Raw genomic sequence first — 55,730 nt, forward strand, 5'->3', positions numbered from 1 at the left:
ACGGGGCACCGGCAGGGTGCGGGTAAAGCTGAGATCAGTCTTTGGGTCCAGTTCCATTTTTGCGTTCCTTCATCAGATTTGTGACATAGTCGTCGAACCGGTCGAGCCGTTCCGACCAGAGGGTGCGCTGGGTCTCGAGCCAGCTTTGTACCGGGCTGAACGCGCCGGGGTTGAGCCGACAGCTGCGCACGCGGCCTCGTTTTTCCGAGGTGATCAACCCGGCCTCTTCCAGTTTCTTCAGATGTCCCATGAACGAGGGCAGGGCCATGTCTTTGGAGCCGTCATGGGCGTTGTGCAATTCCGAGACCGTGGCGGGGCCGCGGGCGAGACGGGTGAGGATCTCGCGCCGGGTCGGATCGCCAAGGGCGGTGAAGAGGATGTCGAGTTGGGAATCATGCTTAGCCATGTGGCTAAGTATTGAGTGGCAATGGCGCTGAGGCAAGAAAAACTTAGCCTTATGCCTAAGTGATTGGGGTGAGAGGTTGTTTCCGATCGGAAACACGCTAGTTTGACCTGATCTTTCCGAAAATCAGGTGATTCCCATATGACCCGCATCGACAAATCCGGCCTGAAGGTCGCCCAGGAGCTTGCCCAATTCATCGACGCCGAGGCCCTGCCGGGCACCGGGGTGAGTGCGGAGGCGTTCTGGGACGGGCTCGCCGGTATGGTGCGTGATTTCGGGACGAAGAACCGGGCGCTTTTGGAGAAACGCGAGGCGATTCAGAGCCAGATCGATGAATGGCATCTGGCGCGCAAGGGCCAGGATCACGACGCAGAGGCTTATACGGCGTTTCTGACCGAGATCGGATATCTCCTGCCCGAGGGCGAGGATTTCACCGTCGAGACCTCCAAGATCGACGCGGAATTCGCCACCAAGCCGGGACCGCAATTGGTGGTGCCGATCACCAATGCGCGCTATGCCTTGAATGCCGCCAATGCGCGCTGGGGTTCGCTCTATGACGGGCTTTACGGCACCGATGCGCTGGGCGATCTGCCGGGCCAAAATGGGGGTGGCAAGGGGTACGATGCCGCCCGTGGCGCCCGGGTGATCGCCTGGGCCAAGGCGCATCTCGACAAGGTCGCGCCGCTGGCGGGCGGGTCCTGGGCCGATGTCATCGGGCTCTCGGTCAAGGGCGATCTCCTGCTGATCTCGGGTGCCATGGGGGAAACCGGTCTGGCCGATCCGTCGCAATTCGCGGGATCTTCCGACGGTCATATCCTGCTCAGCAAGAACGGGCTCTATATCGACATCGTGATCGATCCCTCGACGCCCGTGGGGGCGCAGGACAAGGCGGGGATTTCCGACATTCTTTTGGAGGCCGCCGTTTCCGCGATCATGGATTGCGAGGATTCCGTCGCTGCGGTCGACGCCGAGGAGAAGCTCGGCGCCTATCGCAACTGGCTCGGCCTGATGAAAGGCGATCTCACCGAAGAGGTCTCGAAGGGCGGTGCAACCTTCACCCGCGCGCTGAACCCGGATCGCAGCTATGTTGCGCCGGATGGCTCCGATCTCACCTTGCAAGGCCGGGCGATGATGCTGGTCCGGAACGTCGGCCATCTGATGACCAACCCGGCGATCCTCGACGCTGAAGGCCGCGAGATCGGCGAAGGGATCATGGATGCGCTGGTGACGGTGATGATTGCGCTGCACGATCTGCAAAAGGCCGAAGGTCCGAAGAACTCGCGCGAGGGCTCCGTCTATATCGTCAAGCCGAAGATGCACGGACCGGAGGAAGTCGCCTTTGCCGATGAGATCTTCTCCCGCGTCGAAGAGATCCTCGGGCTCGACCAATATACGGTGAAACTTGGCATCATGGATGAGGAACGCCGGACCTCGGCCAATCTCAAGGAATGCATCCGCGCCGCGAAACATCGTGTGGCCTTCATCAATACCGGCTTTCTCGACCGCACAGGCGACGAGATCCACACCTCGATGGAAGCGGGGCCGATGATCCGCAAGGGGGAGATGAAGGATCAGCCCTGGATCAAGAGCTATGAGGAGCGCAATGTCGATATCGGTCTGGCCTGCGGGCTCAAGGGCCGGGCGCAGATCGGCAAGGGCATGTGGGCCATGCCGGACCTGATGAACGCTATGCTGGAGGCCAAGATCGGCCATCCGAAGGCGGGCGCGACCTGTGCCTGGGTGCCAAGCCCCACGGCCGCGACGCTGCATGCCACCCATTATCATCTGGTCGATGTCTTTGCCGTACAGGACGAGATCGCGAAAGGCGGTGCCCGTGGCACGCTCGGCGAGTTGCTGACCATCCCGGTGGCGAAAGGCGTGAACTGGTCCGAGGGTGAGATCACCGATGAGATCGAAAACAACGCCCAGGGCATCCTCGGCTATGTGGTGCGTTGGGTCGATCAGGGCGTCGGCTGCTCAAAAGTGCCGGATATCCATGACGTCGGTCTGATGGAAGACCGCGCCACCTGCCGGATTTCCTCGCAAGGGCTGGCCAACTGGTTGCATCACGGCGTGGTCTCGCAAGAGCGTGTGATGGAGGCGATGAAAAAGATGGCTCTGGTGGTGGACCGTCAGAATGCCGGTGATCCGGCCTATCTGCCGATGGCGCCGTCCTATGACACGATTGCCTTCAAAGCGGCCTGCGATCTGGTGTTCAAGGGCCGGGTGCAACCCTCGGGCTATACCGAACCGGTGCTGCATGCGCGGCGGCTGGAGCTCAAGGCGCAGCGCTGAAGCGCCGAGATGAGGGGGGCATCTCTTACAGGAGAGCCCTCAAATGAGGCTTTCTGTGCGTTCTGCGCAGATTTTCACAGCAAAGCATGCGAGCCGCGCGCTGATGCAGAGGGACTGCGCGCGGCTAAGTCTTTTCTCACCTGCGAAAGCCGCTATCTTTGGCGAAAAGGAAAGGCAAATCATGACACGACCCGTCGTCGGCATCATCGGCAATACAGACATGCTCAATGGAACCTACCCGGCCTATACCGGAGGGCGCATGAATGCCGAGGCTGTCGCCGAAGTGTCGCATTGCATGCCGCTGCTGATCCCGGCCCATCCGAATTTCGTCTCCGTCGACGAGCTGATGGAGACCTGCGACGGCTTCCTGTTCACCGGCGGGCGACCGAATGTCCATCCCGAGGAATATGGCGAAGAGGAAACCGAGGCGCATGGTGCCTTTGACCGGTGCCGTGACGCCATCACCCTGCCGCTCATTCGCGCCTGCGTCGAGGCCGGCCAACCTTTCTTTGGCATCTGCCGCGGCTTTCAGGAGGTGAACGTGGCCATGGGGGGCACGCTCTACCCGGAGATCCGGGACCTGCCGGGGCGGATGAACCACCGCATGCCCCCGGATGGCTCGCTTGAGGAAAAATTCGCCCTGCGCCACCCGGTGCGGCTGTCGAAGGGCGGGATGTTCGAGAAACTCTTTGGCACCGATGAGGTGATGACCAACACGCTGCACGGGCAGGGGATCAAACGGCCCGGCGCCCGCATCGTGATCGAGGGCTATGCCCCCGATGGCACGCCCGAGGCGATCTATGTCAAAGACGCGCCGGGCTTTGCCATGGCCGTGCAATGGCACCCGGAATACCGCGCCGGCGAAGACCCGGTCTCGCGGCCTCTGTTCGAAGCTTTCGGCGTTGCCGTCCGCGATTTCGCCGAAGCCCGGCGGGGTCGGGTCTCGGAAGTGGCGTAAAGCTCTTGGCGGCTGCTTCGAAAGGGCGGTCGACCGAGGAAACACTGGTCTACATCGCTGGTCTTTATCACTCGCCTTCGTCATCGTTACGACCATAGAGATCCTTGTACATCGGAATGCTCGTGCCGGTGCTGATCTTCTCAAGGAATTTGGATATCGAAACCCAAATCCATGCCATGACTGACAGCAAGGCAAGCATGGCCACGCCGCCGGTCGCCAGAACGAATACTCTCGGGGCGCCATAGATCTGAGTGAGATAGTTTGCGCCTGCGCTGGCCGTGAAAAGGCCCAGCGAAATGAGAGGCCAAGTGAATTTCATATGAATGCCCAAGGTGTTGTCGCGCTTCTTGCTCTCTTAAGCTTACACCGTCTTCTTGCGGATCACAGCCGCTTCTCCATCCGGAAATTCTCGATCCCGACGCTATCTCTGATGACTGTCTGCCGCGCTACGACGCGCCAGCCGCGTTTCTCGAAGAAGCGGCGGGCGAGATGGCTGGCCTCGGTCTCCATGTGCTGCAGTCCGAGACGTCGCGCTTCGGTCTCGCAGGCCTCATAGAGCCGCGCGGCCGTGCCCTTGCCCATTTCTTCCAATGCGACATAGGCGAAATCGATATGACCGTCATGGCCCATGGTGAAAAAGCCTACGATCCTGCTGCCACGGGTGGCGCAGATAGAAAAGCCTTCGGTCAGTCGCGCGGGCCAGGTCTCTGGCGCATGGGGCCGGTCGGGCGCCCAGGCGGCACGCTGTTCGGCCTCGTAAAAGGCACCCGTTCCGCCATGTACGGTGCGGTGAAACAGCGCATAGCAGGCGTCCGCATCCGCCTCGGACAAGGTTCTGAGTTTCAGGGGGCGAAGTGTCACGGGAAATTTCATGATCTGGCTTCTAGCCGAACCCTCTGTCTCGGGCTAGCTTTCCGCTATGACATTTCTTGCGAAAACACTCGACTATCCGCCGATCTGGCTTTTGGGATTTCTGACACTGGCCTGGGCTTTGGCCGGGGCGGGGCTGGGGTTTGCGCCGCCGCTCTGGCTCAAGGGGATCGGCGGCGGGCTGGTCGCGCTGGGTGTTGCGCTGATGATCGCCGCGGTCTTTGCCATGTGGCGCCACCATACCACGGTGATCCCGCATCGCGTGCCCTCCGACATCGTCACCGACGGAATTTACAGATTTACGAGAAACCCGATTTATCTGGGCGATGTCTTTACTCTCTTGGGCTTTTCATTACTGTACGGCAGCCCGGCAGGCGTTTTGCTGATCCCCGTCTTTATGGCGGTGATACAAAGACGTTTTATTGCCGAGGAAGAGAAATGGCTTGGCACGAAATTTGCTTCTGAATTTCAAAGCTGGGCCGAAAGAACGCGACGTTGGTTGTGACTTCTTGTCATAATTGTTGTGGTGTGTACGCAATATTGTTGCGCTGCGCCGCCGCAATTGGGTAAGGAAGGTGTCAGCAATCGTTGTAGGACTGGGGAAAAGAGGATCAACACGTGAAATTCGGTGTTCCTAAGGAAGTTTTCGAGGGCGAAGCGCGGGTTGCGTTGACGCCTGAGAGTGCCAAGCAGCTTCAGAAGCTTGGCTATGAATGTGCAATCGAGGCGGGGGCGGGCGTGCTCGCCGGGTTCTCGGACAAGGCGTATGAAGAGGCCGGTGTCGAGGTCGTCAAGACCGCTGCGGCGCTGTGGAAAGCCTCTGACATCGTGGCCAAGGTGCGTCAGCCCGACGCCACCGAGATGAAGCGGCTGAAAAAGGGTCAGACCCTGATTTCCTTCTTCAATCCGGGCGGCAACGAGGCCGGCATGGAAGCCGCCAAGAAATCCGGTGCCAATGTCATCGCCATGGAAATGGTGCCGCGGATCAGCCGGGCGCAGAAGATGGACGCGCTCTCGTCGATGGCCAATATCGCGGGCTATCGCGCCGTGATCGAGGCTGGCAACAACTTTGGCCGGTTCTTCACCGGTCAGATCACCGCCGCGGGCAAGGTGCCGCCGGCGAAAGTGCTCGTGGTCGGCGCAGGGGTTGCGGGCCTCGCCGCCATCGGCACCTCGACCTCTTTGGGTGCCGTGACCTACGCCTTCGACGTGCGTCCGGAAGTGGCCGAACAGGTCGAGTCGATGGGCGCCGAGTTCGTCTATCTCGACTTCGAGGAAGAACAACAGGACGGCGCCGCCACCGGGGGCTATGCCTCTGTGTCTTCGCCCGAGTTCCGCGAAGCCCAGCTGGCGAAGTTCCGCGAGCTGGCGCCGGAGATGGACATCGTCATCACCACTGCGCTGATCCCGAACCGCGAAGCCCCGGAGCTTTGGACCGAGGACATGGTCGCGGCGATGAAACCCGGCTCGGTGATCGTCGATCTCGCGGCTGAGAAAGGCGGCAACTGCAAGCTGACCAAGGCGGATGAGAAGATCGTCACCGAGAATGGCGTGACCATCATCGGCTACACCGATTTCCCGTCGCGCATGGCGACCCAGGCCTCGACGCTCTACGCAACGAATATTCGTCACATGATGTCCGACCTGACGCCCGAGAAGGACGGTCAGATCAACCACAACATGGAAGATGACGTCATTCGCGGTGCCACCGTGACCCATGAGGGCGAGATCACCTTCCCGCCGCCGCCGCCGAAAGTGGCCGCGATCGCGGCGAAGCCGAAAGCCCCGGTGGTCGAGCTGACGCCCGAGGAAAAACGCGCCGCCGAAGTGGCCGCGTTCAAGGCGCAGACCAAACAGCAGGTGACGCTGATCGCCGTCGGCGCAGCGCTTCTGCTGGGCGTGGGCCTGGTGGCGCCTGCCTCCTTCATGCAGCATTTCATCGTCTTCGTGCTCTCCGTCTTCATTGGCTTCCAGGTGATCTGGAACGTGTCGCACTCGCTGCACACGCCGCTGATGGCCGTGACCAATGCGATCTCCTCGATCATCATCTTGGGCGCGCTGATGCAGATCGGTTCGGGCAGCTGGATCGTGATCCTGCTTGCGGCGCTGTCGGTCTTCATGGCCGGGATCAATATTTTCGGTGGCTTCCTCGTCACGCGGCGCATGCTCGCCATGTTCCAGAAATCGTAAGGAGTAGAGGCAATGGAATTCGGATTTACGACGGCGGCCTATGTGGTCGCGGCTGTTCTCTTCATCCTCTCTCTGGGGGGGCTCTCCGGTCAGGAAAGCGCCAAACGTGCGGTGTGGTACGGCATCGCCGGCATGGCGCTGGCGGTGTTCGCAACGCTGATCGGACCGGGCGCGGGGCTCTGGCTCCTATCGCTCATCCTGATCGCCGGCGGCGGTCTCATCGGCTGGTATGTCGCCAAGAAGGTCGAAATGACCGAGATGCCGCAGCTCGTCGCCGCGATGCACTCGCTGGTCGGTCTGGCCGCGGTGTTCGTCGGCTTCAACGCGCATTTCGAAATGGGTCACGTGGCCGGTCTTCTGGCCTCGGCGCCCGAGTCGCTCAATGCCAATGGTGTGCAAGCCTGGCTGCACGATCAGCACCTCGGCACCTTTGCCGCGCTGATCGCGCATAAGACGCCGGTGGAGCTCAATATTCTCAAGGTTGAGCTCTTCCTCGGCATCTTCATCGGGGCGGTGACCTTCACCGGCTCCGTCGTGGCCTTTGGCAAGCTCGCCGGCAAGGTGACCTCGAAAGCCACGAAACTGCCGGGCGGTCATGCGCTCAATGCCGGGGCTGCCGCGATCTCGCTTCTGGCGCTGATCTGGTACTTCAACACCGGTGGGCTTTTCCCGCTCTTCCTGATGACGCTGATGGCGCTGTTCATCGGCTATCACCTGATCATGGGCATCGGCGGTGCCGATATGCCGGTGGTGGTCTCGATGCTCAACTCCTACTCGGGCTGGGCCGCGGCGGCGATCGGTTTCTCGCTTGGCAACGATCTGCTGATCGTGGTCGGTGCGCTGGTGGGCTCCTCGGGTGCGATCCTCTCCTACATCATGTGTAAGGCGATGAACCGCAGCTTCATCTCGGTGATCCTCGGCGGTTTCGGTGGCACCACCGGCCCGGCGATGGAAGTCGAGGGCGAACAGATCGCCATCGATGCCGACGGTGTTGCCACGGCGCTCAACGAGGCCGACAGCATCATCATTGTGCCGGGCTACGGCATGGCGGTGGCACAGGCGCAGGCGGCGGTGTCCGAGCTGACCAACAAGCTGCGCGGCAAGGGCAAGAACGTGCGTTTCGCCATTCACCCGGTCGCTGGGCGTCTGCCGGGGCACATGAACGTGCTCCTGGCCGAAGCAAAGGTGCCTTACGACATCGTGCTCGAGATGGACGAGATCAACGAGGACTTCCCGGAGACCGATGTGGTCATCGTGATCGGCTCGAACGACATCGTGAACCCGGCGGCGCAGGAAGATCCGAACTCGCCGATCGCCGGCATGCCGGTTCTGGAAGTCTGGAAAGCGAAACAGGTGTTCGTCTCCAAACGCGGTCAGGGCACCGGCTATTCCGGCATCGAGAACCCGCTGTTCTACAAAGAGAACACCCGCATGTTCTACGGCGACGCCAAGGATTCGATGAACGCGCTCCTGCCGAAACTCGACTGAGTTTCAGGACAAGAGGACATCATGACAGGGCGGCCCTCGGGTCGCCCTTTCTTTTTGAGCATTTGAGTTTTTTGAAAAACCTCTTGAGCTGGAGTGCGCTCCAGCCCGTAAGCTCTATGCGACTCAGATGAAATGAGGTTCGCAGATGAAGATTTCCACCCTTTCCGAGGCCACCGGGCTCAGCATTGACACGCTGCGCTTTTACGAGAAGATCGGCCTGATCGATCCGCCGCCGCGCGACGATGCCGGACGGCGCGACTACCCCGAGGATGTGATCGGTTGGATCGGCTTTCTCGGGCAGCTCAATGCCACCGGCATGCCGCAGAGCGAGCGCATCCGCTACGCCAAACTGCGCCGTCGGGGCGCCGAGACCTACACCGAGCGACGCGAACTGCTCGAAGCTCATCGCGAGGTGATCCGCGAACGGTTGGCGCTTTTGCAGGACACCATGGCGCTGATGGATCGCAAGGTCGAAATTTACAGAGATTTGGAAAGCAACGCGTTGATCGCACAGGAGAACGAAGAATGAGCACCGCATTGGAAAAGGGCCGCGCATGGGTGGCCGAGATGAACCCGACATTGGAACAGGTGCTCTCCGAGCGCTATGACGATTTGGTGCCCGAGATGGCGGAAACCCTGATCGAATGGGCCTATGGGCGGCATTACACCCGCGGCGGCGTCGATATGAAAACGCGTCAGCTTTGTACCATCGCGGCGCTGACCGCTTTGGGGGGCCAGACCACGCCGCAGCTCAAGATCAACATCGAACACACGCTGGCGGCTGGGGCCAGCGAGCGCGAGATCGTCGAGATCATCTGGCAAATGGCGGTCTATGGCGGCATGCCCGCGGCGATCAACGGGCTGAATGCCGCGAAAGAGGTGTTCCAGGCGGCCTGAGCGCGCGGAAGAGGCCCTGCACAGGCGGGTTGCGGCGCAGGGCGCTTTTCAACCCGCCCCGACGGGGGCATGCTGCGCACAAAGGAGTTTCCCATGCAGCATATGACCCCGGACAGGATCGCCGAAGATCAGGATTTCATCACCCGGATGGAGGCGATCCGCCACGACATCCACGCCCATCCCGAAACCGCCTTTGAAGAGGTGCGGACCGCCGGGATCGTCGCCGGGTTTCTCGAGGGGCTGGGGCTCGAGGTGCATCGCGGTCTGGGCAAGACCGGGGTGGTCGCCTCGCTCACGGGCAAGCGTCCGGGGCAAAAGGCGATCGCTCTGCGCGCCGATATGGACGCGCTGCATATCACCGAAGACACAGGCGTGCCCTACACATCGACCGTGCCCGGCAAGATGCACGCCTGTGGCCATGACGGACATACCACCATGCTCCTGGGGGCGGCCGAAAAACTCAGCAAGAATCCGGATTTCGCCGGCACTGTGCGTTTCGTCTTTCAACCCGCCGAAGAGGGCGGGGGCGGCGCCGATGAGATGATCAAGGACGGGCTGTTCGAGCGCTTCCCGACCGATGCGATCTATGGCGTCCATAACGGGCCGATGGAGCCGCTGGGGGAACTCACCACCCGTGTCGGGCCCTATACATCGGCCTCCGACGATTGGGAGGTCGCGTTCGTGGGCACCGGCGGGCATGGCGCCTCGCCGGAAAAGGCCACCGATCCCACTGTGGCCGCCGGGCATTTCATGGTGGCGCTCTCCAACGTGGTGTCGCGCAAGGTGGCGCTCACCGATTGGGCTGTGGTCTCGATCGGCCATGTCGCAGGGGGCGAGCGCGCCAGCCCGAACATCATCCCCTCCGAGGTCGTGGTGGCGGGCACGGCGCGCAGCTATCGTCCGGAGGTGCGCGATGCCTTGGAGCGCGAGATCGGGCGCTTGGCCGAGGGCTGTGCCATCGCCGCCGGCGTCGAGGCGCGTGTCACCTATGATCGCGGCTATCCGCCGCTGGTGAACAGCGAAGACGAGGTGGCGCTGGCGGGCCGGGCGCATGCCGCCTCTGTCGGTGCGGCTCTGACCGTGACCGACGCCCCCGCAATCGGCGCGAGCGAGGATTTCGCCTATTACCTCGAAAAGATCCCCGGGGCTTACGTGTCGATCGGCAATGGCGACGGGCCGGGGTCGGCCTTTGTCCACACGCCGAAATTCGATTTCAACGATGCGCTCATTCCCATTGGCGTGGCCTATTGGATGAATGTCGTCGCGGAAGAATTGGGGGGCGAGCTGAGCGTGGCCTGACCCGCGCGCGTGCCCCGGTGCTGCGCTGCGCATAGGGGCTGAGGCCCGGATATGCTATGATCATGGCGGGAGGACCTGCCATGAAACGCCGTCTCTTTCTCACCGCTGCCTGTCTCCTGCCGTTCGCGCCGCCTATGTTCGGTGCGCCGGTTCTGGGCGAGGACGGGCTGTATGACCAACCGTTCCTTTTGGACAGTTTTCTCGAACTGGGGCCCGATCTCGAAGAGGCGCAGGCCGCGGGCAAGGGGCTCATCGTGCTGTTCGAGCAGCGCGGGTGCCCCTATTGCCGGGAATTGCATCTGGTGAATTTCCAACGCCCGGAGATCACCGCGTACCTGAAAGCACATTTCAACGTGGTGCAGCTCGATCTCTGGGGCGCGCGCGAGGTCGTCGATCTCGACGGCGAGAACCTCGAGGAACGCAGGCTGGCGATGAAATGGGGGGTGAATTTCACCCCGACACAGGTGATCTACCCGGCCACAGGGACGGCGCCCGCCTTTACCATGCCGGGCTATTTCAAACCGTTCCATCATCTCGCTGCCCTCGAATATGTCGCCACGGGCGCCTATGAGCGCGAAGCGTTTCAGCGTTTCCTGCAGGGCAAGTTCTCGGAACTGGAGAAACAGGGGATCACACCGGATGTCTGGTGAGGGCGCGGCTCAATCGTCGTCCTCATCGTCCTCTTCCTCTTCGGCCTCGCGACAGGCGCGTTCCGCGGCACAGGCACGGGCCAGCTCAGCGGCGGACAAATGACGCGCCCCGGAGAGCACGGTGCCGGACAGCAGCGCATGGGACAGGGTCACGCCCCGCATGTTGGCGCCGGTGAAATCCGTGCCGGAGAGATCCGCCGACTTGAAATCCGCGCCCTTGAGATTGGCGTCTTCGAAACTGGTGTTCCAGAGCCGGGCGCCCTCGAAATCCACCCCGCGCAGATCCGCCTCCTCGAAACTGAACCCGCTCAGGTCGAGCCCCTTGAGCTCGGCGCTGCGCAGATCATGCCCGTCGAGATCGGGGCGGATGGTTTTCAGGGCGCCCAAATCGGAAAGGAACTGCAGCACGCGGGCGGCACGCGGCCCGGTGACCTGGGTCATCACCGCGCCGGTCTGGGCCCGGGCGATGGCCTGGCTTTGCGGCTCTGCGAGATCCAGCGCCGAGATCCGGTCGAGATAGGTCTGGAACGCCGCTTCCTCGGCGCGCAGCTCGGCGATCTCCAGTTGCACCAGCCCGAGCACCAGCGAGCCGAAGCCGAGATAGGCGGGGATGGTCAGGATGCCCATCCAGTCCCAGAGCGTCCGGCCCTCGAACCCGGTCCAGCCGGGGCGGCGCCAGAGCCAGATCGTGATCAGTGCCGTGAGCAGCAGGGCCACCGCGCCGAGGGTGACGTAAAGGACTGTGAACATGTGCGCTTTCTCTCTTTTTATCCGGCCGGAGGTCTCGTCGGTTTGCCCCAGTTTAAGGCGAAGTTTGCCTGTGAACAGGGAAAAACGCGGTGCGAACATCGGCGGCATGCGACGAAAGTATACCGTTGCATTCCGATAAGTCTTTGATAATGCGTCAATATATTGTTTGACCTGACGGCATCTCCCTCTATAGTCGCGCGACATCGCAGCCCGTTTCAAAGAGAGCCCCCATGGCCCCGCTGACTGACCATCCCCGCCGCTACGAGCTGGCCAATGAACTTCACGCCCGGCCGTTTCCGGAGGTGAATTCCAACGCCCGTGTCGCTTACCTCGCGATCCGGGCCTCGGGCGATGCGGCGCGGCGCGATCGCGATCTCGATCGGGCGCATCTTCTGGCGCTTCTGGATCGCTATGGTGCGGCGCATCCGGCGCCCGGCGCAACCCATTACACCGGGCCCTTGGGAAAATTCCGGCTGAAATGGGAAAGTCACACGGAATTCGTGACTTACACGATCTTTGCCGAGGGGGTGGCGGAGCGTGCCTTTGACAAGGGCACGTTCGATCTGTTCCCCGAGGACTGGCTCGACGAGGCGCCCGGGCAGCGGATCACCTCGGCGCTTTTGCGGGTGGAAACCGTCGAGGACGACGCGGCCATCGTCAGCCGGATCGATCAGTGGTTCGAGCGCGAGAGCCTCGCCGTGGCGCGTGTGCTCGACGGGGCGATGGTGGTCGCCGGGGATTTCCGGATCGATGAGGCCGGGCATATGCGCTTTGCGCTTTTCCCCGGGGCCGATTGTGGCATGCGCCGGATCGGGCGGGTGGTGCAGCGTCTTTGCGAGATCGAGACCTACAAGGCGATGTCGATGCTGGGTCTCGTGCAGGCGCGTGGCGTGGTGCGCGATCTGGCCGATATCGAAAAGGAGCTCTCCGAGCTGATGAGCACGCTCACCGGGCCCGCCGAAGTGCCGGTCGAGGCGCTTCTGGACGATATTCTCGGGCTCTCGACCCGGATCGAGACATTGGTCACCCGGAGCAATTTCCGTTTTGGCGCCACCGGTGCCTATGAGGCCATCGTGCATCAGCGGATCGAAGTGCTGCGGGAAAGCCGGTTTCAGGCGCGCCAGCTGTTCTCCGAATTCATGATGCGGCGCTATGATCCGGCGATGCGCACGGTGAAGGCCGCCAAGGGACAGCTGGAAAGCCTCGCCGAACGAACGGCGCGGGCGGCGAACCTTCTGCGGACGAAGGTCGATGTCGGGCGTCAGGAGCAGAACCAGAAGCTTCTGGAAAGCATGGACAAGCGCGCCGATCTGCAGCTTCGGTTGCAGGAAACCGTCGAAGGCCTGTCGGTGGTGGCGATCAGCTATTACGCGGTGAGCCTCGTCGGCTATCTGGTCTACCCATTTCTGGAGCCTCTGGGTCTGTCGAAAGGGCTGGCGCTGGCGATGGTCACTCCGCTGGTTGTGCTTGCGGTCTGGCTTGGTCTACGGCGGATAAAGAAACATCATCTCGGATAAGCCGGGCGGTCAAGGCGCCGCCCGTGCCGATGGCCAGGAGGGCCAGAATCGCGGCGATGGAGAGGCTCGGCACGCCCGAGAGGCCTGCCCCGACGGTGCAACCGCCCGCGAGCACGCCCCCGACGCCCATCAGCGCCGCACCGGCCATGTAGCGCCCGGTCTGACGAGGGCTCTCGAAACTCTGCCACCGGAAGCGGTCAGACAACAGCGACGAGACGAGAGCCCCCGAGATGACACCGCCCACAAGGCCGGTGCCAAATCCCGCAGGAATGGAAGAGGCGGCGATGGACCAGAACAGGGTCTCTGCCGAAGGCGAGGTGAAGGACAGGCTTTCGAGCGCAATCGGATCGAATTCGTCGAACAGCACATAGCCCGTGCCGACCCAGGCCGCGGGCACCAGAAGCCCGATCAGTGCGCCGAGGAGGATGTCGCGCCGCGAGGTCGAGGCCCTGAGGGCAAAGAGCGCCGCACCGCCCGCGAGAAGCACGGTCCAGATCAGGGGAGAGCCGGGCAGGGCGGCGCTCCCGAGCGGCAGGGTGACCGCGCCAAGCGCGCTGCGGAGCGGGGCCAACACGCCTTTGAGCGTGGCATGGGCCACCACGGCGAAGACCACGAGGACGAGGCCAGCACGCAGGTTGCCGGAGCCGGTCAACACGGTGAGGCGCGAGACACAGCCACGGGTCAGCACCATGCCGGCGCCGAACATCAGCCCGCCGAGGGTGATGGCGAGCCAGGGCAGGTCGGTGGCCATGAAGCGGTGATCGGCAAAGCTGATCAACCCCTGCGAAACGGCGATCTGTGTGCCGATCAGGGCCGTGGCGAGACCGGCGAGCCATGTGCTCGCGGCTCCGCCGCGTTCGCCCTTGGGGCCGGCGACGGCGCGGCGGAAACAAAACCGCGAGACCTCGGCCAGAGCGCCAAAGCCGAGGCCCAGAATGAGCCCGAGGATCACCGCCGCCTGACGCGGGCCCATGTCCAGTCCGAGTGTTTCATACATCGTGCCGTCTCCGAGATCTGAGAATGATCTCCCGGATAAAGCGCATTTGCCCGGTCGATCAATCCTCGGGGCGGCGGTGTGATGGTGAAAGGTGAGAATAATATTCTGACGTGGCCGCCCATGTGCAAACGCCTGTCGGCGCGGTCGCTCACGACGATGAACAAAGAAAAACGCGCCGGGGCGAGCGGCGCGTTTTCGTTTTTATTTGAAGATGCCGGGGTCGATGCGCTTACCGGCCGCGAATGCGCGGGTCCAGAGCGTCGCGCAGCCCGTCACCGATATAGTTCACTGCCAGAACCGTGAGCGAGATCGCCAGACCCGGCCAGATGACGCGTTCGGGATATTGCTGGATCATGTCCTTGGCATCGAACAGCAGCCGCCCCCAGGTCGGGTAATCCGGCGGGAAGCCGAGACCGAGGAAGGACAGCGCAGATTCGGTGATGATCGCATTGGCAATGCCCAACGTGGCCGAGACCATGATCGGCGACATGATGTTGGGCAGGATATGCCGCATCACCACGCGTTGCGACGGCGTGCCGATGGAACGGGCCGCGAGCACATATTCGCGCTCTTTCAGGGCCAGCACATCGCCGCGGACAATGCGGGCGGTCTGCATCCAGGAGGTGATGCCGATGACGAAGACGATCAGGATGAAAATCCCGGTCTCCAGCCCGAACATGGCGCGGAGCGGATCGCGGAACAGCATGATGATGACCAGCAGCAGCGGCAGCAGCGGCAGGGCGAGAAACAGGTCGGTCAGGCGCATCAACAGCCCGTCGAGACGTTTCCAATAGCCCGCCAGCACGCCGACGAATGTGCCGAGCACCAGCGACAGCCCCATGGCGGTGAGCCCGACGGAGATCGAGACCTGACCGCCCTGCAACATGCGCGCAAGGATATCGCGGCCCAGCTGGTCGGCGCCAAAGGGATGCGCCAGCGACGGGCCGGAATTGCGGGCCCGGATGTCGATATAGGTCGGATCGAGGGTCCAGACATAGGGGCCGAGATAGACGGCGGCGACGATGAAGACGAAAAAGATCAGCCCGGCCATCGCGCCTTTATGGGTCTTGAACTGGTCCCAGACATCCCACCATTGATTGCGCGGCGGGCGGGGGGCCTGAACGTTTGTGGATGCGGTTGCGTCAGTCATGGTCAACCTCCCTTAGTCGTAGCGAATGCGCGGATCGAGAATGCCATAGAGGATATCCGCGATGAGGTTGAAGAGAACGATGAGCACGGCGAAGATGAAGGTCAGCGTCTGCACCATCGGCGCGTCCGAGGCGTAGATCGCGGTGATCAGCATCTGACCCAGACCGTTCACCTGAAACACCTGCTCGGTGATGATGGCGCCGCCGAAGATGTTCGGCACGCCAAGTGCGATCACGGTGACCACCGGGATCATCGAGTTTCGCAGCACATGCATCAGCACCACGACACGCTCGGACATGCCCTTGGCGCGGGCGGTGCGGACATAGTCCTGATTGAGATTGTCGAGCATCGAGGCGCGCATGAAGCGGCTGACCTGGGCGGCGTTGTAGAGCGTGAGCACAAAGACCGGCATCGCCATCTGCTTCACCTGTTGCAGGAAGGAGGACCAGTCGGTCACCTCGAGCGTGGTGTCATAGATCGACGGGAACCAGCCGAGGATCACCGAGAAGACCACGATCAGCAAAACGCCGGAGAAGAAGGTCGGGATCGAAAAGCCGATCATCGAGATGAATGTGCCGAGCTGGTCGAACCAGCTATATTGGCGATAGGCGGAGACGATGCCGATCGGCACGGCGATCAGCGTCGCGAAAATATAGGACAGGCCGACCACCCAGAGCGTCTGCGGCATGCGTTCGGCAACCACCGCCATCACCGGCGAGCGCGACTGGAACGAGATGATCCGCTGTTTGCCCTCGGCAAAACCCGTACCGAAGATATGGTCGATCAGCACCTGCGGTTCGACGACGAAGAACTGGTACATCCAGTTCAGGAAGCGGATATGCACCGGTTCGCCGAGACCCAGCGCTTCGCGCATCTTTTCTTTTACCTCGGGCGGCACGGTCAGAGGGATCGAGGCCATCGGATCGCCGGGGGCGAGATCCAGAAGCAGGAAGATCACCAAAGAGATGAACAGAAGCGTCGGGATGGAGATGAGCAGACGACGGATCGTGTAATGGAGCATAGGGCGGCGCCTCGGTTCAGGTCTTTTGTCTTTGAAGAAGAGGGAAGTGGGCGCCCCCGAAAGGGGACGCCCGGGGCGAGATTACTTCTCGCGATACCAGTCCGCGGCATTCCAGAGTTCGGAATCCCAGGAGTTCATGACCACGCCACCCAAGGTGTTGGAAGCGGCGGAGACACGACCGCGATAGACCAGCGGGATGATCGCATAGTCCTGCATCAGCATGTCGTTCATGGCTTTCGCCAGCTCGGCGCGTTTGTTGAGCTCACCGGTCTTGGCCATTTCGGCGACCAGCGCGTCATACTCTTCGGAGCAGTAGCGCGGCATGTTGTTGCCCTGCCACTGGGTTTCCGGACGCGGCGCCTGTTTGCATTCCCAGTTGGCCATATAGGCTTCCGGGTCGGTGCCGTCGAAGTTGTTCGCGTACATCTCGAGATCCGCGTAGAACTTCTGGAAGGTGTCCGGGGAACCGGCATCGCCGCCGAAGAACACCGAGCTGTCGATGTTGCGCAGTTCGACTTCAACGCCGATCTCGTTCCACCACTGTTTGATGATCGCCTGGAAATCCTGACGCACGGCGTTGGTCGAGGTCTGGTACAGGAGCGACAGTTTCACGCCGTCCTTTTCGCGGATGCCATCGGCACCCGGCACCCAGCCGGCCTCATCCAGAAGCGCCTTCGCGCCTTCGATGTCCTGGGTCATGCAGCCATCATTGGCGGTCGAGGCGTAGATCGCCGGGGCCGGCAGCACGTTGCAGGTCACGGTGCCCGCGGCGCCATAGCCGATCTCGACCAGAAGCTCACGGTCGATCGCCATGGAAAGCGCCTTGCGCACGTTGATGTCCGAGAGGAACGGGTGCGGATGCGCGGCGGTGGCGCGCTCGTCACCCAGAGCCGGGTTCGGATCGGTGAAGTTCACCATGATGCGCTCGACCAGCGTGCCGAAGGAGACTTCGAGATGGCCTTTGCCCTTGGCTTCCATATCGGCGAGCACATCGGGGGCGAGCTGCAGGTTCCAGGCGTAGTCGAATTCACCGGTCTCGAGCACCGAACGACCCGCCGCAGCGGCATCGCCACCGCCCTTGACGGTCGCGGTCGCGAACGCCGGTTTCATCGGGTCGCGATAGTTCGGGTTGGCGGACATGGAGACCACGTCATTGGTCTTGAACTCGTCGACCACGAAGGGGCCGGTGCCGATCGGGGCAAAGTTCTGCTCGGTGCAGGACGCCATGGCTTCACCGGTGCAATTGGCGAACTGGGCCTTCTGGATGATCGGAGCCTGAGCGCCGACGAAAGGACCGTAGGGGAAGGGCTTCGGCACGCCGAAGGTCACGATCACGGTCAGATCGTCCGGGGTCTCGACGGAGACCACGTCATTGTATTTCTCGGACTGGGCGCAGCCGCCGCCTTCGGAGGTGCAGTATTCCCAGGTGAATTTCACGTCTTCAGAGGTCAGATCGGAACCATCGGACCATTTCAGGCCTTCTTTCAGCTTCCAGGTGACGGTGGTCAGGTCGGCGGAGACACCGCCGTTTTCCACGGTCGGCACGCTCTCGGCCAGGAACGGCACCATGGCACCGGTCTCGTCGTAGCGGGCCAGCGGTTCGAGCACGAGCGAGCCGACTTCGAGCTCTTTCGTGCCGCCCGACAGATAGGGGTTCATCGTCGAGGGCGCTTGCCAATAGATAATATTCACATGGCCGTCGGCGCCGCGTTCCGCGAAGGCTGCCGGAGCCAGTGCGAGACCGGCGACAGCGCCCCAAACGGTGCCCTTCAGGGCAGTCTTGATATTCATTTTGATAACCTCTCCTAGTTGGATGCTCTTGTCCTCATGGGTGGCGCCTTTGCGGCGCTCTGCTTGCTATGACGGTCAGGAATACAGATGGCAGGCCGCGATATGGCCCGGCGCGATCTCCACCGTGGGTGGTTCCTCGGTTTTGCAAATCTCCATCACCTGCGGGCAGCGGGTGCAGAAATTGCAGCCCTTGGGCGGGTTCGACGGCGAGGGCACGTCGCCCTCCAAAAGAATGCGGTCCACCTTTTCCTCGAGCCAGGGGTCCGGCTCCGGCACGGCCGAGAGAAGCGCCTGGGTATAGGGGTGTTTCGGGTCCGAAAACAGCGTCTCGCGCGAGGCCAGTTCGACCACCCGGCCGAGATACATCACCGCCACCCGGTCCGCGATATGGCGCACCATCGACAGGTCATGGGAGATGAACAGATAGGTCAGGCCGAACTCTTCCTGCAGATCTTCCAGCAGGTTCACCACCTGCGCCTGGATCGATACGTCCAGAGCCGCAATCGGTTCGTCACAGACGATGAATTTCGGGTTGAGCGCAAGCGCCCGGGCGATGCCGATCCTTTGCCGCTGACCGCCGGAAAACTCATGCGGATAGCGATTGGCGAAATCGCGGTTCAGCCCCACCTGATCCATCAGGGACAGGACTTTCTCGCGCTTTTCGGCCTTCGACATGTCCGAGTGCTCATTGAGCGGCTCGCCGATGATCGCGGCCACCGACATGCGCGGGTTCAGGGACGCCTGCGGGTCCTGGAACACCATCTGCATGGTCGGGCGCATCTTGCGCAGGTTGGGCTGCGGTGTGTCGCCGATCTCCACCCCGTCGATCTTCACCGAGCCTTCGGTGATGTCATAGAGCCTGAGGATCGCGCGCCCGGCGGTGGATTTGCCACAGCCGCTCTCGCCCACGAGACCGAGCGTCTCCCCCTCGTAAATGTCGAAGCTGATGCCATCGACGGCTTTCACCTCGCCGACGCGTTTCTTGAAAATCCCGGCATGGATCGGGAAATGCATTTTCAGGTCTTTGACCTCGACCAGAACCTTGTTCGACTTGGTGTCATCCAGCATCGAGCTGTGCCTCTTCTTTGGCCATCGCGGTTGCGGAACTGCGGGGCGCCCCGGTCTCGAAATCATAGAAACAGGCGGCGTCATGCCCGGCGCCGATGTCGAAGCGCGGCGGGTTTTCCCGCAGGCAATGCTCGAAGGCAAAGGGGCAGCGCGGGGCAAAGGAACAGGAGGACGGTTCCGCCCGCAGGATCGGCGGCTGGCCTTCGATCACCTCGAGCCGCTCTTCGCGTTCGCCGCGCACCGAAGGCACGGTCTTCAAAAGCGCCCGGGTATAGGGGTGACGCGGATGTTTGAACAGCTCGCGCACCGGGGCATGTTCGACGATCTGACCGCCATACATGACGAGCACCCGATCGGCGATGCCGGCGATCACGCCCAGGTCATGGGTGATCCAGATCACCGCCATGCCGAGCTTCTCGCGCAGCTCGTGCATCAGCTCGAGGATCTGCGCCTGAATGGTGACATCGAGTGCGGTCGTCGGTTCGTCGGCGATCAGCACTTCCGGGTCACAGGCCAGCGCGATGGCGATCATCACCCGCTGGCGCATGCCGCCGGAAAACTGATGTGGGAAATCCTTGAGACGCCGTTCGGCATCGGGGATGCCGACGAGTTCCAGAAGCTCGACCGCACGCTTGCGCGCCGCGCGCTTGTCCATGCCCATGTGTTTGCGGAGCGGCTCCATGATCTGGTAGCCGACCGTGAACACCGGGTTCAGCGAGGTCATCGGGTCCTGAAACACAAAGCCGATGCGGGCGCCGCGAATGCTGCGCAGCTCGTCATCCGAGGCTTTCAACAGATCGATCCCGCCGAAATTGACACCGTCGCCGGTGACCTGCGCCGGCGGCGAGGGGATCAGGCCAATCAGCGACATCATGGTCACCGATTTGCCGGAGCCGGACTCGCCGACAACGCCTAATAATTCACCAGGCTTGAGTGAGAAAGAAACGGAATTCACGGCATGAACGGACCCGGCCCGCGTTTTGAAAACGGTCTTCAGGTCCCGGACATCGAGTACGGGTGCGGCCCCATCGGCCATGCTTTGACCCCCAAGCTGTTGGTTTTATTTATTTTTGACCTTCCGCCCCGGTTGATCCGGGATCGGTCTCGAGGAAACGGTATCACCTCATTTGCGCGCCGCAAGAGTTTACGTGAGGTTTTGTGCAAATTTTTTTACCAATGGATAAATTGTGAGGCAGATCTGCTTGACCAATGATCACTGGACGATCACCTTTGGTCTGAGAATGCCGAAAAGCGAACCTCACAGGGGGGTGTGCCAAATCGCACCTTGTCAGGGGCGCGCTTGCGGCGTCCCCTGAGCCGACTTCCGGAGCTCGCGGCGCACTGGCGCCAGTCCGGACCCAAACACCCTCGGAGAGACCAATGCCTGTTAAGAACCGCCTCGCAGAAATGCTTCCTGAAATCACCGCATGGCGACGAGACATTCACGAAAACCCTGAGCTGCAATTCGAATTGCCGCGTACCGCGAAAAAGGTCGCGGAATTGTTGCGCGAATTCGGCTGTGACGAGGTGGTCGAAGGCATGGCCAAGACCGGCGTTGTCGGTGTGATCAAGGGCAAGACCGACAGCAAGGGCCGCACCGTGGGCCTGCGGGCCGATATGGATGCCCTGCCGATCCTGGAGGAAACCGGCGTCGAATATGCTTCGAAAAACCCGGGCGTCATGCATGCCTGTGGCCATGACGGTCACACTTCCATGCTTCTGGGGGCGGCGAAATATCTCTGCGAGACCCGCAATTTCGACGGCACGGCCGTGGTGATCTTCCAACCTGCCGAAGAGGGCGGCGGTGGTGGCCGGGTCATGTGCGAAGAGGGGCTGATGGACCGCTTCGGCATCGATGAGGTCTACGGCATGCACAACTGGCCCAATCTCGAGACCGGCAAATTCGCGATTCGCTCCGGCCCGTTCTTTGCCGCTGCCGACGAGTTCGACATCGTGGTGCGCGGCAAGGGTGGCCACGCGGCGAAACCGCAAGAGGCCGTCGACAGCACGGTGACCGCTGCGCATCTGGTGGTGGCGCTTCAGACCATCGCCTCGCGCAATGTCGATCCGACGAAACAGGTGGTGGTCTCGGTCTGCACCGTCGAATCCTCTTCGAAAGCCCATAACGTCCTGCCCGCCACGGTCTTGCTCAAAGGCACGGTGCGCACGCTCGATGCCGAGGTGCGCGATCAGGCCCAGGAACGTCTCGAGGCGATCTGTGCCGGCGTCGGCGCAACTTACGGCGCTGAAGTCGAAGTGGATTATCATCGCGGTTACCCGGTGATGGTGAACCACGATCAGGAAACCGAATATGCCATCGAGGCGGCGACCAGGGTCGCGGGCGGCTGCGAGGAATATCCGCTGGTGATGGGCGGCGAGGATTTCGCCTATATGCTCGAGGAACGTCCCGGCGCCTATATCATCGTCGGCAACGGTCCCGGCGCGCCGGTGCACCATCCGAAATACAATTTCAACGACGAGACCCTGCCGGCGGGCTGTTCCTGGTACGCCGAAATGATCGAAAGCCGCCTGCCGGCGGCCTAAGCGCCGAGAAGTGCTGGAAATCGCCATGTCACGGGATCGGGGCCATCGCCCTGCTGCATCTCCATATTCTCTAAATGGAGATGTTTGCCTGGGAGGCCCCGCCACCCGCGCCTGCTTTGGTCTGGGCAAGGAGTATGCCCGCGACACCAGGCGCTCGCAGGTAATCAGGAGCTCTATAAGGGGGTTCTGGCTGCCGGGCTGGTCTCGGTCCCGATCGGCCAGAGGATCGATGTGGCGGTTTCTTTCTGAGTTCTGTGGCAGGGCTGTGTGGCTGTGGCGGGGCCGTATGACGCTGCCACCACCGCCCGCACACCTCCGCCCGCAAGATCCTCTATCCACATTCAGACCGGTCCGGCGCGCTCGCGCTGCCTGCCGTCGCTTTGAGCTGAAAAAAATGGGGCGCCTGTGTGGGCGCTCCACCGGGGTCAGAGGTCGGCTGTAGCCTCCGGCCAGGTCTCTTCCAGCACCACCTCCCGCAGATCTGCCACCTCGGCCCAACGGCGCAGGGCCAGTTCCGGCCGGTCGTAGAGCTCATCGACATAGCCGACACAGAGATAGGCCACGACGCTGACATGCTCCGGCAGGTTGAGGATGCGCTTCAGATCGCTTTCGTGAAAAATGCTCACCCATCCGACGCCGATGCCCTCGGCACGGGCGGCAAGCCACAGGTTCTGCACCGCGCAGACCGTCGAATAGAGATCCATGTCGCGATTATGGGTCCGCCCCAGCACGACCTCACCGCCGCGGCTGCGATCACAGGTGACGCAGATGTTCAGCGGTGCCTTGCGGATGCCTTGCAGCTTGAGCGCGGCGTAGTCGGCGCGCCGGTGATCGGGAAACATCTCCAGCGCTTCCGCATTGGCGCGGGAAAACGCCTGTTCGATCTCGCTGCGCCGGGTCTCGTCGCGGATCAGGATGAAATTCCACGGTTGCGATAATCCGACAGAGGGGGCGGCATGGGCCGCGCGCAACACCCGCTCAAGCGCTTCCGGCTCTACGGCGTCAGGCTTGAATTCGTTGCGTACATCGCGGCGGTGGAAAATCGCGTCATAGACCGCCTGTCTTTCGGCCTCGGAAAAGACGCGCGCGGGCGAGGGCGCAGGTGCGGATGCAGGTTGGGGCACAGATGTGGACGGGGTGGGCATGGCAGCCTCCTCAAGCTTCGGTGATTGCCGCGATGCCGTCCATACAGCGCGCGCAATGTCGTCAGGCCGGTCTTCTGGCTTGAGATCTTCCGAAGATGGCGCCTTCCCGGATCGCTCCAGTGGCCTGTGCCAATTCGTCCCTCTTACAGCGGCGGGCCCGCGTCGGCTCTGACCCGACTTCCCGATTATCCCTCCGGGGGAGGGCACCTGACGGCGGGAAGATGCCGCAAGATCATCGCAGGCACAAGAGGGGCGGGCAGGGAGGCCGATCGGCCTGTTACTAGCCGCCGGTATGGCTCATGTGCCGCGACATCTGGCCGGCGATCTGATCGTCAGAATAGTCGAAACTGTGTTCTTCCGGTTTCTGGCCGATGGCGCGGCGGATCGCGGCGTGCAGCGGTGCGTCATCGTCGGGATGTGCGCGCAGGATGTCGCGCAGGCTCATGTTGTCCTCTTGCCCGAGGCACATGTAGAGCTCACCGGTGCAATTCATTCGCACCCGGTTGCAGCTCGAGCAGAAATTGTGAGACAGCGGTGTGATCATACCGATTTTCTGCCCGGTCTCGGCGACGCGGACATAGCGCGCGGGGCCGCCGGTGCTTTCCGACAGATCGGTGAGGGTAAAACGGTCTTCGAGCTGGGCGCGCAGGTCTTCCAACGACCAATATTGCCCGATCCGGTCCTGTTCCTCGCCGAGATCGCCCATCGGCATCACCTCGATAAAGGTCAGATCCATATCCTCGCGGGCGCACCAGTCGGTGAGGGCAAACAGCTCGTCCTCGTTGAAGCCCTTGAGCGCCACGGTGTTGATCTTGACCCTCAGCCCGGCATTGCGGGCGGCTTCGATGCCCTTGAGCACCTGATCGAGCCGGCCCCAACGGGTCACACGGGCGAATTTCTCCGCATCGAGCGTGTCGAGCGAGACGTTGATCCGCCGCACGCCGGCGGCATGGAGATCCGTGGCAAACCGGGCGAGCTGCGAGCCATTGGTGGTCAGTGTCAGCTCTTTCAGCGCACCGCTTTCGAGATGCCGGCTCATGGCATTGAAAAACGTCATGATGCCGCGCCGCACCAGAGGCTCGCCGCCGGTGATCCGCAGTTTCTCGATGCCGAGGCTGATGAAGGCCGAACACATCCGGTCCAGCTCTTCGAGCGTGAGCAGATCCTTTTTCGGCAGGAACGTCATGTTCTCCGCCATGCAATAGACACAGCGGAAATCACAGCGATCGGTGACCGAGAGCCGCAGATAGGAAATCGTGCGGGCAAAAGGGTCGATCAGACGGGGGGTATTCAGGCTCGGTGCATCGGACATGACGGGTAATCTAGGGCGGCGCGTCAGCTATGCCAAGCGATTCAGTCGGGGTTGCCCCGGCTTTTCACCACACGCCGCACCATGGCGGCGCGTTTGCGGTCGTGTTTGCCGAGGCTCTTGAGCCAGCTGTCGGCCATGCGCGACACGTCCTTGTCGGCATCTTCCAAGGCATAGGTCAGCCAATAGAGCACGTCGTCGATGGCATTTTTCTCCGCCTCATCCGGATGCGCCAGTTTGGCGAGCGGCAGGGACAGGCCCAGAGCGGCGCGCCGGTCGAGCGCGCGGTTCGATTTTGCCAGATCGTGGACGACAGCCATGCGCGAGAGCTCGGCGGCGATCCGCCGCGCCCCGGCGCCGGCGAGCGCATCCAGCTCTGCCCAATTGCGGGCTTCCGCGATCCAGCTGCAGATCTGGTCCCAGATCTCGCCATCCCCCTTGATCCGCGCCTGGGTCAGAAGCTTGGCAGCCATCAGCCGGGCCTCATGCGGTCCGTCGGGCCAAAGGCTACGGGCCAGCTCCAGTCGGGCAGGGGCGTCCATCGCCTGACGCCAGTCTCGTGCCAGGGTCTCGAGCTCCTGTGGTGCCACGCCGAGATAGGCCCCCGCCCCGAAACGGGTTTCGAGTTCCGCCGCGCGGGTGGCGTCGGCATGGGCGGTCAATGCGCTGAGCGCCTCGTCAAAAGTCATTGCGACAGTTTTCCTTCCAGCCCGGCTTTCACGGCAGGCCATTCATGCGCGGTGATCGAATAGACCGCAGTGTCGCGCAGGGTACCATTGGGCATCACCTGATGCGACCGCAAAATCCCGTCGAGCTGGGCGCCGAGACGTTCGATGGCACGGCGGCTCTGGCTGTTGAGCCGATGGGTGCGGAATTCCACGGCGATACAGTCCAGCGCTTCGAACGCGTGCCGCAACAAGAGGTATTTCGCCTCGGTGTTGAGCGGTCCGCGCTGGACATCGCGGGAAATCCAGGTCGAGCCGATCTCGACGCGTTTGTTCGCCGCATCAATCCGCATATAGGTGGTCATGCCTACGGGCCTGCCATCGGGCAGACAGGTGGCAAAGGGAACCATGCTGCCCGCCGCTTGCAGGCCCAGACGCCGGTCGATCTCGGCCTCAAGCGCCTCGGGCGCGGGGACTGCCGTATACCAGAGCTGATGCAGATCGCCCACGGCATCTTTCAGCCGCTCGGCATGCGCCTGTGTGAGCGGTTCGAGCCGGACATGATCGCCCGCCAGCGTGACGGGGACGGGGCGGTCGCCGGCCCAGCTCGTTTTGCCGCTCATTCCACGGTCACCGATTTCGCGAGGTTGCGCGGCTGGTCGACATCCGTGCCTTTGGCCACCGCCGTGTGATAGGCGATGAGCTGCGCCGGGGCGGCGCAAAGACGAAGGGTTGCCATGGCCATTTCTGCAGTGATCGACATTTTTCTGCCCTTATGTTGCCGTAACGCTACCTCAGCCAAAACCACAAGAGAGCCACAGGAACAATGAAAAAACTCGTCAAACTTCTGCTGACCGCTTCCGCCCTTGCCTATGCGATGCCCGTTGTGACCGCCGACCTTGCGGGCCTGAACACCGCAGAAGCGCGCAGTGACAAGGCCAATGGCGGCAATTCGGGTAATGGCGGGAACTCTGGACATTCAGGCAATCGCGGCAACTCGTCGAGCGCCGGCAATGCCGGGGGGAATTCGGCCAATGCGGCGACAGCCGGCACGCGCGGCAATTCTGCCAATGCCGGAAATCCGGGGGGTAAACCGCTTGCCGCGGCGCTCAAATCGTTGAATTCGCTCGGGCGCAATCCGAATGGCATCATGAATTCTTCCGATCCGAAAATGGCACCGATCAAGGATTATTTTGGTGCGGTCGCCGCCTATGACGACGCACAGGGTGCGGCAGATGCGGCGGGATCGGCCTATGCCGACAGCTATGCCGATCTGGCGGCCTCCGCTGCGGCGCTCGGTCTGTCCTCCACCCCGGCCGACTGGGCGTCGGAAATCGACCAGTTGAGCGCCGATCTGGCGGCGAATCCGGTGGCGGAAGGAGAGCCGGGCTATCAGGAGTATCTCGATCAGCTTGCGGCTGTCGAAAAGGCCGAGGTTGAGTTGGATCGGGCGCTGGCGGACAAGGCCGTTCTCGATGCGGCGGTCGACGATCTGGCATTGGCCGAAGCGGCGATCTCGGACGAATCCTTGGTCGATGCTATCGTGTCTGCGGCCAATGCCACGGGCAATACTCCGATCACGGCGGATGACGTTACGCCGGAGATGCTCGACTACGCCAAGGCGAAACTCGGCGTCTGATCGCCGTTCTCAGGTCATTCTCTGGGAAATCCACGTCGAAGCCGCCCCATTCGGGGCGGTTTCTTTATGGCTCATTCCACGGTCACCGATTTCGCGAGGTTGCGCGGCTGGTCGACATCCGTGCCTTTGGCCACCGCCGTGTGATAGGCGATGAGCTGGGCCGGGATGGCATAAAGGAGCGGCGCGAAGAGATCGGGCACCTCGGGCATCTGGACCGTCTGCCAGACCCCGTCGGAGGCCACATCGAGCCCTTTCTTGTCCGAGACGAGCAACACCTTGCCGCCACGCGCCATGACCTCCTGCATATTCGACACGGTCTTGTCGAAAAGCGCGTCATGCGGCGCAAAGACAATCACCGGCGTGTGGCTGTCGATCAGGGCGATGGGGCCGTGTTTCAACTCGCCCGAAGCATAGCCTTCGGCATGGATGTAGCTGATTTCCTTGAGCTTCAATGCGCCTTCGAGGGCCAGAGGATACATTGCGCCGCGCCCGAGGAAGAGCACGTCGCGGGCCTCTGAGAGCTCGTTGGAGACCTCGTTCAGCGTGTCGTCCAGCGCCAGCGCATGGTTCATCAGAGCGGGCAAGGATTGTAGCGCGTCCATATGCCGGGCCAGCTCCGCCTCGCTCATATGGCCGCGATCGCGTGCCGCCTTGAGCGCCAGGGTCGCGAGAACCAGAAGCTGACAGGTGAAGGCCTTGGTCGAGGCGACGCCGACCTCGACGCCGGCGAGGATCGGCAGGGCGACATCGCATTCCCGCGCGATAGACGAGGTCGGAACGTTGACCACGGCCACGGTCTTGGCCACCTTCTCATGACAATAGCGCAGCGCCGCCAGCGTGTCGGCGGTTTCGCCCGACTGGCTGACGAAAATCGCGTAGCTGTCCTCGGGCAGCGGCGGCTCGCGGTAGCGGAATTCCGAGGCGACGTCGATTTCGACCGGAATGCGCGCCAGCTGTTCGAACCAGTATTTCGCCACCGAACAGGCGTAGAAGGCGGTGCCGCAGGCCACCAGCGTCAGCCGGGAAATCTTCGAGAAGTCCAGATCCTCGGGCAGGTTCAGCCCGTCTTCGCTCAGATAATGGCGCGAGGCATCGGCCAGCACCACCGGTTGCTCGGCGATTTCCTTGGCCATGAAATGTTTGTAGCCGCCTTTTTCGACCTGGGTCGCGCCGAGATCGATGCGGACCTCTTCGCGGTTCGCCAGACGGTCCTCTGCGTCGTAGATTTCCGCGCCCTGGCGGGTGACGAACGCATAGTCGCCCTGATCGAGATAGGTGATGCGGTCGGTCATCGGCGCCAGCGCGATGGCGTCGGAGCCGGCGAACATTTCGCCCTCGCCATGGCCGATCGCCAGCGGCGCGCCGTTGCGGGCGGCGACCATCAGATCGTCTTCGCCGTCGAACAGCCACAGCAGCGCAAAGGCGCCTTCGAGCTTCCTGAGCGTGGCCACGGCGGCTTCGCGCGGGCCGAGGCCGCGATCCATATGCAGTCGCGTCATCAGCGCCACGGTTTCCGAGTCGGTCTGGGTCTCCGGGTGGATGCCGGCCTCGGCCAGTTCGGCCCGCAGCTCGCGGAAATTCTCGATGATGCCGTTGTGCACCACCGCGACCGGGCCGGAGAGATGCGGATGGGCATTGCCGGTGGTCGCGGCGCCATGGGTGGCCCAGCGGATATGGCCGATCCCGGCCTTGCCGGACAGCGGTTCATGCACTAGGAGATCCGACAGGTTGACCAGTTTGCCGACGGCGCGGCGGCGGTCGAGCTTACCGTTGGACACAGTGGCGATCCCGGCACTGTCATAGCCGCGGTATTCGAGCTTTTTCAGCGATTCAACGAGGATCGGAGCCGCTTCGTGATTTCCCAAAATCCCTACAATACCGCACATTTTACTGACCTTTTTGCTTTTTAGCTTTGAGAGACTTTAACTTATCGAACATTCGCACCGCGAGCATCGGCTTGTTCACCTGTTTCGCGCGCGCAATCGCCAGAGCCCCCGGCTCGATGTCCGATGTGATCACCGAGCCGGAGGCCGTCATCGCCTCATCGCCCACCGTGACCGGCGCCACCAGCATGGTGTTCGAGCCGATGAACGCGTTGCGGCCCACTACGGTGCGGTGTTTGAACACGCCGTCGTAATTGCAGGTGATCGTGCCGGCGCCCACGTTGGTGCCGTCGCCGATCTCCGCGTCACCGATGTAAGTCAGGTGGTTGACCTTGGCGCCTTCGCCGATCTGGGCGTTTTTCACCTCGACGAAGTTGCCGATATGGGCGTTGTTCGCCAGTTCGGCGCCGGGGCGCAGCCGGGCAAAGGGACCGACCGTCGAGCCCATCGACACATGACAGCCCTCGAAATGGCTAAACGCGCGAATGCGCGTGCCGCTCTCGACCGTGACACCGGGGCCGAAAATGACATTCGGTTCCACCACAGTGTCGCGGCCCACATAGGTGTCGAGCGAGAAATAGACGGTTTCGGGCGCGGTGAGCGTGACGCCGTTCTCCAGCGCTTCGGCGCGCTTCATCTCTTGGAAAATCGCCTCGGCGCGGGCCAGTTCGGCGCGGGTGTTCACGCCGAGCGTTTCGGCTTCGTCACAGGCGACAGCGGTGGCGGACCGGCCGGTTGCCCAAGCAATCTCAACGATATCCGGCAGGTAGTATTCGCCGGCAGCATTGTCATTGCCGACCTGCGCGAGAAGCTCGAACAGGGTCTTGGCATCGGCGGCGACCAGCCCGGAATTGCAGAGCGTGATGGCGCGTTCGGCCTCGCTCGCGTCCTTGAATTCGACGATGCGGGTGAGCTTGTCACCCTCCATCACCAACCGGCCATAGCGCCCGGGATCGGCGGCCTCGAAACCCAGCACGACGACATCGGCACGTTTGCGGGCCTCGGCCATGCGCAGAATGGTGTCCTCAGATACGAAAGGCGTGTCGCCGTAGAGGATGAAGACATCGCCGTCGAAGCCGTCGAGCGCCGCTTTCGCCTGCAACACCGCGTGGGCCGTGCCGAGCTGTTCGTCCTGGCGGGCGATCACGATGCCGTCATCGATCTTGGCCGCTTCCGCCGCGACCTGATCGCCGCCATGGCCGACGACCAGAACCGTGCGTTCGGGCTCCAAGGCGGCGCCGGAGGCCAGAGCATGGGCAAACATCGGCGCATTGCCGATCTGATGCAGCACTTTCGGCAGCTCGGAATTCATCCGCGTGCCTTGGCCGGCGGCCAATAGGAGGAGGGCTGTTGCCATGTGGTCGATCCCGATCTGCTCTTTTCTTTATCTCTTTGCCGTTTTACCCATGTCTGGCAGGGCCGCAAGGGTCAGATGGCTTGTCACGGCTTCACATATTTTAACGCCAGGTTACAGCGATGCGCGGGGGATTGCCATGTGGCGCCTCAGCGGTGGGTCGCCGGACAGCTGGCGCAAGGAGCAGGCGCATCCATGAAGACGGTGATTTTCGATCTCGACGGCACGCTGGCGGACACATCCGCCGATCTCATCGCCTCGGCCAACGCGTGTTTTCGCGGGCTGGGCTATGGTGATGTGCTGGACCCTCTCGGGGATGCGCATACGGCGTTCCGCGGCGGCAAGGCGATGCTGAGCCTCGGCTTCTCGCGGGTGCGGCCCGGCTTCACCGAGGAAGACGTGATGGCGCAATATCCGGTGTTGCTTGAGGCCTATGCCCAGGACATCGACACGCATACGCGTCTCTATGAGGGCGCCGCCGAGGCGGTCGAGGCGCTTCGGGGCGCGGGCTATGCCGTCGGTGTCTGTACCAACAAGCCCGAGGATCTTGCCGACCGGCTGCTCACGCGACTGGGCGTGCGCGATCTCTTCGGCTCGATGATCGGGGCCAAGACCGTTGGCGTGTCGAAACCCGATCCGAAACCCTATCTGGCCGCCGTCGAGGAGGCCGGGGGCATTCTGGCGCAGAGTTTCCTCGTGGGGGATACGGAGACCGACCGCAACACGGCCAGGGCCGCCGGGGTGCCCTGTGCGCTGGTGACCTTCGGGCCGGATGGCGACGGGGTGGCGGGGCTCGTCCCCGAGGCGTTGCTCAGCCATTATAATGAGCTGATGCAGATCACCAAGGAGCTGATCGGATGAGCGAGAGTTTGAAAGAGGTGTTCACCGGCAATTTCACCCAGCAGGAGCCGATCCCCGAGGCGGCGATCGAGGCGGCGGTGGCGGTGATGCGTTCCGGGCGGCTGCACCGCTATAATACATTGCCGGGAGAGACGGGCGAAGTGGCGCTTCTCGAAGAGGAATTTGCCGCTTTCACCGGGGCGAAATATTGCCTCGCCGTGGCCTCGGGCGGCTATGCCTTGGGCTGTGCGCTGCGGGCTCTGGAAGTGCAGCCGGGCGAGCCGGTTCTGACCAATGCGTTCACGCTGGCGCCAGTGCCGGGGGCGATTGCTGCGGTGGGGGCCAAGCCGGTGTTTGTCGGGGTGACCGAAGGACTGGTGATCGATCTCGACGATCTTCAGGTGAAAATTTCCGAAAGCGGCGCCAAGGTGCTGATGCTCAGCCATATGCGCGGCCATATCGTCGACATGGATGCGCTCATGTATATCTGTAACGGCGCCGGTGTCGCGGTGATCGAAGACTGTGCCCATACGATGGGGGCCAGCTGGGACGGGGTGCCGTCCGGGCGGTACGGGGTGATCGGCTGTTATTCGACCCAGACCTACAAACATATCAACTCGGGCGAGGGCGGGTTCCTGATCACCGATGATGAGGAGGTGGCCGCGCGGGCGGTGATGTTGTCGGGATCGTATATGCTCTATGGCAAGCATACCGCGGGGCCGGCCCCCGAGGTGTTCGAAAAGATCAAATACGTGACCCCGAATGTCTCCGGCCGGATGGATCATCTCAGGGCCGCGATCCTGCGGGTGCAGCTCCGGAACCTGAGCCAACAGGTGGAGAATTGGAACGCGCGCTATCGTGTGGTCGAGGACGGGCTGCGCGACACGCCCGGCCTCACCCTGATCGAGCGACCGCAGGCCGAGCATTATGTCGGCTCCTCCATTCAGTTCCTGCTGCTGGATTGGCCGGACGCCAAGATTGAAGCGCTGGTCGCGGGATGCCTGAAACGCGGCGTCGAGCTGAAATGGTTCGGTGCACCGGAACCCACGGCCTTTACCTCGCGCTACGAGAGCTGGCGCTACGCCGAGCCGCAGAGCCTGCCCGACAGCGACCGGGTGCTGCGCGCGATCATGGATATGCGTCTGCCGCTGACCTTCAGTCTTGAGGCTTGCGCGATGTTGGCGCGGATCATTCGCGATGAGGTGCAAAGCGCCCGTTAGATATGATCTCCGTGATCCGTTGTCGACTATTTTTGATATTTATTTTCAATTTGTTATCATCCAGACCTGCGTCCAATCAGCCGTACATGGCCTGCCATCCGCGCGGGGCGCTTGCCCCGCGAGCTTGACCCGTGCGGGTGTCTACCTTTTGAGTGGGGTGGGGCGTGAGAGGTTCATCCCCGTCGTGTCCGGCAGGTTGAAGTGGATTGAAGTGGATTGTGCTGCGCGACGATCCGGTTGAACAGCGTGGTCCGAGGGGCGAGGTGTCGCCAAAAATCCGTCACCGAGGTTGGTTGGGAAAAGTGCCGTTTTTGGGGCTTCTTCACCGTTTGGAATTTGTCATTCCCGGAGAGAGACCGCGCCATCTCATTGTTGGTGTGGTCCCTCAGAACGGCACTAAATTCTGATTAAAACTGTAGGAATTAATTCTCGAATCAAACCGGTTCCGGAAATCTGGTGAAGATCGGGCAAATTGTGATCACGACAGCAAAAAACTTTCCCGCCCCCTTGAAACCAAGGGCTTTCTCACGCCTGCGTTGGTTGACCATATTGCCGCAGGGGGCTAAACCAGCCAAAGCTAGCAAAGCAGCGCGCCCGAGGTTGCTCGCGATTGAGTTTCCCCGATGAGCGCGCCTACTCAAGGAGCCGCTCGTGGAAGACTTGCTTCGGGAATATCTCCCCATTGTCATTTTCCTCGGCCTCGCCATCGCGCTGGGCCTCGTGTTCATCTTCGCAGCTCTCATCCTCGCCGTTCGCAATCCCGACCCTGAAAAGGTCTCGGCCTATGAGTGCGGGTTCAACGCATTCGACGATGCGCGGATGAAATTCGACGTGCGGTTCTACCTCGTGTCGATCCTGTTCATCATTTTCGATCTCGAAATCGCTTTCCTGTTCCCCTGGGCCGTCGCGTTCAAGGACATCGGGCTGGTGGGCTTCTGGTCGATGATGGTGTTCCTCGCTGTGCTGACCGTGGGCTTTGCCTATGAATGGAAGAAAGGGGCGCTGGAATGGGCGTGATGACCGGAGCGAATACCGCGGGCGTCGATAAGGAAGTCGCCACCCAGGCGCTCAATACCGAGCTGCAGGACAAGGGCTTTCTGCTCACCACGACCGAGGACATCATCAACTGGGCGCGCACCGGCTCGCTGCACTGGATGACCTTTGGTCTCGCCTGCTGCGCCGTCGAGATGATGCACACCTCGATGCCGCGCTATGACATCGAACGCTACGGCACCGCGCCGCGGGCCTCGCCGCGCCAGTCCGACCTGATGATCGTCGCCGGTACGCTGACCAACAAGATGGCGCCCGCACTGCGCAAGGTCTACGACCAGATGCCGGAGCCGCGCTATGTGATCTCCATGGGCTCCTGCGCCAATGGCGGCGGCTATTATCACTACAGCTATTCGGTGGTGCGCGGCTGTGACCGCATCGTGCCGGTGGACGTCTATGTCCCGGGCTGCCCGCCGACCGCAGAGGCGCTGATGTACGGCATTCTGCAACTGTCCCGCAAAATCCGCCGCACCGGCACGATTGCCCGCTAAGGAGAGCGATGATGAGCGAAGAAGCCCTCAAGGAACTCGCCGCCCATATCGAGCTGAAACGCCCGAATGACGTGTTGAAGGCGGAGGTGGCCTTTGGCGAGCTGACCGTGACCGTGACGCCCTCGGGGATCGTCGATTTCATCGACTTCCTGAAAAGCGACGGCACCTGCAAGTTCAGCTCGCTGGTGGATATCACGGCGGTGGATTACCCGACCCGCGAACAGCGCTTCGATGTGGTCTATCACTTCCTGTCGATGTACCGGAACCATCGTATCCGCGTGATCGCGGCGGTGCGCGAAGAGGAAACGATCCCCTCGATCATCTCCGTGCACCCCTCGGCCGGCTGGTTCGAGCGCGAGGTCTTCGACATGTTCGGGATCATCTTCTCGGGGCATCCGGATCTGCGGCGCCTGCTGACGGACTACGGGTTCCGCGGCTACCCGCTGCGCAAGGACTTCCCGGCCACCGGCTACACCGAAGTGCGCTATGACGAAGAGCTCAAGCGCGTGGTCTACGAGCCGGTGAAACTGGTTCAGGAATACCGTCAGTTCGACAATCTCTCCCCCTGGGAGGGCGCAAAATACATCCTTCCCGGCGACGAGAAGGGGGCGTAAGCGAGGTGAGTGGCGATCCGGCGATCATGATCTGCGTTGGCGCGACGAAAGCGGGCACCAGCTCGCTTTACCGCTATTTGCACGATCACCCGGAGTGCCACCTGCGCTCGATCAAGGAGATCCACTATTTCGACACGGTGGACACCGACGATTACGCGTTCCAGTTCGATGTCTTCGCGCGTCTCAAGGCGGATCTGATCCGGCGTCAGGACATCGCGCGGCGCAACGAGAACATCTGGAAGGTCGCCAATCTGCAGCGGCAGATCACCGATGTGGACGAGATCGTGCGCATTCTCGAGATGAAGGAAGAGGGCGTCTCCGACTACCTGTTCTACCTGCTGGACGGGATCGGCGACAAGAAACTCGCCGGCGACATCACGCCGGGCTACGGGCTTCTGACGGAAGAGCGGCTCTGCGAGATGGCGCATATGGCGCCGGACGTGCGCTTTGTCTTCCTGATGCGCGATCCGGTGGATCGGCTCTGGTCGCATGTGCGCATGCAGGCCAAGCGCCAGCGCCGCGAGGGCGAAGAGGTGGCGGTCAAGGCCAAGCGGATCATGAACCGCGTGGTCAATCGCGACCTGGAAAAACATATCGCGCCGCGGGGGGACTACGCGGCGATCGTGGAAAAACTGAAACGGGCGGTGCCGGAGAACAAACTCCTCATCGGCTTCACCGAGGAACTGCTGACCGGCGAGGGGCTCAAACGCCTCTGTGCCTTTCTCGGGATCTCGGAACGGCCCGTCGAGACGGAACCCCATGCCCATGAGGGCGTGAAACTGCAACTGAGTGACAAGCAAAGGCGCGAGGCGGCGCAATTCCTGGCCCCGCAATACGCCTATGTGGAAAAAAGCTTTGGCCCGCTGCCCGCGCGGTGGCAGGCGAACATGGCGAGGATCTGAATGATGGACGGCGACATCCGGCAAAACACCTATGATGACGGCTCGCGGGACGCCACCGACGGCGAACAGAAGATCCGCAACTTCAACATCAACTTCGGGCCCCAGCACCCTGCGGCCCACGGTGTGTTGCGGATGGTTCTCGAGCTGGACGGCGAGATCGTGGAACGTGCCGACCCGCATATCGGTCTGCTGCACCGTGGCACCGAGAAGCTGATGGAGAACCGCACCTATCTGCAGAACCTGCCCTATCTCGACCGCCTCGATTACGTGGCGCCGATGAACCAGGAACATGCATGGTGTCTGGCGATCGAGAAACTCGCAGGCGTCGAGATCCCGCGCCGTGCCTCTCTGATCCGCGTGCTCTATTCCGAGATCGGCCGGGTCTTGAACCATCTGTTGAACGTCACCACCGGCGCCATGGACGTCGGCGCGCTGACGCCGCCGCTCTGGGGCTTTGAAGAACGTGAGAAACTCATGATCTTCTACGAGCGCGCCTGTGGCGCTCGTCTGCACTCCGCCTATTTCCGTCCGGGTGGCGTCCATCAGGACCTGCCGCCGGAGCTGCTCGACGACATCGACGCATGGGCCGACCATTTCCCGAATGTCCTCGACGACATCCATTACCTCCTGTCCGACAACCGTATCTTCAAACAACGCACCGTCGATATCGGTGTGATCTCCGAAGAAGAGGTGCAGGACTGGGGCTTCTCCGGCGTCATGGTGCGTGGTTCTGGGCTTGCCTGGGACCTGCGGCGCGCCCAGCCTTACGAATGTTACGACGAGTTCGACTTCCAGGTGCCGGTCGGCACCAATGGCGACTGTTATGATCGGTATCTCTGCCGCATGCAGGAAATGTACGAGGCGACCAAGATCATCAAACAGGCGATCGCGCTCCTGCGCCTGCCGGAAAACCAGGGCGACGTGCTGGCCCGTGGCAAGCTGACGCCGCCGAAACGTGGGGATATGAAGACCTCGATGGAGGCGCTCATCCACCACTTCAAGCTTTACACCGAAGGGTTCAAACTGCCCGAGGGCGAGGTCTATGCCGCCGTGGAAGCGCCGAAAGGCGAGTTTGGCGTCTACCTCAACTCGGACGGGTCGAACAAACCCTACCGCGCCAAGCTGCGTGCGCCGGGCTACCTTCACTTGCAGGCGATGGATCACATGGCGAAAGGTCACCAACTGGCCGACGTTTCCGCCCTCATCGCCACCATGGACATCGTTTTCGGGGAGGTCGACCGCTAATGCTGCGCCGTCTTTATTCTGAACAACCCGCCTCCTTTGAATACACCCCGGCGAACCTCGCCTGGGCCGAGGGGCAGATCGCCAAATACCCGGAAGGCCGGGCGCAATCCGCTGTGATCCCGCTTCTGTGGCGGGCACAGGAACAAGAGGGCTGGCTGACCAAGCCCGCCATCGAATATGTCGGCGACATGCTCGGCATGCCCTATATCCGTGTGCTCGAAGTGGCGACCTTCTACTTCATGTTCCAGCTGCAACCGGTTGGCTCCGTGGCCCATATTCAGGTCTGTGGCACCACCACCTGCATGATCTGCGGCTCCGGCGACATCATCGAAGTGTGCAAACGCCGTATCGCTGAGAAGCCGCACACGCTCTCCGCCGATGGCAAGTTCAGCTGGGAAGAGGTCGAATGCCTTGGCGCCTGCGCCAACGCGCCGATGGCCCAGATCGGCAAGGACTACTTTGAGGACCTGACCGCCGAGAATTTCGAGAAACTTCTCGATCAGATGGAAGCGGGCAATGTGCCGCTGCCGGGCTCGCAGGCCGGGCGTTACTCCTCTGAGCCTGCCGGTGGTCCGGTGGTTCTGGCCGAGTACAAAGGCACCGGTGCCCAGTATAACGGCTCGGTACAGCTTGCTGCCGACATCGGCGACACGCTGAAACGTATTGACGGCACTGAAGTGCCGCTGTTGACCCCGTGGATCTCGAAAGGCGCCGGCCACGGTTCTGTGCCGGCCGCGCCGGCAGCTGCGAAATCCGCCGTGCAGCAGGCCGCAGCGAAAAAGGCTCCGGCGAAAAAGGCTGCGGCTCCGAAGAAAGCCGCTGCTCCGAAGGCCGAGGCGAAACCGGCTCCCGCTGCGGCGGGCGAGGTGGCGGAGAAGAAACCGCGCACCATGAAAGCCCCGCGCAAGGCGGGCGCCGATGATCTCAAGATGCTCAAGGGCGTCGGGCCGAAGCTCGAGCAAACGCTCAACGAATTGGGCTTCTGGCATTACGATCAGGTCGCCAAATGGGGACCGGAAGAGATCGCCTGGGTCGACAACCGGCTGAAATTCAAAGGCCGGATCGAGCGTGATGGCTGGATCGAACAGGCCAAGATTCTCGCCGAAGGCGGCGAAACCGAATTCTCGAAACGTGCGAAATACTGAAGATCAATAGACCGACAGAGGTCAAAAGACCCGCAGATCGGACAACAGGGATTGGTAAAGGAGACGGCGAGTGAGTGAGGAACAATCGGGAAAGACCGTGAAGATCTGGCTGATTTCGGCCATTTGCGGGATTCTGGCCTTCGTGGCGCTTTTGTGGATCGCGGGCTATTCGACCGCGGCCTCGGTGATCGTCGGCGTTCTGGTCGCCTTGCTGGTCGCCATCCTGTTGTGGATCGGCTGGTATGAAGACAGCGCGGATCTGGCCGAGGGGCATCCCGAAGCCGATGTCAGCGCCGCCGGTCTGATGGCCACCTCCGGGATCGGGGATGAGCCGATTTCGGCCGCCGAAGAGATCGCCGCGGAGCCGCATGCCGCCGACACGCGCGAACTGCGCTCCGCCGCCGCGGCCGCAGCTCCCGAGGCGCATCCGGTGGCCGAGGAGACGGTTGTGGAAGAGGTTGCGGAAACGCCGGAACCGGTTGTTGAGCCGGTTGCCGAAGTCGAAGCGACGCCGGAAAGCACACTGGAAAGCGCACCGGCGGCTTTTGCCGCAGTGGCCGCCGCACCCGATGATCTGAAAGCGATCAAGGGGGTCGGGCCGAAAATTCAGGTCCAGCTCGAAGAGCGCGGCCTCACGACCTTTGCCCAGATCGCCGCGCTCACCGCGTCGGAGATCGAAGAGCTCGGCGCCGCGCTCAAGGGCACTTCGGCGGCGCAGCTGACGAAATGGGCCGAACAGGCCAGGATCCTCGCAGAAGGCGGGGACACGGAATTCTCCAAACGCGTCAAGGATGGCGACGTGTATTAAGGAGTGAACGACATGGTTCCCGACAAGGACCGACATCTGGCGAAAAAGGCGCGCATGGTCGCGGTTGTCATCGCTTTGACTATGTTGGTCTGGCTCGGGGCCCAATGGCTGGGCGGGAAACTCGGTATGCCACTGCGCTACGCGTTCCTGCTCGACCTCTCGGCGCTCGCCGCCTTCGTGTGGGCGCTTGTGGTGATTTATCAGATCTGGCGCAAAGCGCGTCAGCAGGACTGAAGGGATAAGAGCGATGCTCAAGGATCAGGATCGGATCTTTACCAACCTCTACGGCATGAATGACCGTAGCCTCGCGGGCGCGAAAAAGCGCGGGCATTGGGATGGCACGGCGGGCATTCTCGCCAATGGGCGCGACTGGATCATCGATCAGATGAAAGCCTCCGGTCTGCGTGGCCGTGGCGGGGCGGGCTTCCCGACCGGTCTCAAATGGTCCTTCATGCCGAAAGAAAGCGACGGTCGCCCGGCCTATCTGGTGATCAACGCCGATGAATCCGAACCCGCGACCTGCAAGGACCGCGAGATCATGCGCCACGACCCGCATACGCTGGTCGAGGGCGCGCTGATTGCCGGTTTCGCGATGAATGCGGTGGCGGCCTACATCTACATTCGCGGCGAGTACATCCGCGAGAAAGAGGCGCTTCAGGCCGCGATCGACGAGGCCTATGATGCCGGTCTCATCGGCAAGAACGCCTGCAAATCCGGCTATAATTTCGACGTCTACCTGCACCACGGGGCAGGGGCCTATATCTGTGGCGAGGAAACCGCGCTCATTGAGTCCCTCGAGGGCAAGAAGGGCATGCCGCGGATGAAGCCGCCGTTCCCGGCCGGCGCTGGCCTCTATGGCTGCCCGACCACGGTGAACAATGTCGAATCCATCGCCGTCGTGCCGACGATCCTGCGGCGCGGCGCCGATTGGTTCGCTTCGTTTGGCCGTCCGAACAACTCCGGCACCAAGCTGATGGCGCTCACCGGCCACGTCAACACGCCCTGCGTCTTCGAGGAAGAGATGTCGATGTCGGTGCGTGAGATCATCGAGAAACACGGTGGCGGCATTCGCGGCGGCTGGGACAATCTCAAGGCGATCATCCCCGGCGGCGCCTCCTGCCCGGTGCTGCCGAAAGATGCGCTGGAAGACGCGATTTTCGATTTCGACTGGATGCGCGAGAACAAGTCCTCGTTTGGCACCGGCTGCATGATCATCATGGACAATTCGGTGGACGTGGTGAAAGCCGTTTGGCGCCTGTCCTCGTTCTTCAAACACGAGAGCTGCGGCCAGTGTACGCCGTGCCGCGAAGGCACCGGCTGGATGATGCGCGTGATGGACCGTCTGGTCACCGGCGATGCGGAGATCGAAGAGATCGACATGCTGCTGGACGTGACCAAACAGGTCGAAGGCCACACCATCTGTGCGCTGGGCGACGCCGCCGCCTGGCCGATCCAGGGCCTGATCCGTCACTTCCGCGACGAGATCGAAGACCGTATCAAAGCCAAGAAAACCGGCCGCGTCACAGCGGCTTACGCGGCGGAGTAAAGCTGACCGATGAAGTCCATGGCCGCCATATTGCCGCTCACGGTGCTCACCGCCTGCCAGATGGATCAGGCGAATGAGGCGATGCGTGGCATGTCGCAAGACCGGATGGTGGTGGCGCGGGCGGCGTTTCGTGACATGGGTAGCGAAGAACTGGCCGGGATGCTTCTGTTGTCAAAGGACATCGCCGATGTCTGCGACGGGATCGAGATCCACGGCCAGGTTCGGACCTTCCTGTCGTCACGGGTCGAACGCCAGCCGTTCAGCGATCCGGCGGTCAACCGCACGCGGTTTGAGACGGCGCTGACCGGCTTTTCGGAACGCCACGGCATCCATGGTCAGGCCGATGAGAAAGCCTTCTGTGCCGCGGCGCGGGTCGAGATGAAAGCGATGACGCCTCTGGGCGCGACATTGAGGGAGGGCCGGCCGCAATGACCTCTTTCCCGATCCGACATCTCGCGGAGCTGAACATCGGACGGCTTGTGGCCGAACCGGGGGACGCCCGCGTGGCCGAGTTCATGGGCGCGCTCGACAAGATCAACGGCATGGGCAAGCGCATGCCGGGCTTTGTCTGGATGGCCGAGGGGTCGGGCGAGCCGGGCACAGGAAACACCGAGAACCACATTGGCGATGACCCGCAGTTTGTCGCCAATCTCACCGTTTGGGAAGATGTCGAAAGCCTCGAGCATTTCGTCTTCAACACGGTACACAAGCAATTCTACGACCGCCGCGAAGAGTGGTTCGAGCTGATGGCCGACCAGCATTTCGTGATGTGGCACGTGGAGCCGGGGCACAAGCCCACCTTGGACGAGGCGCTCGAACGTCTTGCCTACAAACAGAAACATGGGGACAGCGATCATGCCTTTGGCTGGTCGTTCATCAAGGAGGCGCGGCTTTACATGACCAAAGCTTGTCGCCCGCATGAGCCGGCTTCGGTTCAAGGAGCACCCCTATGACACTGAATATGAAACATATCCCGCTTGCCCTGGCGCTGGTCTCCGGCGCCGCCGCGGCGGCCGAATTGCCGCCGCTCAGAGAGGTCGCAGAGATCGACCGCAATATGCTCTGGGCCGGTCTGGCGGTCGAGGTGGGCGATGAATGTCCGACCATCGACGTGAAGAAGATCAAAGGCCTGTCGTTCCTCTGGGGGCTCAAGAACCGCGCGTCTGATCTCGGCTACAGCGACGATGAGATCCGCGCCTATGTCGAGAGCGACAGCGAAGAGCTGCGCATTCGCCGTCTGGGCGAGGACTATGTCCGTGCCGCCGGCTTCGATCCGAAAACCCCCGAGGGGCTCTGTGCCTTTGGCGAGGCGGAGATCGCGCGCGGCTCGATCATCGGCTCTTTCCTGAGGAGCACGAAATGATCCGTCGCACCACATATGCCGCTCTGCTCGGGCTTTTGGCCACGCCGGTGGTGGCGCAGGACATTGCGGGGCAGGGCATCGCGGCGGATGCGGAGATCACCGCCGTGCTGGTGGACAATATGATTGTCACGGAACTAACGACGATCTGCCCCAAACTGGCCCCGCGCACGGTGCGTGTGAACCGGCAGGCCAAAGAGATGATGGGCACGATCACGGCCAAGGGCTATGGCGCCCGCGACATTCAATCGCTGCAAGACCCGGCGTTTCTCGCCACGCTTGCCGCGAAATCGGAACGCTTCTTTGCCGCCAACGGCATTGAAAAACGGGATACGGAGGCGATGTGCGCCTTCGGCAAAGCGCAGATTGCGAAGCGGACGCCGCTTGGCAAACTCATGAAGAACAGGTGATGCAGTATGGCAGACAAGCGCAAAATCATCATTGACGGGACCGAGGTCGAAGTCGATCCGGCCATGACGATCCTCCAGGCCTGTGAAGTGGCCGGGGTCGAAGTGCCGCGGTTCTGCTATCACGAACGGCTGTCCATCGCGGGCAACTGCCGCATGTGTCTGGTCGAGGTCGTGGGCGGCCCGCCGAAACCGGCGGCCTCTTGCGCGATGCAGGTCAAAGACATGCGCCCGGGGCCGGAAGGCCAGCCGCCGGTGGTGAAAACCAATTCGCCGATGGTCAAGAAGGCGCGCGAAGGGGTGATGGAATTCCTCCTGATCAACCACCCGCTCGACTGCCCGATCTGTGACCAGGGTGGCGAATGCGACCTGCAGGACCAGGCTATGGCTTACGGTGTCGATTTCTCGCGCTACCGCGAACCGAAACGCGCCACCGAAGAGCTGAACCTCGGGCCGCTTGTCTCCACCGCGATGACGCGCTGTATCTCCTGCACCCGTTGCGTGCGCTTCACCACCGAGGTCGCCGGCATCACCCAGATGGGTCAGACCGGGCGTGGCGAAGACAGCGAGATCACCAGCTATCTCAACGAAACACTCGCCTCCAACATGCAGGGCAATATCATCGATCTCTGCCCGGTTGGTGCGCTGACCAGCAAACCCTATGCGTTCACCGCGCGCCCCTGGGAGCTGACCAAGACCGAGACCATCGATGTGATGGATGCGCTCGGTTCGAACATCCGTGTCGATACCAAGGGTCGCGAAGTGATGCGCATCCTGCCGCGCAACCACGATGGCGTGAACGAGGAATGGATTTCCGACAAGACCCGCTTCATCTGGGACGGGTTGAAGCGCCAGCGCCTCGACACGCCCTATGTGCGCAAGGATGGCAAGCTGACCAAGGCCAGCTGGGCCGAGGCGCTCTCTGCTGCGGCCACGGCGATGAAGGGCAAGAAAGTCACCGGCCTGATCGGCGATCTCGCCCCGGTCGAAGCGGCTTTCGCGCTCAAGCAACTGGTTGAAGGCCTCGGCGGCAACGTCGAATGCCGCATCGATGGCGCGAAATTGCCCGCCGGCAACCGCGGTGCCTATGCTGGCACCGCCTCCATCGCCGATATCGACGATGCGAAATTCATTCAGCTGATCGGCACCAACCCGCGCGATGAGGCGCCGGTGCTGAATGCCCGTATCCGCAAGGCCTGGGCGAAAGGCGCGAAAGTGGGTTTGGTCGGCGAGGCCGTCGATCTGACCTATGATTACGCCCATGTGGGCACCGACCGTGCCGCGCTGGAGAGCCTTCTGGACAAGAGCTACGGCGATGTTGTCGACCAGCCGTCGCTCATCATCGTCGGTGCCGGTGCGATCAACGAGGCCGATGGTGCCGCCGTTCTGGCCGCCGCGCAGAAACTCGCCGAGGCGACCAAATCGAAACTGATGATCCTGCACAGTGCCGCGTCGCGCGTCGGTGCAATGGATGTCGCTGCCGTGACCGAAGGTGGGCTCGACGCCGCGCTCGATGGGGCCGAGGTGATCTACAACCTCGGTGCCGATGAGGTCGAAGTGGGCGAGGGGGCTTTCGTGATCTATCAGGGCAGCCATGGCGACCGCGGTGCACACCGCGCCGACGTGATCCTGCCGGGCGCGGCCTATACCGAGGAAAACGGTCTCTTCGTCAACACCGAAGGCCGGCCTCAATTGGCTTTGCGCGCGGCCTTCCCGCCGGGCGAGGCGAAAGAGAACTGGGCGATTCTGCGGGCGCTCTCCGCGGAACTCGGCGCGACCCTGCCGTTTGATTCGCTGGCGCAGCTGCGCAACGCGCTGATCGCCGAGGTGCCGCATCTGGCACAGATCGGTGACGTGCCGGAAAATGAACTCAAAGCTCTGCCCGAGAAGAAACTCGGCAAGGCGACCTTCCGCAATGCGGTGAAGGATTTCTACCTCACCAACCCGATCGCGCGCGCGTCCGTGCTGATGGCCGAGCTTTCGACCATGGCCAAGGCCCGCGCCGAGGCCCCGGTGGCGGCGGAATAATGATCGCAGGCGTCGCATATCCTGCCGCTCTCGGGCTGGCTGTGGCAGTGCTCGCGGGCTGTTCGCCCCGGCCATGCTGCACCGCGCCCGATACGGGGGCGGAAGTGGGACGTGCGGCGCCGGCCACCGATTATCTCGGTGTCGAGACCCGTCTTCTGGACGGCGATCTGGTGAATTTCTTCGTCTCCGCCAAGGGGACAGAGGCAAAAACGAACGTGGTGGCCTATGCTGACTGTGCCGCCGCGCAATATGCGCTGATCCGGGGTTTCGGGTTTGCGCGTCACGTGCGCACAAATGTCGCACAAGAGGCTGGAATTTGGAGCGCGGATGCTGTTTACACCATCTCGCCAGCGCTCCCCGATGGTTTGCGCCAGCTCGACGCTGAGGTCGTGGTCGCAAATTGTCGGGACAACGGAATACCGACGGTGTGAAAGGCTAGGACATGGTCGAATTTTTCACGACAACAAATCTTGGGATCGCATTGCTCACGCTTGGGCAAATCTTGCTGGTCCTCGTGCCGCTCTTCGTGGCACTCGCCTTCCTGATGTATGGCGACCGCAAAATCTGGGCGGCTGTCCAGATGCGCAAAGGTCCGAACATCGTTGGTGTTTTCGGTCTGCTGCAGTCTTTTGCGGACTTTATCAAATACATTGTGAAAGAGGTGGTGGTGCCGGCAGGGGCGGATAAATTCGTCTTCTACCTGGCGCCGATGATCACCTTTATCACCGCCTGTATCGCCTGGGCCGTGATCCCGTGGAATGATGGCTGGGTCATTGCCGACATCAACGTCGCGATCCTCTATGTCTTCGCGGTCTCGTCTCTGGAAGTTTACGGCGTGATCATGGGCGGTTGGGCGTCGAACTCCAAGTACCCGTTCTTGGGCTCCCTGCGCTCTGCGGCACAGATGATCTCTTATGAGGTCTCGATCGGTCTGATCATCATCGGTGTGATCATCTCCACCGGTTCGATGAACTTCGGTGACATCGTCGCAGCCCAGGACGGCAAGGGGATCTTCTCCTGGTACTGGCTGCCGCATTTCCCGATGGTCTTCCTGTTCTTCGTCTCGGCGCTCGCGGAAACCAACCGACCGCCGTTTGATCTGCCGGAAGCGGAATCGGAACTCGTCGCCGGGTATCAGGTGGAATATTCCTCCACGCCGTTCCTCTTGTTCATGATGGGCGAGCTGATGGCCGTGGTGCTGATGTGCGCGCTGGTGTCGATCCTGTTCTTCGGCGGCTGGAACTCTCCGGTGGAATTCTTGCCCGACGGTATCCTCTGGCTCGTGATCAAGATGCTGCTGGCATTCTTCGTCTTCTCGATGGTGAAAGCCATCGTGCCCCGCTACCGCTACGACCAGCTGATGCGCATCGGTTGGAAAGTCTTCCTGCCGCTGTCGCTGGCCTGGGTCGTTCTGGTCGCTTTCTTTGCTCAATACGGTGCGCTTTGGGGAACCTACGCGCGCTGGACGGTAGGAGGCTAACCCATGGCTCTCGATTACACCCGCGCCGCCAAGTATTTCCTGATGATGGACATCTGGGCCGGCTTCAAAATCGGTCTGCGGTATTTCTTCGCGCCCAAGGCGACGATCAACTACCCGCATGAAAAGGGGCCGCTTTCCCCGCGTTTCCGGGGCGAGCACGCGCTGCGGCGCTATCCGAACGGTGAGGAACGTTGCATTGCCTGTAAGCTTTGCGAAGCGATCTGCCCGGCGCAGGCCATCACCATCGATGCCGAACCGCGTGAGGATGGCTCGCGCCGCACCACGCGCTACGACATCGACATGACGAAATGCATCTATTGCGGCTTCTGTCAGGAAGCCTGTCCGGTGGATGCGATCGTCGAAGGTCCGAATTTCGAATTCGCCACCGAAACCCGTGAGGAACTGTTCTACGACAAGGAGAAACTCCTTGAGAACGGCGCCATGTGGGAGGCGGAGATCGCCCGCAACCTCGAACTGGACGCGCCCTACCGCTAAGGAGCCCAAACCCCGCCGCCCGACTGGCCCCCGAAGGAGCCCCGATGAACGATTTCGCCAAACTTTTCGCAGAGATGATCGAGCAGAGCCAGAAGATGGCCGCCTCGTTCAACCCGGCGCTGGAGAGCTTCCAGATGCCCTCTCTCGACAAGCTGTTCCCGACCATGTCGAAGGAACAGATGGAGATGTTCTGGGGCAACACCTTCAACAAGGACGGGTTGGACGCCAAGACCCGGCTTCTGGTGGTTCTGGCGGGGCAGACGGTTCTGGGGGCCCAGGCGGAGGCGCCGTTCAAGATGACGGTTCGCCATGCGCTTGAGGCGGGCGCGAGCCAGAAAGAGATCGCGGAAGTGATCTATCAAATGTCAATGCTGGGCGGTGTGCCCGCTATGTCAAAAGCACTGGAGTTGGCGCAGGCCGTCTTCTCCGAGACGCAGGAGGACAGTGAATGACTGTCGCGGATTACGCATTTTATCTTTTCTCCATCACCATGCTGGTGGCGGCGACCTTTACGGTGGTCTCCAAAAGCCCGGTGCACTCTGTGCTCTGGCTGATCCTGACCTTCCTGTCGGCCTCGGGTCTCTTCGTCCTTCTGGGCGCGGAATTCGTCGCCATGCTGCTGGTCATCGTCTATGTCGGCGCGGTCATGGTTCTGTTCCTGTTCGTGGTGATGATGCTCGATGTCGACTTTGCCGAGCTCAAGGCGGGGATGGCGAAATACCTGCCCTTCGGGCTGTTGATCGGCGTGGTGCTGATCCTGCAAATGGCCTTCGCCTTTGGCGACTGGACCACGGCCGAAGGGGCCGAGGCGCTGCGCCGTTCGGTGACGCCGGATCTCACCGAAGTGCAGAACACCGCCGCTCTGGGCATGCTCATGTATGACGACTACCTGATGCTGTTCCAACTGGCCGGCCTGATCCTGCTGGTCGCCATGATCGGCGCCATCGTCCTCACGCTGCGCCACCGCTCGGATGTGAAACGTCAGAACGTGCTGTTCCAGATGTATCGCGACCCGAACACGGCGATCGAGATCAAGGACGTCAAACCGGGGCAGGGGCTCTAAGCCGCCTCCTCGCGAAAAATGCCGGGGCGAGTGCAGCCCGCCCCGAACCAAAGGCCGCCGGACGTGCGGCGAGAGAGAAAGAACTGAGGGACGACATGGTCGGACTTGAACATTACCTGACAGTCGCAGCGGCGCTGTTTGTCATCGGCATTTTCGGGCTCTTTTTGAACCGGAAGAACATCATCATCATCCTGATGTCCATCGAGATGATCCTGCTGTCGGTCAATATCAACCTTGTCGCCTTCTCCTCCTTCCTGGGGGATCTGACGGGACAGATTTTCACGATGCTGGTGCTGACCGTGGCCGCCGCCGAGGCCGCCATCGGGCTTGCCATCCTCGTGAGCTTCTTCCGCAACCGCGGCACGATCGACGTCGAAGACGTCAACGTGATGAAAGGGTAAGGGCATATGGAAACGATCATCCTCTTTGCGCCGCTTGTCGGTGCCATCATCGGCGGCTTCGGCTGGCGTGTGATCGGCGAGAAGGGCGCGCAATATCTGACGACGGGCCTGTTGTTCCTCGCCGCGATCCTGTCCTGGGTCGTGTTCCTCACCTTCGACGGCACCACCGAGCATGTCACCGTGCTGCGCTGGATCGAAAGCGGGTCTCTGTCGGTCGACTGGGGCATCCGCCTCGACCGGCTCACCACCATCATGCTGATCGTGGTCAACACGGTGTCGGCGCTCGTGCATCTCTACTCTCTCGGATACATGGCGCATGACGAAAACTTCGGCGATAACGAGCCCTACCGCGCCCGTTTCTTTGCCTATCTGTCGCTCTTCACCTTTGCCATGCTGATGCTGGTGACCTCGGACAACCTGGCCCAGATGTTCTTCGGCTGGGAAGGCGTGGGTCTCGCCTCCTATCTGCTCATCGGTTTCTATTTCAAGAAACCTTCGGCCGGTGCCGCTTCGATGAAAGCCTTCATCGTCAACCGCGTCGGTGACTTCGGTTTCGTGCTCGGCATCATGGGGCTGTTCTTCCTCACCGACAGCATTCGTCTCGACGATGTCTTCGCCTCGGGCGCGATGCTGGCGGATACGCAGCTGCATTTCCTCTGGACCGAATGGAACGCCGCTAACCTTCTGGCCTTCCTGCTGTTCATCGGTGCCATGGGCAAATCGGCGCAGCTCTTCCTGCACACCTGGCTGCCCGATGCGATGGAAGGCCCGACGCCGGTGTCGGCGCTCATTCACGCCGCCACCATGGTGACCGCGGGCGTCTTCCTCGTTTGCCGCATGTCGCCGATCTTCGAATACGCGCCGCAGGCCCAGATGTTCATCGTCTATATCGGCGCGACGACGGCGTTTTTCGCCGCCACCGTCGGTCTGGTGCAGAACGACATCAAACGCGTCATCGCCTATTCGACCTGTTCGCAGCTCGGGTACATGTTCGTAGCCGCCGGTGTCGGCGCTTACGGCCCGGCGATGTTCCACCTGCTGACGCATGCTTTCTTCAAGGCCATGCTGTTCTTGGGCGCCGGCTCGGTCATCACCGCGATGCACCACGAGCAGGACATGCGCAACTACGGCGGTCTGCGTAAAAAGATCCCGTTCACCTATTGGATGATGATCATCGGCACGCTGGCCATCACCGGTGTCGGTATCCCGCTCACCACCATCGGCTTTGCCGGCTTCCTGTCGAAAGACTCGATCATCGAGAGCGCCTATGCTTCCGGTGTCGGCTATGCCTTCTGGATGCTGGTGATTGCGGCGCTGTTCACCTCTTTCTACTCCTGGCGTCTGATCTTCATGACCTTCTTTGGCAAGGCCCGTGGCGATCATCATGCGCATGACCATGCCCATGAGAGCCCGCTTGTGATGCTGGTGCCGATCGGCACCCTGTCCCTGGGCGCGATCTTCGGCGGTATGCTCTGGTACAACAGCTTCTTCGGCGATCACGAGAAATTCCTCGAGTTCTTCGGCATGCCGCAGCATGAGGTTGCGGCCATGGCCGAGGGCGAAGCCGCGGCCGATGGCCATGGCGCCGCTGTCGCCACGGCGGAAGAGGGCCACGGTGAGGCCGCTGCCGCGCATGGCGAGGCCGGCATGGCCCCGCAGGGCGCGCTTTACCTGGCCGCGGATAACACCGTCATGGATGACGCGCACCATTCGCCGACCTGGGTGAAGGTCTCGCCCTTCGTCGCCATGGTTCTGGGTTTCCTCGTCGCCATCTGGTTCTACATCTGGAAACCGGAAACGCCGAAGAGGTTGGCCGAGAGCCAGCCCGTCGCCTACCAGTTCCTGTTGAACAAATGGTATTTCGACGAGATCTACGACGCGATCATCGTTCGTCCGCTGCTCGCATTTGGCCGCTTCCTGTGGAAGCGCGGCGACGAGGGCACCATCGATGGCGCGATCAACGGTCTCGCCATGGGCATCGTGCCCTTCTTCACCCGCCTTGCCGGCCGGGCGCAGTCGGGCTTCATCTTTACATATGCATTTAGCATGGTTCTGGGGATTGTGATCTTGATTACCTGGATGTCGATCGGCGGAGGAGCACAGTAATGGATAACGTGCTGACTTTCGTCACCTTCCTTCCGACGGTGGCCGCCCTTGTCCTCGCGCTGTTTTTGCGCGGCGACGACAAGGTGGCGCAACTCAACGCCAAGAGGCTCGCGCTCTTCGCGACCGTGATCACCTTTGTGATCTCTCTGTTCATCCTGTTCGGCTTTGATCCCGAAGACACCGGGTTCCAGATGGTCGAAGAGGCCGACTGGATCATGGGGCTCAAATACAAGATGGGCGTCGACGGCATCTCGGTGCTCTTCGTGATGCTCACCACCGCGCTGATGCCGCTGGTGATCTGGTCCGCCTGGGACGTGAACACCCGGGTCAAGGAATACATGATCGCCTTCCTGCTCCTGGAAACGCTGATGCTCGGCGTGTTCACGGCGCTGGATCTGGTGCTCTTCTACCTGTTCTTCGAAGCCGGTCTCATTCCGATGTTCCTGATCATCGGCATCTGGGGCGGCAAGAACCGGATCTACGCGGCGTTCAAGTTCTTCCTCTACACCTTCTTGGGCTCCGTGCTGATGCTGGTGGCGATGATCGCCATGTATGTCGACGCAGGCACCACCGATATTGCGCAACTTCTGACCCATGAGTTCTCTTCCGAGACCATTCAGGTGCTGGGCTTCAACATCATCGGCGGGTTCCAGACGCTGGCGTTCCTGGCCTTCTTCGCCTCTTTCGCGGTGAAAATGCCGATGTGGCCGGTGCACACCTGGTTGCCCGACGCCCACGTTCAGGCGCCGACCGCCGGTTCCGTGGTTCTGGCCGCGATCCTGTTGAAGATGGGCGGCTACGGCTTCCTGCGCTTCTCGCTGCCGATGTTCCCGGTCGCCTCCGACCATCTCGCCAACTTCGTGCTCTGGCTCTCGGTGATCGCCATCGTCTATGCCTCGCTCGTCGCGCTGGTGCAGGAAGATATGAAAAAGCTGATCGCTTATTCCTCTGTCGCCCACATGGGCTATGTCACCGCCGGTATCTTCACCTTCAACCAACAGGGTCTCGATGGCGCGATCTTCCAGATGATCTCGCACGGGTTTGTCTCCGGCGCGCTCTTCCTTTGTGTTGGCGTGATCTATGACCGGATGCACACCCGCGACATCGCCGCCTTCGGTGGTCTGCAGAACCGCATGCCCGCCTATGCGCTGGTATTCATGTTCTTCACCATGGCCAACGTCGGCCTGCCGGGCACTTCCGGGTTCATCGGTGAATTCCTGACGCTTCTGGGCATCTTCCAAGCCAACACCTGGGTCGCTCTCGTTGCCGCCTCTGGCGTGATCTTCTCGGCCTCCTATGCGCTCTGGCTCTACCGCCGGGTCGTCCTGGGGGATCTGATCAAGGAGAGCCTGAAGACCATCAAGGACATGACCCCGCGCGAGAAATGGATTTTCGCACCGCTGGTGGTCATGACGCTCCTGCTGGGTGTCTATCCGTCGCTGGTGCTCGATCTGATCGGGCCGTCGGTTACGGCGCTCGTCGAAAACTACCACGCTGCTCTGCCGATGGTGGCAGATGTCGCAACGCATTAAGGGACACTGGATATGACCTCTAACGACTTTTCCATCGTCCTGCCGGAAGTGCTCCTCGCCATCTACGGCATGGCCGCGCTGCTCTTTGCCGTCTATACCGGCAAGGATAAGCTCGCAGGCGTGATCACCTGGCTCACAGCTGCGGTCTTCGTGATCATCGCGCTGATGATCGGGCTGGGCGGCGAGGGGGCCAACACGGCCTTTGGCGGCATGTTCATCGACGACGCCTTCTCGCGCTTCGGCAAGGTGGGTATCCTGCTCGCCGGCGCCGCCGTGCTGGTGATGTCCTATGACTTCCTCGAAAAGCGCGGCTTTGCGAAGTTCGAATACCCGATCTTGGTGCTGTTCTCGACCATCGGCATGATGGTGATGGTCTCCGCTGGCGACCTGATGGCGCTCTATCTCGGGCTCGAACTGATGTCGCTGGCGCTTTACGTCATCGCGTCCTTCCGTCGTGACAGCGTGAAATCCACCGAGGCCGGTCTGAAGTATTTCGTGCTGGGCTCGCTCTCCTCGGGGCTGCTGCTTTATGGCTCTTCGCTCGTGTACGGGTTCTCCGGCACCACCTCTTTCGCCGGCATCATCTCCGTGGTGCAGAACGAGGTGCCGGTGGGCGTGCTCTTCGGCCTGGTCTTCGTGATGACCGGTCTGGCGTTCAAAGTGTCCGCCGTGCCGTTCCACATGTGGACCCCGGATGTCTACGAGGGGGCGCCGACGCCCACGACCGCCTTCTTCGCCACCGCGCCGAAACTGGCCGCGATGGGGCTCTTTGCCCGGGTGCTGCATGACGCGTTCGGCGGCATCGTCGGCGATTGGCAACAGGTGCTCGCGGTGATCGCCGTGGCCTCCATGTTCCTTGGCGCCGTGGCCGGGATCGGCCAGAAGAACATCAAACGTCTGATGGCTTACTCCTCGATCTCCCACATGGGCTTCGCACTCATGGGCCTCGCTGCCGGCAATGCCCAGGGCGTGCAATCGGCGCTCATCTACATGGCGATCTACGTGGCGATGAACATCGGCACTTTTGCCTTCATCATGACGATGGAGCGCGACGGCAAGCCGGTCACCGACATCTCTGCGCTGAACCTCTACTGGCGCAATTCGCCGACCAAGGCGCTGGCGCTTCTGGTGCTGATGTTCTCCTTGGCGGGGGTGCCGCCGATGCTCGGGTTCTTCGGGAAACTGGCCGTGCTGCAAGCCGCCTGGGGCGCCGGGCTGGTCTATCTCGCCGTCTTCGGTGTGATCGCTTCGGTGATCGGGGCCTTCTACTACCTGCGCATCGTCTACTACATGTATTTCGGCACCGAGACCGATCCGCTCGATCAGGTTTCCAATCCGGTCGCCTATGTGCTGCTGATCGCCTCGGCGCTGATCATGCTCGTCGGGATCGTCAATATGTTCGGTGTCGAGGGCATGGCCGCGCTGGCTGCGGATGCTCTGGTCAAGTGACGCGCACCCGTGCCGGATAAGATGTATATATGGCCCGATGGGGTAGGGCGCACCGTCCTCCCCTCTGTGGACAGCACCATGTCGGAGGCCGCGCGTGTCGCGGCCTCTTCCACATTTCCGCAATGGATTTTGGCGCACAGCCAAACTGCTGCCCATGGCCGCCGTGGCCGGCCCTGGGTCAACCCGGTGGGGAATTTCTCCGCCACGCTGCTGATGTTCCCGACAGAGCCGCCCGAGCTTGTGGCGCTTCGAAGCTTCGTCGCCTCGCTGGCGCTTTACGATGCATTCGTGGCGGTCACCGGCCGCACCGATCCGTTCGCGCTGAAATGGCCGAATGACGTGTTGCTCAATGGCGGCAAGGTGGCCGGCATCCTCTTGGAACGCGGGTCATCGCATCTGGCGATCGGCATCGGCGTGAACCTCGCCGAAGCGCCGGAGCGGGCCGCGGTCGAAGAGGGGGCAGCAGCCCCCGTCAGCCTTGCCCATGAGACCGGGGCCCTGGTCCAGCCCGAGGAATTCCTCGATCAGCTCGCCCCGGCCTTTGCCCATTGGGAGGCGCAATTCACCACCTACGGGTTTGCCCCCATCCGCACCGCCTGGCTCGCCCGCGCGGCGCGTCTGGGCGAACCGATCCGGGCGCGCACCATGGCCGAGACCCATCACGGGACCTTCGAGACCGTGGACGCTTTCGGCAACCTCGTTCTCGCCACTCCGAAGGGCAAGCTTTCCATCCCAGCCGCAGAGGTCTATTTCTGATGCTTCTCTGTATCGACACCGGCAATACCAACACCGTGTTTTCCATCTGGAACGGGGCCGAGTTCATCGCCACATGGCGCACCTCGACCGAGCATCAGCGTACGGCGGATCAGTATTACGTCTGGCTCTCCACCCTGATGAATTTTCAGAAGATCGAGGCGGATATCACCGAGGTGATCATTTCCTCGACCGTGCCGCGCGTGGTGTTCAACCTGCGGGTTCTGGCCAACCGCTATTTCGATTGCCGGCCATTGGTGGTGGGCAAACCGGAATGCCTTTTGCCGCATGATCCGCGCGTCGACGAGGGCACAACCGTTGGCCCGGACCGTCTCGTGAACTCGGCAGGGGCGTTTGACCGGTTCGGCGGCGACTTGATCGTGGTGGATTTCGGCACCGCGACCACATTCGATGTGGTGGCGGAAGACGGCGCCTATGTCGGTGGCGTGATCTCCCCGGGGGTGAACACCTCGCTCGAGAGCCTGCACCTCAAGGCCGCCGCTCTGCCGCATGTCGATGTGACCATGCCGGAAAAGGTGATCGGCACCAATACGGTGGCCTGCATGCAATCGGGCGTGTTCTGGGGCTATGTCGGCCTCGTGCGCGAGACCTGCAACCGGATCAAGGACGAATATGGCCGTCCGATGCGGGTGATCGCCACCGGGGGCCTTGCGCCGCTGTTCAATCAGGGCCACAAGCTGTTTGACGCTTTCGACGAATTCCTGACCATTCACGGCCTCGTGGTCATTCATCAATATAATAAGGATCGGGGCACCCTATGAGCGACCGTCTTCTTTATCTTCCCCTCGGGGGCGCCGGCGAGATCGGCATGAACTGCTACGTCTACGGCTACGGCCCGGTGGAGAACGAGCGTTATATCGTCGTGGATCTCGGGGTGACCTTCCCCTCGATGGATGGCACGCCCGGTGTCGATCTGATCTTTGCCGATGTCGCCTGGCTCGAAGAACGCAAGGAGCGGATCGAGGCGATTTTCATCACCCATGCGCATGAGGACCATATCGGCGCCGTCGGTCATCTCTGGCCGCGTCTCGATGCGCCGATCTATGCCCGGGCCTTTACCGCCCATCTGGCGCGTCTCAAGTTCGAAGAGCACGGCCATGACGAGCTGCAGATCAAGACCGTTTCCGCCTGGCCGGAACAGATCACTGTCGGGCCGTTTACCGTCGGCTTTGTGCCGATCTCGCATTCCATCCCGGAATCTTCTGCGCTGGTCATCGACAGCCCGGCAGGGCGGGTGATCCACACTGGTGACTTCAAGGCCGATGAAAACCCGGTGGTGGGCGAGCCCTTCGACCGCGCCCTGTTCGAAGAGATCTCGAAAGATGGGGTGAAAGCGTTGGTCTGCGACTCGACCAACGTGTTCTCCGCCCATCCGGGCCGTTCCGAATCCGAAGTCATCGAACCCTTGACCGAACTTATCGCCGGGCTCGATGGCATGGTCGCCGCGACCACCTTTGCCTCGAACATTGCGCGGGTGAAAACCCTGGCCGAAGCCGGCTCGAAAGCCGGGCGCTCGGTCGTGCTTCTGGGCCGCGCCATGCGCCGGATGATCACGGCGGCGATCGAGACCGGGATCATTTCGGATTTCCCCAAGACGGTCTCGCCTGAAAACGCCGGCGATATCCCGCGCGAGAACCTGATGCTGCTGACCACCGGGTCGCAGGGCGAACATCGCGCCGCCACCGCACAGCTGTCGCGGGGCAAATACCTCGGGCTCAAGATGGCCGAGGGCGACACGATGATCTTCTCTTCGAAGACCATTCCGGGCAATGAGGTTTCGGTCTCGCGCATCCTCAACAGTTTCTCGGAAATGGGGGTGGAGACGATCTCCGGCCGCGACGAGATCCATGTCTCCGGCCATGCCAACCGGCCCGATCTGGCGATGATGCATGAGATCGTCAAACCGCAGGTGGTGATCCCGATGCATGGTGAACACCGCCATCTGAGCGAACATGCGAGACTGGCCGAGAGCAACGGGTTCCAATCCATCGTGGCGCCCAATGGCGTCGGTGTCGATCTCTCCGGCAATGCGCCGCGGGTGACCGAATATGTCGAGACCGGGCGCACCTATCTCGATGGCTCGATCCAGATCGGTGCCATGGACGGCATCGTCCGCGATCGCATTCGCATCGCTCTGAACGGTCTGGTGGTCGCCACCGTGATTATCGAGGATGACGAGCCGCTGGGCGATTGCTGGTGCGAATTGCGTGGCCTGCCGGAAACCGGTGTGTCGCGTGCGCCGCTCGTCGATGTACTGGAAGAGGATGTGAACCAATTCCTGATGCGCGCCAAACCGAAGACGCTCTCAGACGATGACAAGCTCGAAGAGGACATGCGCCGGATCATCCGCAAGACCACGCAGGAAGAGGTCGGCAAGAAGCCCGAGGTGCAGATCATCATCTCGCGCCTCTCGAGCTGAGCCGTGCTTTCCCCCAATGTGTTGGGGGGAGGCCCGTTTGCCGCGCCCGCTGAATGCTTCAAGGCTGAACCGCTTTGACATCACCCGCAAATAAAGAACCCGCGCCACGGCGCGGGTTTTTCTGTGCCCTGTGCTGGTGCCCTGTTTCGAGGCCAATCACGATTCTGAGATTTCCTCGACATGTGGTAATCTCAATCGTGTTCATCATCATTTGGGAGAAGCCCATGCGTTTCTTGTTTACATCTTCTGCACTTGCGTCTGTCGCCCTGCTGCTGGGCCTGAGCGGCGCGACCGAGGCGGCCACGGCCAGAACTGGCGAAATCGACGCCTCACAGATCGTCACCTATGGCGGGTACGAATGGGTCTGGGCCTCGCCCTGCGGTGCGGTCGATGGCTGCTCCGCTTTCGATATGTCCGAGCAGGCGACCTATGGCTGGCGGCTTCCGAGCAATGAGGAGGTGTGGGCCAATATC

At 61.9% G+C, this 55,730-nt stretch carries 59 protein-coding genes and 1 riboswitch (2 of these 60 cut by a window edge); of the genes, 41 read left to right on the forward strand and 18 right to left on the reverse strand.

Going from position 1 to position 55,730, the window contains the following annotated elements:
* Together BM151_RS01195 and BM151_RS01200 are read right to left on the reverse strand one after the other, a co-directional pair.
* Positions 1–57: the beginning of an SRPBCC family protein gene (locus BM151_RS01195; protein WP_090055941.1), read on the reverse strand. Its footprint begins 411 nt before the window's first position; only the first 57 of its 468 coding nucleotides appear in the window; its start codon is at positions 55–57; the stop codon falls past the left edge of the window.
* The gene (locus BM151_RS01200; RefSeq protein WP_090055943.1) at positions 35–406 is read right to left on the reverse strand and encodes an ArsR/SmtB family transcription factor; all 372 of its coding nucleotides are present in this window, start codon (positions 404–406) and stop codon (positions 35–37) included. The genes BM151_RS01195 and BM151_RS01200 overlap by 23 nt, the downstream gene beginning before the upstream one ends.
* Before the next feature lie 138 nt (positions 407–544).
* On the opposite strand from BM151_RS01200, the gene BM151_RS01205 reads away from it, so the two are divergent.
* Both BM151_RS01205 and BM151_RS01210 read left to right on the forward strand, forming a co-directional pair.
* Positions 545–2,698 carry a malate synthase G gene (locus tag BM151_RS01205; protein WP_090055944.1) on the forward strand — a complete coding sequence of 718 codons (2,154 nt, stop codon included), beginning with the start codon at positions 545–547 and terminating at the stop codon, positions 2,696–2,698.
* Positions 2,699–2,879: 181 nt separating this feature from the next.
* The gene (locus BM151_RS01210) at positions 2,880–3,656 is read left to right on the forward strand and encodes a gamma-glutamyl-gamma-aminobutyrate hydrolase family protein (RefSeq protein WP_090055946.1); all 777 of its coding nucleotides are present in this window, start codon (positions 2,880–2,882) and stop codon (positions 3,654–3,656) included.
* A gap of 67 nt (positions 3,657–3,723) precedes the next feature.
* On the opposite strand, the gene BM151_RS01215 is transcribed toward BM151_RS01210, so the two are convergent.
* On the reverse strand, positions 3,724–3,975 hold the full coding sequence (locus tag BM151_RS01215; protein WP_090055948.1) for a hypothetical protein: 252 nt from the start codon (positions 3,973–3,975) through the stop codon (positions 3,724–3,726).
* 62 nt (positions 3,976–4,037) lie between these two features.
* On the reverse strand, positions 4,038–4,529 hold the full coding sequence (locus BM151_RS01220; RefSeq protein WP_090055949.1) for a GNAT family N-acetyltransferase: 492 nt from the start codon (positions 4,527–4,529) through the stop codon (positions 4,038–4,040).
* Positions 4,530–4,620: 91 nt separating this feature from the next.
* Between BM151_RS01220 and BM151_RS01225 the strand changes: the two genes are divergently transcribed.
* The 7 genes from BM151_RS01225 (at position 4,621) to BM151_RS01255 (ending at position 11,050) form a co-directional block, all read left to right on the forward strand.
* Positions 4,621–5,031 (forward strand): methyltransferase family protein, encoded by a 411-nt coding sequence (locus tag BM151_RS01225; RefSeq protein ID WP_177212987.1) that lies wholly within the window; start codon positions 4,621–4,623, stop codon positions 5,029–5,031.
* Positions 5,032–5,144: 113 nt separating this feature from the next.
* Positions 5,145–6,716: a Re/Si-specific NAD(P)(+) transhydrogenase subunit alpha gene (locus tag BM151_RS01230; protein ID WP_090055952.1), complete on the forward strand. Its 1,572-nt coding sequence runs from the start codon at positions 5,145–5,147 to the stop codon at positions 6,714–6,716.
* A gap of 12 nt (positions 6,717–6,728) precedes the next feature.
* On the forward strand, positions 6,729–8,204 hold the full coding sequence (locus tag BM151_RS01235) for an NAD(P)(+) transhydrogenase (Re/Si-specific) subunit beta (RefSeq protein WP_090055955.1): 1,476 nt from the start codon (positions 6,729–6,731) through the stop codon (positions 8,202–8,204).
* Between the two features lie 145 nt (positions 8,205–8,349).
* The gene (locus BM151_RS01240; RefSeq protein ID WP_090055957.1) at positions 8,350–8,733 is read left to right on the forward strand and encodes a MerR family transcriptional regulator; all 384 of its coding nucleotides are present in this window, start codon (positions 8,350–8,352) and stop codon (positions 8,731–8,733) included.
* Entirely contained in the window at positions 8,730–9,101 is a 372-nt protein-coding gene (locus BM151_RS01245; RefSeq protein ID WP_090055960.1) for a carboxymuconolactone decarboxylase family protein, read from the forward strand. The genes BM151_RS01240 and BM151_RS01245 overlap by 4 nt, the downstream gene beginning before the upstream one ends.
* A gap of 93 nt (positions 9,102–9,194) precedes the next feature.
* Positions 9,195–10,400 carry an amidohydrolase gene (locus tag BM151_RS01250; protein ID WP_090055962.1) on the forward strand — a complete coding sequence of 402 codons (1,206 nt, stop codon included), beginning with the start codon at positions 9,195–9,197 and terminating at the stop codon, positions 10,398–10,400.
* Between the two features lie 80 nt (positions 10,401–10,480).
* A complete protein-coding gene (locus BM151_RS01255) occupies positions 10,481–11,050 on the forward strand; it encodes a thioredoxin family protein (RefSeq protein WP_090055966.1) in 570 nt (189 codons plus the stop codon).
* 9 nt (positions 11,051–11,059) lie between these two features.
* Here the strand turns inward: BM151_RS01255 and BM151_RS01260 are convergent, their stop codons facing one another.
* A complete protein-coding gene (locus BM151_RS01260; protein ID WP_177212988.1) occupies positions 11,060–11,800 on the reverse strand; it encodes a pentapeptide repeat-containing protein in 741 nt (246 codons plus the stop codon).
* Positions 11,801–12,030: 230 nt separating this feature from the next.
* On the opposite strand from BM151_RS01260, the gene BM151_RS01265 reads away from it, so the two are divergent.
* Positions 12,031–13,317, forward strand: coding sequence for a DUF3422 family protein (locus BM151_RS01265; protein WP_090055976.1), 1,287 nt, complete (start codon positions 12,031–12,033; stop codon positions 13,315–13,317).
* Here the strand turns inward: BM151_RS01265 and BM151_RS01270 are convergent.
* The 6 genes from BM151_RS01270 to BM151_RS01295 all read right to left on the reverse strand — a co-directional run bounded on the left by BM151_RS01270 (position 13,250) and on the right by BM151_RS01295 (position 20,379).
* Positions 13,250–14,314 carry a YeeE/YedE family protein gene (locus BM151_RS01270; protein WP_090055979.1) on the reverse strand — a complete coding sequence of 355 codons (1,065 nt, stop codon included), beginning with the start codon at positions 14,312–14,314 and terminating at the stop codon, positions 13,250–13,252. The two genes, BM151_RS01265 and BM151_RS01270, sit on opposite strands and share 68 nt — an antisense overlap.
* A gap of 229 nt (positions 14,315–14,543) precedes the next feature.
* Positions 14,544–15,464, reverse strand: coding sequence for an ABC transporter permease (locus BM151_RS01275; RefSeq protein ID WP_090055983.1), 921 nt, complete (start codon positions 15,462–15,464; stop codon positions 14,544–14,546).
* Positions 15,465–15,476: 12 nt separating this feature from the next.
* On the reverse strand, positions 15,477–16,484 hold the full coding sequence (locus BM151_RS01280) for an ABC transporter permease (RefSeq protein ID WP_090055987.1): 1,008 nt from the start codon (positions 16,482–16,484) through the stop codon (positions 15,477–15,479).
* Positions 16,485–16,565: 81 nt separating this feature from the next.
* A complete protein-coding gene (locus BM151_RS01285) occupies positions 16,566–18,275 on the reverse strand; it encodes a peptide ABC transporter substrate-binding protein (protein ID WP_090055989.1) in 1,710 nt (569 codons plus the stop codon).
* A gap of 75 nt (positions 18,276–18,350) precedes the next feature.
* Positions 18,351–19,343, reverse strand: coding sequence for an ABC transporter ATP-binding protein (locus BM151_RS01290; protein ID WP_090055995.1), 993 nt, complete (start codon positions 19,341–19,343; stop codon positions 18,351–18,353).
* On the reverse strand, positions 19,333–20,379 hold the full coding sequence (locus tag BM151_RS01295) for an ABC transporter ATP-binding protein (protein WP_090055999.1): 1,047 nt from the start codon (positions 20,377–20,379) through the stop codon (positions 19,333–19,335). Before BM151_RS01295 ends, BM151_RS01290 begins: the two co-directional genes overlap by 11 nt.
* 344 nt (positions 20,380–20,723) lie before the next feature.
* Here BM151_RS01295 and BM151_RS01300 point away from each other — a divergent pair, with 344 nt between their 5' ends.
* The gene (locus BM151_RS01300) at positions 20,724–21,887 is read left to right on the forward strand and encodes a M20 aminoacylase family protein (RefSeq protein ID WP_090056002.1); all 1,164 of its coding nucleotides are present in this window, start codon (positions 20,724–20,726) and stop codon (positions 21,885–21,887) included.
* A gap of 425 nt (positions 21,888–22,312) precedes the next feature.
* Here the strand turns inward: BM151_RS01300 and bluB are convergent, their stop codons facing one another.
* The 5 genes from bluB to BM151_RS21525 form a co-directional block, all read right to left on the reverse strand.
* Positions 22,313–23,032 carry a 5,6-dimethylbenzimidazole synthase gene (gene bluB / locus BM151_RS01305; RefSeq protein WP_090056005.1) on the reverse strand — a complete coding sequence of 240 codons (720 nt, stop codon included), beginning with the start codon at positions 23,030–23,032 and terminating at the stop codon, positions 22,313–22,315.
* Between the two features lie 47 nt (positions 23,033–23,079).
* A riboswitch (cobalamin riboswitch) is annotated at positions 23,080–23,258 on the reverse strand.
* 54 nt (positions 23,259–23,312) lie between these two features.
* Positions 23,313–24,344, reverse strand: coding sequence for a GTP 3',8-cyclase MoaA (gene moaA, locus BM151_RS01310; RefSeq protein WP_090056010.1), 1,032 nt, complete (start codon positions 24,342–24,344; stop codon positions 23,313–23,315).
* 41 nt (positions 24,345–24,385) lie between these two features.
* A complete protein-coding gene (locus BM151_RS01315) occupies positions 24,386–25,030 on the reverse strand; it encodes a DNA alkylation repair protein (RefSeq protein ID WP_177212989.1) in 645 nt (214 codons plus the stop codon).
* Entirely contained in the window at positions 25,027–25,629 is a 603-nt protein-coding gene (locus BM151_RS01320; protein ID WP_090056018.1) for a GNAT family N-acetyltransferase, read from the reverse strand. The genes BM151_RS01315 and BM151_RS01320 overlap by 4 nt, the downstream gene beginning before the upstream one ends.
* Entirely contained in the window at positions 25,626–25,769 is a 144-nt protein-coding gene (locus BM151_RS21525) for a hypothetical protein (RefSeq protein ID WP_177212971.1), read from the reverse strand. The genes BM151_RS01320 and BM151_RS21525 overlap by 4 nt, the downstream gene beginning before the upstream one ends.
* A 63-nt stretch (positions 25,770–25,832) precedes the next feature.
* On the opposite strand from BM151_RS21525, the gene BM151_RS21370 reads away from it, so the two are divergent.
* Entirely contained in the window at positions 25,833–26,645 is an 813-nt protein-coding gene (locus BM151_RS21370; RefSeq protein WP_143093011.1) for a hypothetical protein, read from the forward strand.
* Positions 26,646–26,716: 71 nt separating this feature from the next.
* On the opposite strand, the gene glmS is transcribed toward BM151_RS21370, so the two are convergent.
* Together glmS and glmU are read right to left on the reverse strand one after the other, a co-directional pair.
* A complete protein-coding gene (gene glmS / locus BM151_RS01335; protein WP_090056029.1) occupies positions 26,717–28,531 on the reverse strand; it encodes a glutamine--fructose-6-phosphate transaminase (isomerizing) in 1,815 nt (604 codons plus the stop codon).
* A gap of 1 nt (position 28,532) precedes the next feature.
* A complete protein-coding gene (glmU, locus tag BM151_RS01340; protein ID WP_090056033.1) occupies positions 28,533–29,885 on the reverse strand; it encodes a bifunctional UDP-N-acetylglucosamine diphosphorylase/glucosamine-1-phosphate N-acetyltransferase GlmU in 1,353 nt (450 codons plus the stop codon).
* Positions 29,886–30,077: 192 nt separating this feature from the next.
* Between glmU and BM151_RS01345 the strand changes: the two genes are divergently transcribed.
* From BM151_RS01345 to BM151_RS01485, 29 genes are all read left to right on the forward strand, one after another.
* Positions 30,078–30,743 (forward strand): HAD-IA family hydrolase, encoded by a 666-nt coding sequence (locus tag BM151_RS01345; RefSeq protein ID WP_090056038.1) that lies wholly within the window; start codon positions 30,078–30,080, stop codon positions 30,741–30,743.
* Positions 30,740–31,942 carry a DegT/DnrJ/EryC1/StrS family aminotransferase gene (locus BM151_RS01350; RefSeq protein WP_090056043.1) on the forward strand — a complete coding sequence of 401 codons (1,203 nt, stop codon included), beginning with the start codon at positions 30,740–30,742 and terminating at the stop codon, positions 31,940–31,942. Before BM151_RS01345 ends, BM151_RS01350 begins: the two co-directional genes overlap by 4 nt.
* 651 nt (positions 31,943–32,593) lie before the next feature.
* A complete protein-coding gene (locus BM151_RS01355; RefSeq protein ID WP_090056047.1) occupies positions 32,594–32,959 on the forward strand; it encodes an NADH-quinone oxidoreductase subunit A in 366 nt (121 codons plus the stop codon).
* A complete protein-coding gene (locus BM151_RS01360) occupies positions 32,950–33,483 on the forward strand; it encodes a NuoB/complex I 20 kDa subunit family protein (RefSeq protein WP_177212990.1) in 534 nt (177 codons plus the stop codon). Before BM151_RS01355 ends, BM151_RS01360 begins: the two co-directional genes overlap by 10 nt.
* A gap of 11 nt (positions 33,484–33,494) precedes the next feature.
* Complete coding sequence (locus BM151_RS01365; protein WP_090059071.1) at positions 33,495–34,097, forward strand: NADH-quinone oxidoreductase subunit C; 603 nt, start codon at positions 33,495–33,497, stop codon at positions 34,095–34,097.
* 5 nt (positions 34,098–34,102) lie between these two features.
* A complete protein-coding gene (locus BM151_RS01370) occupies positions 34,103–34,999 on the forward strand; it encodes a sulfotransferase (RefSeq protein ID WP_090056054.1) in 897 nt (298 codons plus the stop codon).
* Entirely contained in the window at positions 35,000–36,244 is a 1,245-nt protein-coding gene (locus BM151_RS01375; RefSeq protein WP_090056058.1) for an NADH-quinone oxidoreductase subunit D, read from the forward strand.
* Positions 36,244–37,389, forward strand: coding sequence for an NADH-quinone oxidoreductase subunit E (locus tag BM151_RS01380; protein WP_090056062.1), 1,146 nt, complete (start codon positions 36,244–36,246; stop codon positions 37,387–37,389). Before BM151_RS01375 ends, BM151_RS01380 begins: the two co-directional genes overlap by 1 nt.
* A 70-nt stretch (positions 37,390–37,459) precedes the next feature.
* Entirely contained in the window at positions 37,460–38,197 is a 738-nt protein-coding gene (locus BM151_RS01385; RefSeq protein ID WP_090056065.1) for a hypothetical protein, read from the forward strand.
* A 12-nt stretch (positions 38,198–38,209) separates the two neighbouring features.
* On the forward strand, positions 38,210–38,431 hold the full coding sequence (locus BM151_RS01390; RefSeq protein ID WP_090056069.1) for a DUF5337 domain-containing protein: 222 nt from the start codon (positions 38,210–38,212) through the stop codon (positions 38,429–38,431).
* A gap of 13 nt (positions 38,432–38,444) precedes the next feature.
* Positions 38,445–39,743, forward strand: coding sequence for an NADH-quinone oxidoreductase subunit NuoF (gene nuoF, locus BM151_RS01395; protein ID WP_090056072.1), 1,299 nt, complete (start codon positions 38,445–38,447; stop codon positions 39,741–39,743).
* Between the two features lie 9 nt (positions 39,744–39,752).
* Complete coding sequence (locus BM151_RS01400; protein WP_143093012.1) at positions 39,753–40,175, forward strand: hypothetical protein; 423 nt, start codon at positions 39,753–39,755, stop codon at positions 40,173–40,175.
* Positions 40,172–40,696, forward strand: coding sequence for a DUF3291 domain-containing protein (locus BM151_RS01405; RefSeq protein ID WP_090056080.1), 525 nt, complete (start codon positions 40,172–40,174; stop codon positions 40,694–40,696). The genes BM151_RS01400 and BM151_RS01405 overlap by 4 nt, the downstream gene beginning before the upstream one ends.
* Positions 40,693–41,106: a DUF5333 domain-containing protein gene (locus BM151_RS01410; RefSeq protein WP_090056084.1), complete on the forward strand. Its 414-nt coding sequence runs from the start codon at positions 40,693–40,695 to the stop codon at positions 41,104–41,106. Before BM151_RS01405 ends, BM151_RS01410 begins: the two co-directional genes overlap by 4 nt.
* Entirely contained in the window at positions 41,103–41,513 is a 411-nt protein-coding gene (locus BM151_RS01415) for a DUF5333 family protein (RefSeq protein WP_090056088.1), read from the forward strand. Before BM151_RS01410 ends, BM151_RS01415 begins: the two co-directional genes overlap by 4 nt.
* Before the next feature lie 6 nt (positions 41,514–41,519).
* Positions 41,520–43,538 carry an NADH-quinone oxidoreductase subunit NuoG gene (nuoG, locus tag BM151_RS01420; RefSeq protein ID WP_090056093.1) on the forward strand — a complete coding sequence of 673 codons (2,019 nt, stop codon included), beginning with the start codon at positions 41,520–41,522 and terminating at the stop codon, positions 43,536–43,538.
* A complete protein-coding gene (locus BM151_RS01425) occupies positions 43,538–43,969 on the forward strand; it encodes a hypothetical protein (RefSeq protein ID WP_090056096.1) in 432 nt (143 codons plus the stop codon). The genes nuoG and BM151_RS01425 overlap by 1 nt, the downstream gene beginning before the upstream one ends.
* 11 nt (positions 43,970–43,980) lie before the next feature.
* Positions 43,981–45,018, forward strand: coding sequence for an NADH-quinone oxidoreductase subunit NuoH (gene nuoH / locus BM151_RS01430; protein ID WP_090056100.1), 1,038 nt, complete (start codon positions 43,981–43,983; stop codon positions 45,016–45,018).
* A 3-nt stretch (positions 45,019–45,021) separates the two neighbouring features.
* Positions 45,022–45,513, forward strand: coding sequence for an NADH-quinone oxidoreductase subunit NuoI (gene nuoI / locus BM151_RS01435; RefSeq protein ID WP_090056103.1), 492 nt, complete (start codon positions 45,022–45,024; stop codon positions 45,511–45,513).
* 44 nt (positions 45,514–45,557) lie between these two features.
* The gene (locus tag BM151_RS01440; protein ID WP_090056106.1) at positions 45,558–45,965 is read left to right on the forward strand and encodes a carboxymuconolactone decarboxylase family protein; all 408 of its coding nucleotides are present in this window, start codon (positions 45,558–45,560) and stop codon (positions 45,963–45,965) included.
* On the forward strand, positions 45,962–46,576 hold the full coding sequence (locus BM151_RS01445) for an NADH-quinone oxidoreductase subunit J (RefSeq protein WP_090056110.1): 615 nt from the start codon (positions 45,962–45,964) through the stop codon (positions 46,574–46,576). The genes BM151_RS01440 and BM151_RS01445 overlap by 4 nt, the downstream gene beginning before the upstream one ends.
* A 95-nt stretch (positions 46,577–46,671) precedes the next feature.
* On the forward strand, positions 46,672–46,977 hold the full coding sequence (nuoK, locus tag BM151_RS01450; protein WP_090056114.1) for an NADH-quinone oxidoreductase subunit NuoK: 306 nt from the start codon (positions 46,672–46,674) through the stop codon (positions 46,975–46,977).
* A 6-nt stretch (positions 46,978–46,983) separates the two neighbouring features.
* On the forward strand, positions 46,984–49,083 hold the full coding sequence (gene nuoL / locus BM151_RS01455; protein ID WP_090056118.1) for an NADH-quinone oxidoreductase subunit L: 2,100 nt from the start codon (positions 46,984–46,986) through the stop codon (positions 49,081–49,083).
* The gene (locus tag BM151_RS01460) at positions 49,083–50,615 is read left to right on the forward strand and encodes an NADH-quinone oxidoreductase subunit M (RefSeq protein ID WP_090056122.1); all 1,533 of its coding nucleotides are present in this window, start codon (positions 49,083–49,085) and stop codon (positions 50,613–50,615) included. The genes nuoL and BM151_RS01460 overlap by 1 nt, the downstream gene beginning before the upstream one ends.
* 12 nt (positions 50,616–50,627) lie before the next feature.
* Positions 50,628–52,064, forward strand: a complete 1,437-nt coding sequence (gene nuoN, locus BM151_RS01465) for an NADH-quinone oxidoreductase subunit NuoN (RefSeq protein WP_090056126.1) — start codon at positions 50,628–50,630, stop codon at positions 52,062–52,064.
* Positions 52,065–52,085: 21 nt separating this feature from the next.
* Entirely contained in the window at positions 52,086–52,820 is a 735-nt protein-coding gene (locus tag BM151_RS01470) for a biotin--[acetyl-CoA-carboxylase] ligase (protein ID WP_090056133.1), read from the forward strand.
* Complete coding sequence (locus BM151_RS01475) at positions 52,820–53,599, forward strand: type III pantothenate kinase (protein WP_090056135.1); 780 nt, start codon at positions 52,820–52,822, stop codon at positions 53,597–53,599. The genes BM151_RS01470 and BM151_RS01475 overlap by 1 nt, the downstream gene beginning before the upstream one ends.
* Complete coding sequence (locus BM151_RS01480; protein ID WP_090056138.1) at positions 53,596–55,257, forward strand: ribonuclease J; 1,662 nt, start codon at positions 53,596–53,598, stop codon at positions 55,255–55,257. The genes BM151_RS01475 and BM151_RS01480 overlap by 4 nt, the downstream gene beginning before the upstream one ends.
* Before the next feature lie 224 nt (positions 55,258–55,481).
* A protein-coding gene (locus BM151_RS01485; protein WP_090056141.1) for a VPLPA-CTERM sorting domain-containing protein crosses the window boundary here: on the forward strand, positions 55,482–55,730 show its 5' portion. It continues 300 nt past the right edge of the window; only the first 249 of its 549 coding nucleotides appear in the window; it begins with the start codon at positions 55,482–55,484; its stop codon lies beyond the right edge, outside the window.

This window comes from Celeribacter neptunius (genome assembly GCF_900113955.1).
Taxonomy (GTDB): Bacteria; Pseudomonadota; Alphaproteobacteria; order Rhodobacterales; family Rhodobacteraceae; genus Celeribacter; species Celeribacter neptunius.

Excerpts from the sequence above, each read along its gene's own strand:
- BM151_RS01200 (WP_090055943.1), bottom strand. The coding sequence starts at position 406 with ATGGCTAAGCATGATTCCCAACTCGACATCCTCTTCACCGCCCTTGGC.
- BM151_RS01205 (WP_090055944.1), top strand. The coding sequence starts at position 545 with ATGACCCGCATCGACAAATCCGGCCTGAAGGTCGCCCAGGAGCTTGCC.
- BM151_RS01210 (WP_090055946.1), top strand. The coding sequence starts at position 2,880 with ATGACACGACCCGTCGTCGGCATCATCGGCAATACAGACATGCTCAAT.
- BM151_RS01215 (WP_090055948.1), bottom strand. The coding sequence starts at position 3,975 with ATGAAATTCACTTGGCCTCTCATTTCGCTGGGCCTTTTCACGGCCAGC.
- BM151_RS01220 (WP_090055949.1), bottom strand. The coding sequence starts at position 4,529 with ATGAAATTTCCCGTGACACTTCGCCCCCTGAAACTCAGAACCTTGTCC.
- BM151_RS01235 (WP_090055955.1), top strand. The coding sequence starts at position 6,729 with ATGGAATTCGGATTTACGACGGCGGCCTATGTGGTCGCGGCTGTTCTC.
- BM151_RS01240 (WP_090055957.1), top strand. The coding sequence starts at position 8,350 with ATGAAGATTTCCACCCTTTCCGAGGCCACCGGGCTCAGCATTGACACG.
- BM151_RS01245 (WP_090055960.1), top strand. The coding sequence starts at position 8,730 with ATGAGCACCGCATTGGAAAAGGGCCGCGCATGGGTGGCCGAGATGAAC.
- BM151_RS01250 (WP_090055962.1), top strand. The coding sequence starts at position 9,195 with ATGCAGCATATGACCCCGGACAGGATCGCCGAAGATCAGGATTTCATC.
- BM151_RS01255 (WP_090055966.1), top strand. The coding sequence starts at position 10,481 with ATGAAACGCCGTCTCTTTCTCACCGCTGCCTGTCTCCTGCCGTTCGCG.
- BM151_RS01260 (WP_177212988.1), bottom strand. The coding sequence starts at position 11,800 with ATGTTCACAGTCCTTTACGTCACCCTCGGCGCGGTGGCCCTGCTGCTC.
- BM151_RS01265 (WP_090055976.1), top strand. The coding sequence starts at position 12,031 with ATGGCCCCGCTGACTGACCATCCCCGCCGCTACGAGCTGGCCAATGAA.
- BM151_RS01270 (WP_090055979.1), bottom strand. The coding sequence starts at position 14,314 with ATGTATGAAACACTCGGACTGGACATGGGCCCGCGTCAGGCGGCGGTG.
- BM151_RS01275 (WP_090055983.1), bottom strand. The coding sequence starts at position 15,464 with ATGACTGACGCAACCGCATCCACAAACGTTCAGGCCCCCCGCCCGCCG.
- BM151_RS01280 (WP_090055987.1), bottom strand. The coding sequence starts at position 16,484 with ATGCTCCATTACACGATCCGTCGTCTGCTCATCTCCATCCCGACGCTT.
- BM151_RS01285 (WP_090055989.1), bottom strand. The coding sequence starts at position 18,275 with ATGAATATCAAGACTGCCCTGAAGGGCACCGTTTGGGGCGCTGTCGCC.
- BM151_RS01290 (WP_090055995.1), bottom strand. The coding sequence starts at position 19,343 with ATGCTGGATGACACCAAGTCGAACAAGGTTCTGGTCGAGGTCAAAGAC.
- BM151_RS01295 (WP_090055999.1), bottom strand. The coding sequence starts at position 20,379 with ATGGCCGATGGGGCCGCACCCGTACTCGATGTCCGGGACCTGAAGACC.
- BM151_RS01300 (WP_090056002.1), top strand. The coding sequence starts at position 20,724 with ATGCCTGTTAAGAACCGCCTCGCAGAAATGCTTCCTGAAATCACCGCA.
- bluB (WP_090056005.1), bottom strand. The coding sequence starts at position 23,032 with ATGCCCACCCCGTCCACATCTGTGCCCCAACCTGCATCCGCACCTGCG.
- moaA (WP_090056010.1), bottom strand. The coding sequence starts at position 24,344 with ATGTCCGATGCACCGAGCCTGAATACCCCCCGTCTGATCGACCCTTTT.
- BM151_RS01315 (WP_177212989.1), bottom strand. The coding sequence starts at position 25,030 with ATGACTTTTGACGAGGCGCTCAGCGCATTGACCGCCCATGCCGACGCC.
- BM151_RS01320 (WP_090056018.1), bottom strand. The coding sequence starts at position 25,629 with ATGAGCGGCAAAACGAGCTGGGCCGGCGACCGCCCCGTCCCCGTCACG.
- BM151_RS21525 (WP_177212971.1), bottom strand. The coding sequence starts at position 25,769 with ATGTCGATCACTGCAGAAATGGCCATGGCAACCCTTCGTCTTTGCGCC.
- BM151_RS21370 (WP_143093011.1), top strand. The coding sequence starts at position 25,833 with ATGAAAAAACTCGTCAAACTTCTGCTGACCGCTTCCGCCCTTGCCTAT.
- glmS (WP_090056029.1), bottom strand. The coding sequence starts at position 28,531 with ATGTGCGGTATTGTAGGGATTTTGGGAAATCACGAAGCGGCTCCGATC.
- glmU (WP_090056033.1), bottom strand. The coding sequence starts at position 29,885 with ATGGCAACAGCCCTCCTCCTATTGGCCGCCGGCCAAGGCACGCGGATG.
- BM151_RS01345 (WP_090056038.1), top strand. The coding sequence starts at position 30,078 with ATGAAGACGGTGATTTTCGATCTCGACGGCACGCTGGCGGACACATCC.
- BM151_RS01350 (WP_090056043.1), top strand. The coding sequence starts at position 30,740 with ATGAGCGAGAGTTTGAAAGAGGTGTTCACCGGCAATTTCACCCAGCAG.
- BM151_RS01360 (WP_177212990.1), top strand. The coding sequence starts at position 32,950 with ATGGGCGTGATGACCGGAGCGAATACCGCGGGCGTCGATAAGGAAGTC.
- BM151_RS01365 (WP_090059071.1), top strand. The coding sequence starts at position 33,495 with ATGAGCGAAGAAGCCCTCAAGGAACTCGCCGCCCATATCGAGCTGAAA.
- BM151_RS01375 (WP_090056058.1), top strand. The coding sequence starts at position 35,000 with ATGATGGACGGCGACATCCGGCAAAACACCTATGATGACGGCTCGCGG.
- BM151_RS01380 (WP_090056062.1), top strand. The coding sequence starts at position 36,244 with ATGCTGCGCCGTCTTTATTCTGAACAACCCGCCTCCTTTGAATACACC.
- BM151_RS01390 (WP_090056069.1), top strand. The coding sequence starts at position 38,210 with ATGGTTCCCGACAAGGACCGACATCTGGCGAAAAAGGCGCGCATGGTC.
- nuoF (WP_090056072.1), top strand. The coding sequence starts at position 38,445 with ATGCTCAAGGATCAGGATCGGATCTTTACCAACCTCTACGGCATGAAT.
- BM151_RS01400 (WP_143093012.1), top strand. The coding sequence starts at position 39,753 with ATGAAGTCCATGGCCGCCATATTGCCGCTCACGGTGCTCACCGCCTGC.
- BM151_RS01405 (WP_090056080.1), top strand. The coding sequence starts at position 40,172 with ATGACCTCTTTCCCGATCCGACATCTCGCGGAGCTGAACATCGGACGG.
- BM151_RS01410 (WP_090056084.1), top strand. The coding sequence starts at position 40,693 with ATGACACTGAATATGAAACATATCCCGCTTGCCCTGGCGCTGGTCTCC.
- BM151_RS01415 (WP_090056088.1), top strand. The coding sequence starts at position 41,103 with ATGATCCGTCGCACCACATATGCCGCTCTGCTCGGGCTTTTGGCCACG.
- nuoG (WP_090056093.1), top strand. The coding sequence starts at position 41,520 with ATGGCAGACAAGCGCAAAATCATCATTGACGGGACCGAGGTCGAAGTC.
- BM151_RS01425 (WP_090056096.1), top strand. The coding sequence starts at position 43,538 with ATGATCGCAGGCGTCGCATATCCTGCCGCTCTCGGGCTGGCTGTGGCA.
- nuoH (WP_090056100.1), top strand. The coding sequence starts at position 43,981 with ATGGTCGAATTTTTCACGACAACAAATCTTGGGATCGCATTGCTCACG.
- nuoI (WP_090056103.1), top strand. The coding sequence starts at position 45,022 with ATGGCTCTCGATTACACCCGCGCCGCCAAGTATTTCCTGATGATGGAC.
- BM151_RS01440 (WP_090056106.1), top strand. The coding sequence starts at position 45,558 with ATGAACGATTTCGCCAAACTTTTCGCAGAGATGATCGAGCAGAGCCAG.
- BM151_RS01445 (WP_090056110.1), top strand. The coding sequence starts at position 45,962 with ATGACTGTCGCGGATTACGCATTTTATCTTTTCTCCATCACCATGCTG.
- nuoK (WP_090056114.1), top strand. The coding sequence starts at position 46,672 with ATGGTCGGACTTGAACATTACCTGACAGTCGCAGCGGCGCTGTTTGTC.
- nuoL (WP_090056118.1), top strand. The coding sequence starts at position 46,984 with ATGGAAACGATCATCCTCTTTGCGCCGCTTGTCGGTGCCATCATCGGC.
- BM151_RS01460 (WP_090056122.1), top strand. The coding sequence starts at position 49,083 with ATGGATAACGTGCTGACTTTCGTCACCTTCCTTCCGACGGTGGCCGCC.
- nuoN (WP_090056126.1), top strand. The coding sequence starts at position 50,628 with ATGACCTCTAACGACTTTTCCATCGTCCTGCCGGAAGTGCTCCTCGCC.
- BM151_RS01470 (WP_090056133.1), top strand. The coding sequence starts at position 52,086 with ATGTATATATGGCCCGATGGGGTAGGGCGCACCGTCCTCCCCTCTGTG.
- BM151_RS01475 (WP_090056135.1), top strand. The coding sequence starts at position 52,820 with ATGCTTCTCTGTATCGACACCGGCAATACCAACACCGTGTTTTCCATC.
- BM151_RS01480 (WP_090056138.1), top strand. The coding sequence starts at position 53,596 with ATGAGCGACCGTCTTCTTTATCTTCCCCTCGGGGGCGCCGGCGAGATC.